This window comes from Massilia rubra, assembly GCF_011682065.1.
GTDB classification, from domain to species: domain Bacteria; phylum Pseudomonadota; class Gammaproteobacteria; order Burkholderiales; family Burkholderiaceae_D; genus Telluria_A; species Telluria_A rubra.
On record NZ_VUYU01000027.1, the window covers coordinates 1 to 57250 of the forward strand.

At 63.7% G+C, this 57250-nt stretch carries 51 protein-coding genes (1 of these 51 cut by a window edge); 28 read left to right on the top strand and 23 right to left on the bottom strand.

The features are described 5' to 3' along the window. Window positions 1-181 precede the first annotated feature (181 nt). The 8 genes from F0185_RS27520 to F0185_RS27555 all read right to left on the bottom strand — a co-directional run bounded on the left by F0185_RS27520 (window position 182) and on the right by F0185_RS27555 (window position 10832). Window positions 182-991, bottom strand: coding sequence for an ankyrin repeat domain-containing protein (locus F0185_RS27520; RefSeq protein WP_229477223.1), 810 nt, complete (start codon window positions 989-991; stop codon window positions 182-184). Next, a complete protein-coding gene (locus tag F0185_RS27525) occupies window positions 991-1884 on the bottom strand; it encodes a hypothetical protein (RefSeq protein ID WP_167230228.1) in 894 nt (297 codons plus the stop codon). Before F0185_RS27525 ends, F0185_RS27520 begins: the two co-directional genes overlap by 1 nt. A gap of 378 nt (window positions 1885-2262) precedes the next feature. Then, window positions 2263-3363, bottom strand: a complete 1101-nt coding sequence (locus F0185_RS27530; protein ID WP_167230231.1) for a hypothetical protein — start codon at window positions 3361-3363, stop codon at window positions 2263-2265. A gap of 457 nt (window positions 3364-3820) precedes the next feature. After that, the gene (locus F0185_RS27535; RefSeq protein WP_167230234.1) at window positions 3821-5086 is read right to left on the bottom strand and encodes a DUF2863 family protein; all 1266 of its coding nucleotides are present in this window, start codon (window positions 5084-5086) and stop codon (window positions 3821-3823) included. Between the two features lie 265 nt (window positions 5087-5351). Further along, a complete protein-coding gene (gene acnA, locus F0185_RS27540) occupies window positions 5352-8060 on the bottom strand; it encodes an aconitate hydratase AcnA (protein WP_167230237.1) in 2709 nt (902 codons plus the stop codon). Between the two features lie 88 nt (window positions 8061-8148). Continuing rightward, complete coding sequence (locus tag F0185_RS27545; RefSeq protein WP_229477220.1) at window positions 8149-8730, bottom strand: hypothetical protein; 582 nt, start codon at window positions 8728-8730, stop codon at window positions 8149-8151. A 12-nt stretch (window positions 8731-8742) separates the two neighbouring features. After that, the gene (locus F0185_RS27550; protein WP_167230239.1) at window positions 8743-9738 is read right to left on the bottom strand and encodes an HpcH/HpaI aldolase/citrate lyase family protein; all 996 of its coding nucleotides are present in this window, start codon (window positions 9736-9738) and stop codon (window positions 8743-8745) included. Between the two features lie 104 nt (window positions 9739-9842). Continuing rightward, window positions 9843-10832 carry a malate dehydrogenase gene (locus F0185_RS27555; protein WP_166893975.1) on the bottom strand — a complete coding sequence of 330 codons (990 nt, stop codon included), beginning with the start codon at window positions 10830-10832 and terminating at the stop codon, window positions 9843-9845. Window positions 10833-11140: 308 nt separating this feature from the next. Here F0185_RS27555 and F0185_RS27560 point away from each other — a divergent pair, with 308 nt between their 5' ends. From F0185_RS27560 to gltA, 7 genes are all read left to right on the top strand, one after another. Continuing rightward, a complete protein-coding gene (locus tag F0185_RS27560) occupies window positions 11141-11938 on the top strand; it encodes a GntR family transcriptional regulator (RefSeq protein ID WP_167230242.1) in 798 nt (265 codons plus the stop codon). 273 nt (window positions 11939-12211) lie between these two features. Beyond that, the gene (gene sdhC / locus F0185_RS27565; protein WP_370664080.1) at window positions 12212-12622 is read left to right on the top strand and encodes a succinate dehydrogenase, cytochrome b556 subunit; all 411 of its coding nucleotides are present in this window, start codon (window positions 12212-12214) and stop codon (window positions 12620-12622) included. After that, the gene (sdhD, locus tag F0185_RS27570) at window positions 12622-12987 is read left to right on the top strand and encodes a succinate dehydrogenase, hydrophobic membrane anchor protein (RefSeq protein ID WP_166893980.1); all 366 of its coding nucleotides are present in this window, start codon (window positions 12622-12624) and stop codon (window positions 12985-12987) included. Before sdhC ends, sdhD begins: the two co-directional genes overlap by 1 nt. Window positions 12988-12989: 2 nt before the next feature. Beyond that, the gene (gene sdhA / locus F0185_RS27575; RefSeq protein ID WP_167230245.1) at window positions 12990-14768 is read left to right on the top strand and encodes a succinate dehydrogenase flavoprotein subunit; all 1779 of its coding nucleotides are present in this window, start codon (window positions 12990-12992) and stop codon (window positions 14766-14768) included. A gap of 9 nt (window positions 14769-14777) precedes the next feature. After that, window positions 14778-15488: a succinate dehydrogenase iron-sulfur subunit gene (locus tag F0185_RS27580; RefSeq protein WP_054263811.1), complete on the top strand. Its 711-nt coding sequence runs from the start codon at window positions 14778-14780 to the stop codon at window positions 15486-15488. 187 nt (window positions 15489-15675) lie between these two features. Further along, window positions 15676-15942: an FAD assembly factor SdhE gene (locus F0185_RS27585; protein ID WP_166893984.1), complete on the top strand. Its 267-nt coding sequence runs from the start codon at window positions 15676-15678 to the stop codon at window positions 15940-15942. 68 nt (window positions 15943-16010) lie between these two features. Further along, window positions 16011-17312, top strand: a complete 1302-nt coding sequence (gltA, locus tag F0185_RS27590) for a citrate synthase (RefSeq protein WP_167230248.1) — start codon at window positions 16011-16013, stop codon at window positions 17310-17312. A gap of 64 nt (window positions 17313-17376) precedes the next feature. Here the strand turns inward: gltA and F0185_RS27595 are convergent, their stop codons facing one another. Beyond that, entirely contained in the window at window positions 17377-18771 is a 1395-nt protein-coding gene (locus F0185_RS27595) for an Atrophin-1 multi-domain protein (protein WP_167230251.1), read from the bottom strand. Between the two features lie 424 nt (window positions 18772-19195). Between F0185_RS27595 and F0185_RS27600 the strand changes: the two genes are divergently transcribed. After that, the gene (locus F0185_RS27600) at window positions 19196-19693 is read left to right on the top strand and encodes a nuclear transport factor 2 family protein (protein WP_167230254.1); all 498 of its coding nucleotides are present in this window, start codon (window positions 19196-19198) and stop codon (window positions 19691-19693) included. A gap of 23 nt (window positions 19694-19716) precedes the next feature. Then, a complete protein-coding gene (gluQRS, locus tag F0185_RS27605; RefSeq protein WP_167230257.1) occupies window positions 19717-20625 on the top strand; it encodes a tRNA glutamyl-Q(34) synthetase GluQRS in 909 nt (302 codons plus the stop codon). Between the two features lie 45 nt (window positions 20626-20670). Here the strand turns inward: gluQRS and F0185_RS27610 are convergent, their stop codons facing one another. Further along, a complete protein-coding gene (locus tag F0185_RS27610; RefSeq protein WP_167230260.1) occupies window positions 20671-21129 on the bottom strand; it encodes a DUF421 domain-containing protein in 459 nt (152 codons plus the stop codon). Between the two features lie 141 nt (window positions 21130-21270). On the opposite strand from F0185_RS27610, the gene F0185_RS27615 reads away from it, so the two are divergent. Both F0185_RS27615 and F0185_RS27620 read left to right on the top strand, forming a co-directional pair. Beyond that, window positions 21271-22224, top strand: a complete 954-nt coding sequence (locus tag F0185_RS27615; protein ID WP_167230263.1) for a ribonuclease Z — start codon at window positions 21271-21273, stop codon at window positions 22222-22224. Between the two features lie 134 nt (window positions 22225-22358). Then, complete coding sequence (locus F0185_RS27620; RefSeq protein ID WP_167230266.1) at window positions 22359-23219, top strand: class I SAM-dependent methyltransferase; 861 nt, start codon at window positions 22359-22361, stop codon at window positions 23217-23219. On the opposite strand, the gene F0185_RS27625 is transcribed toward F0185_RS27620, so the two are convergent. The 11 genes from F0185_RS27625 to F0185_RS27675 all read right to left on the bottom strand — a co-directional run bounded on the left by F0185_RS27625 (window position 23156) and on the right by F0185_RS27675 (window position 33060). Next, window positions 23156-23524: a hypothetical protein gene (locus tag F0185_RS27625; RefSeq protein ID WP_167230270.1), complete on the bottom strand. Its 369-nt coding sequence runs from the start codon at window positions 23522-23524 to the stop codon at window positions 23156-23158. The two genes, F0185_RS27620 and F0185_RS27625, sit on opposite strands and share 64 nt — an antisense overlap. A 38-nt stretch (window positions 23525-23562) precedes the next feature. Continuing rightward, entirely contained in the window at window positions 23563-24123 is a 561-nt protein-coding gene (locus F0185_RS27630; protein WP_223164593.1) for a 2OG-Fe(II) oxygenase, read from the bottom strand. A 102-nt stretch (window positions 24124-24225) separates the two neighbouring features. Beyond that, entirely contained in the window at window positions 24226-24837 is a 612-nt protein-coding gene (locus F0185_RS27635; protein ID WP_167230273.1) for a hypothetical protein, read from the bottom strand. Window positions 24838-24908: 71 nt separating this feature from the next. Then, window positions 24909-25292: a BlaI/MecI/CopY family transcriptional regulator gene (locus F0185_RS27640; protein ID WP_166894011.1), complete on the bottom strand. Its 384-nt coding sequence runs from the start codon at window positions 25290-25292 to the stop codon at window positions 24909-24911. A 58-nt stretch (window positions 25293-25350) separates the two neighbouring features. Next, the gene (locus F0185_RS27645) at window positions 25351-26031 is read right to left on the bottom strand and encodes a Fe2+-dependent dioxygenase (protein ID WP_167230276.1); all 681 of its coding nucleotides are present in this window, start codon (window positions 26029-26031) and stop codon (window positions 25351-25353) included. Window positions 26032-26222: 191 nt separating this feature from the next. Beyond that, window positions 26223-28514: a catecholate siderophore receptor Fiu gene (locus F0185_RS27650; protein ID WP_167230424.1), complete on the bottom strand. Its 2292-nt coding sequence runs from the start codon at window positions 28512-28514 to the stop codon at window positions 26223-26225. Between the two features lie 163 nt (window positions 28515-28677). Beyond that, window positions 28678-30021 (bottom strand): sulfite reductase subunit alpha, encoded by a 1344-nt coding sequence (locus F0185_RS27655; RefSeq protein ID WP_167230279.1) that lies wholly within the window; start codon window positions 30019-30021, stop codon window positions 28678-28680. Then, complete coding sequence (locus F0185_RS27660; protein WP_167230282.1) at window positions 30018-31028, bottom strand: FAD:protein FMN transferase; 1011 nt, start codon at window positions 31026-31028, stop codon at window positions 30018-30020. Before F0185_RS27660 ends, F0185_RS27655 begins: the two co-directional genes overlap by 4 nt. Next, window positions 31029-31862: a DUF4198 domain-containing protein gene (locus tag F0185_RS27665; protein ID WP_229477221.1), complete on the bottom strand. Its 834-nt coding sequence runs from the start codon at window positions 31860-31862 to the stop codon at window positions 31029-31031. 9 nt (window positions 31863-31871) lie between these two features. After that, window positions 31872-32387: a DUF2271 domain-containing protein gene (locus F0185_RS27670; RefSeq protein WP_166894019.1), complete on the bottom strand. Its 516-nt coding sequence runs from the start codon at window positions 32385-32387 to the stop codon at window positions 31872-31874. A 34-nt stretch (window positions 32388-32421) separates the two neighbouring features. Further along, window positions 32422-33060, bottom strand: a complete 639-nt coding sequence (locus F0185_RS27675) for a PepSY-associated TM helix domain-containing protein (RefSeq protein ID WP_167230285.1) — start codon at window positions 33058-33060, stop codon at window positions 32422-32424. 421 nt (window positions 33061-33481) lie between these two features. Between F0185_RS27675 and F0185_RS27680 the strand changes: the two genes are divergently transcribed. The 6 genes from F0185_RS27680 to F0185_RS27705 all read left to right on the top strand — a co-directional run bounded on the left by F0185_RS27680 (window position 33482) and on the right by F0185_RS27705 (window position 41435). Further along, a complete protein-coding gene (locus F0185_RS27680) occupies window positions 33482-36337 on the top strand; it encodes a 2-oxoglutarate dehydrogenase E1 component (protein WP_167230288.1) in 2856 nt (951 codons plus the stop codon). A gap of 68 nt (window positions 36338-36405) precedes the next feature. After that, complete coding sequence (gene odhB, locus F0185_RS27685; RefSeq protein WP_167230291.1) at window positions 36406-37677, top strand: 2-oxoglutarate dehydrogenase complex dihydrolipoyllysine-residue succinyltransferase; 1272 nt, start codon at window positions 36406-36408, stop codon at window positions 37675-37677. Window positions 37678-37737: 60 nt separating this feature from the next. After that, complete coding sequence (locus tag F0185_RS27690; RefSeq protein WP_166881087.1) at window positions 37738-38073, top strand: PspC domain-containing protein; 336 nt, start codon at window positions 37738-37740, stop codon at window positions 38071-38073. A 16-nt stretch (window positions 38074-38089) separates the two neighbouring features. Then, window positions 38090-39523, top strand: coding sequence for a dihydrolipoyl dehydrogenase (lpdA, locus tag F0185_RS27695; RefSeq protein ID WP_167230294.1), 1434 nt, complete (start codon window positions 38090-38092; stop codon window positions 39521-39523). 68 nt (window positions 39524-39591) lie between these two features. Then, window positions 39592-40689, top strand: coding sequence for a cell division protein ZapE (gene zapE / locus F0185_RS27700; protein WP_167230297.1), 1098 nt, complete (start codon window positions 39592-39594; stop codon window positions 40687-40689). Window positions 40690-40733: 44 nt separating this feature from the next. Then, complete coding sequence (locus F0185_RS27705; protein WP_167230300.1) at window positions 40734-41435, top strand: hypothetical protein; 702 nt, start codon at window positions 40734-40736, stop codon at window positions 41433-41435. A 180-nt stretch (window positions 41436-41615) separates the two neighbouring features. Here F0185_RS27705 and F0185_RS27710 read toward each other — a convergent pair whose 3' ends face one another. After that, complete coding sequence (locus F0185_RS27710) at window positions 41616-42422, bottom strand: PP2C family protein-serine/threonine phosphatase (RefSeq protein WP_167230302.1); 807 nt, start codon at window positions 42420-42422, stop codon at window positions 41616-41618. 222 nt (window positions 42423-42644) lie between these two features. On the opposite strand from F0185_RS27710, the gene F0185_RS27715 reads away from it, so the two are divergent. The 4 genes from F0185_RS27715 to F0185_RS27730 all read left to right on the top strand — a co-directional run bounded on the left by F0185_RS27715 (window position 42645) and on the right by F0185_RS27730 (window position 47786). After that, the gene (locus F0185_RS27715; protein WP_166881122.1) at window positions 42645-42845 is read left to right on the top strand and encodes a YdcH family protein; all 201 of its coding nucleotides are present in this window, start codon (window positions 42645-42647) and stop codon (window positions 42843-42845) included. A 28-nt stretch (window positions 42846-42873) separates the two neighbouring features. Then, on the top strand, window positions 42874-44955 hold the full coding sequence (yoaA, locus tag F0185_RS27720) for a DNA repair helicase YoaA (RefSeq protein ID WP_167230305.1): 2082 nt from the start codon (window positions 42874-42876) through the stop codon (window positions 44953-44955). 3 nt (window positions 44956-44958) lie between these two features. Then, on the top strand, window positions 44959-46809 hold the full coding sequence (locus F0185_RS27725) for a DUF885 domain-containing protein (RefSeq protein ID WP_167230307.1): 1851 nt from the start codon (window positions 44959-44961) through the stop codon (window positions 46807-46809). Window positions 46810-46946: 137 nt separating this feature from the next. Then, window positions 46947-47786: a DUF6159 family protein gene (locus F0185_RS27730; RefSeq protein WP_167230310.1), complete on the top strand. Its 840-nt coding sequence runs from the start codon at window positions 46947-46949 to the stop codon at window positions 47784-47786. 79 nt (window positions 47787-47865) lie between these two features. On the opposite strand, the gene F0185_RS27735 is transcribed toward F0185_RS27730, so the two are convergent. Next, complete coding sequence (locus F0185_RS27735; protein WP_167230313.1) at window positions 47866-48846, bottom strand: NADPH:quinone oxidoreductase family protein; 981 nt, start codon at window positions 48844-48846, stop codon at window positions 47866-47868. Between the two features lie 183 nt (window positions 48847-49029). On the opposite strand from F0185_RS27735, the gene F0185_RS27740 reads away from it, so the two are divergent. The 7 genes from F0185_RS27740 to rlmD all read left to right on the top strand — a co-directional run. After that, window positions 49030-49638: a toll/interleukin-1 receptor domain-containing protein gene (locus F0185_RS27740; RefSeq protein ID WP_166894132.1), complete on the top strand. Its 609-nt coding sequence runs from the start codon at window positions 49030-49032 to the stop codon at window positions 49636-49638. A gap of 10 nt (window positions 49639-49648) precedes the next feature. Next, window positions 49649-52039 carry a tetratricopeptide repeat protein gene (locus F0185_RS27745; RefSeq protein ID WP_167230316.1) on the top strand — a complete coding sequence of 797 codons (2391 nt, stop codon included), beginning with the start codon at window positions 49649-49651 and terminating at the stop codon, window positions 52037-52039. A gap of 78 nt (window positions 52040-52117) precedes the next feature. Next, the gene (gene surE, locus F0185_RS27750) at window positions 52118-52855 is read left to right on the top strand and encodes a 5'/3'-nucleotidase SurE (RefSeq protein ID WP_167230319.1); all 738 of its coding nucleotides are present in this window, start codon (window positions 52118-52120) and stop codon (window positions 52853-52855) included. Continuing rightward, on the top strand, window positions 52852-53751 hold the full coding sequence (locus F0185_RS27755; RefSeq protein ID WP_167230322.1) for a protein-L-isoaspartate(D-aspartate) O-methyltransferase: 900 nt from the start codon (window positions 52852-52854) through the stop codon (window positions 53749-53751). Before surE ends, F0185_RS27755 begins: the two co-directional genes overlap by 4 nt. A gap of 77 nt (window positions 53752-53828) precedes the next feature. Next, on the top strand, window positions 53829-54782 hold the full coding sequence (locus tag F0185_RS27760; RefSeq protein ID WP_167230325.1) for a peptidoglycan DD-metalloendopeptidase family protein: 954 nt from the start codon (window positions 53829-53831) through the stop codon (window positions 54780-54782). Window positions 54783-54828: 46 nt separating this feature from the next. After that, window positions 54829-55860: an RNA polymerase sigma factor RpoS gene (rpoS, locus tag F0185_RS27765; protein ID WP_167230328.1), complete on the top strand. Its 1032-nt coding sequence runs from the start codon at window positions 54829-54831 to the stop codon at window positions 55858-55860. Window positions 55861-55932: 72 nt separating this feature from the next. Continuing rightward, window positions 55933-57250 carry the 5' portion of a 23S rRNA (uracil(1939)-C(5))-methyltransferase RlmD gene (gene rlmD, locus F0185_RS27770; RefSeq protein ID WP_370664079.1) on the top strand. It continues 35 nt past the right edge of the window, so 1318 of the gene's 1353 nt are visible here — the first part of the coding sequence; it begins with the start codon at window positions 55933-55935; the stop codon falls past the right edge of the window.

Below are 57250 nucleotides of genomic sequence, written 5' to 3' on the forward strand. Positions count from 1 at the left end.
GGGATCGTCGCTCAGGCATTCGACGGTGAAGTGGAAGTCGCGCGACAGGCCCTCCACCGCGTCGATCCGGTTGGCCACGAGGCTGGCGGGGCCTCCGCTGGGAAAGTTCAGGCGCAGCAGGCGGTTGTTCTGACGGGTCATGCGGGCTTCCTTTGGGTGGGCATGTGACGTTGCATTGATATTATTTTCGAGCTGCGGCGGCGGGCGTGGGAACGCTTGCCGTTTTGCCGGCGAGATGCTGTTCCAGGCGCTCGACCAGGGCGGCATGGCCGCGCCGGCGCGCGCAGGCGAGGGCGTCTTCGCCGCGCTTGTTGCGCAGTGTCGGGTTGGCGCCTTCGGCGAGCAACAGGTTCAGCAGGTCGAGATTGCCGGTCGACGCTGCCATGTGCAGGGCGGTCTCGCCTTGCCCGTGCCTTGCATCGAGCGGGACGCCTTGCCGCACCAATCGCTCGGCCAGCGCCATCTGGATGGCGTGCTGCTGCGGTGGCGGCAGCGCTTGCAGCGCCAGGCTGTGCAGGGTCGTGCGGCCGCCATCGGCCACCACGTGCGGATCGGCTCCGCGATTGAGCAGCAAGGTGGCCATCTCCAGCGGCGGCGTGCCCAGCGCGTAATCCAAGGGCGTGCCGCCGCTGGCGTCGCGCGGACTGTCGGGCCGGGCGCCGGCGTCGAGCAAGATCGTTACGGTCAGGGCGTCGCCGCCGGCCACCGCCGCCAGCAGCGGGCTGATGCCGGCGTGGCAGATGTTGGGGTCGTCGCCCGCATTGAGCAGTTTTTTCAGCAGGGCGTGGCGGTCCTTGCCCAAGGCCATGAAAATACGCGGGGCGGCGCCGGGCCGGAAGTTGCGCGCGGTGTCCTGGAAAGCGTCGCCGCTGGTCGGCGCGTCCGTGCAGCGCATGGCGGCGCTCGCTGGCTGGCGTACCGGGGCCTTGGCCTGGGCCGGGGCAATGGTGACGAGCATGACGAGCAAGGCCGCTCCGGCCATCGGGCGCATCACCGCGCGCCTCCTTTGATGTAGTCGGCCTGTGCCTGGTTCAACAGGCGCTTGACCGAGTCGTACTTGGCCTGGCTGAGCAGATGCCGTGCCGCCTCCAGCTGGTCCAGCGACAACACGCCATTCGCGTACATCTTGTCCATTTCCGTGCGCAGCTTGATGATGGCGAACGAGGACATGACTTCCGGATTGAGCGCGGCCACCATCACATCAAGCACGGGGCCGACCGAGCGCACCACGGCGGTGCCTTTGGCGGCGCGCAACGCGGCCTGGCTGCCGGCCATGTCCTTGGCGGTCTTGGCCGAGGCCGCGTCGACCAGGGCGCCTTCGGCCTGCATGTACTGGCCGAGCCGGGAGTTGGAGAAGGTCGGGGTCTTGGTGACCAGGGTGCTGGCCTTGTCGCCGAGCACGTCCGCATACGGACCGTAGCGGTCGCGCTTCATCAAGTCCTTGAGCGTGCTTTCCATCCACTTTTCCATGCTGCCGCCGAACTTGCCGTTGGCCATGCCGGCCGAGGCGCTCATGATGTTGGCGGCGGCTTTCAGGCCAATCCCCGTTTCACGCAGGGGACGGAATTGGGCATGCTTTTGCAGCTTCATCCAGGCTTGCGGATCTTCCAGGCGCAGCTCGCTCATGACGCGGTCAAAGCGAACCGGGCTGTAGTGGCGCAGGTAGTCAATGTATTCGAGGTAGTCGTTCAGTTTCAGGCCGCGGATGCGCGCCTGCGCCAGCAGGAACTTGATGTGCCGGTTGTGCTCGTCGGCAGTACGCTCGCGCTCGCGCACCGTGGTGGTGGTGCCGTTGCGATTGACGGAAGAAACTTTGCCCGCGCCTTGCGGCCTGTCGGAGTACTCAATGGTGCCATCGGGACGCTGTATTTTATATACCGCCATGGACGTCCTTGACTGTCAGTTACAACATTAAAAGGATGCTATAAAAAAGCAATTGCTGTCATTTTAGCAAAATATTGCCCCCTCGAACTTACATTTGCAAAAATTTGAGGCAAATGCGCCACGGAATTGCCATTATTTGTTGTATTTATGATATTGGCGTTTTGTGCTGTGGTGGATGACTTGTCGTGGTCGAGGAGGTGGAGGCGGAGGGAGGGGCGGGCCGATGGAACGTCCCCTGCGGCCGGCCGGGCGTAGGAGGTTTGCGCGCTTGGGCGCCGCCGGTAGAGGTGGGCAAGCGCGCCTGTGCCGACGTTCAGCGGGCCTGGGTGCCGCTATCGAGGCCGAGCGACAAGCCTTGCGGGCGTTTTGCCGGCGGCACTAAAACCAGGGGCCGTCATCGAACGGGCTATCGTCGACAAGGCGCAAGGTCTTCAACCAGCGTTTGAGCGCGGCGATGTCGGCGAGAGCGGCAATCTCGGCCTCGATTTGCCCGATCTGCGCGCGCATGGCGGCAATGTCGGCGTGCAGCGTCTTCAGTACCGTTTTGGGTGCAGGACGGCGCGTCGATTCCCAGCCAATATCGCGCGCCAGCGACATTTCCATGTCGAACAGTTCGCCGCTGACTTCATCCAACTGGCCGCTGAGGATACGGTTGTACTGTTTGATGCGCTCATCGCCCAGGTTGTCCAGGCCGGCCTGGTCGATCTGCTCGACTTCCAGTTGCAATTCCAGCAGGCCGAGCAGGTCGTTGGCCGCGTAGGCGCGATTGGCGCGCTGCATCAATCCCGTCTTGCGCTCGCGCTCGGCCGGATCGGTTTCGCGGTCCGGATGCAGGGCGCTGGCGAGCTTGCGGAAAATATCGCGCACCGATTGCTTGAGTTTGTCCTGCTCGGCCTGGTGCTTTTCCTCGCGCTTGCTGAGCTTTGGCGGTTTGGCCGGCTCCGCTTGCTGGGCGTCGTGTTCGCGCTCGGCCATCTTTTCTTCGAGCGAGGCAAAGAACGCGTCGGGCGAATGGATGAAAGCGTCGGCATCGAGATCGAGGCCGGTGATGCTGCCGACCATCTTGAGCATGAGTGCTTTTTCCTCGTCCATTTCCTGATCGTAGTCGCGGCCGCTGTGCCTGTTGTAGATCTCTTTGATGAGTTCATCGTCATCGGCTTCCATCAGTTCCCATGCCATCGGACAGATCAGGGCTTGCAGTTTATCCCTGTCCTTTTTGCCTATCGCTTTGTGGGTGTATGCCTGGTCGTATATCACCAGCAATTGTTTGCGACGAGCGTCGAATTGCTCCGCCAGGGGGCGATACTCGCGGTCCGCCAGGGCATGAATTTTCGGCAATTCCTCGCGCCAGAGCGCCAGTTTGGCGCGTTCGGCTTCCAGCTTTTTGACGAGATTGTTGAATTGCTTGCGCGCGCGCGATGGCATTCCCGCGCTTGCGGGTGCGGCGATCCGAACCGGATAGGGGGAAGAGGTGGTCATGGGACTTGGGTTAACGACGATGGCGCAGGGGCTGTCATTGTAAGGGAAGCCCGATCGCCGGCATAGCGGGACACTGTTGGCCCGCATGGCCGGTGGGCGCGGGACGCGCGCCTGGAATAACAAGGTGACGGTGGGAGATGCCAGCGTGGGCAAGGCGCCCACGCGCTGCGGCGAACTAAGCGGACAGCTTGCTTACCACTTGAAAACCCGGGCCAGGGCCAGCCACCAGGTGATGAAAGTATCGATAAATCCGGTCAGGACCGGCACTGCCTGAAGCATGATATCGTCCATCGTCGCTCTCCACGGTACGTTGATGCGGCCCGGACGAGCCGCTCAGCGAGTGTAAGGGCTTGGTGTTTCGACATCTTGTGCGAGCCCAATAGAGACGGGGCGTCGCGCTCAAGCTGGCGTAAAAAAACCCGGGCACGCCCGGGTTTTTCACGCAGTGCAGCGCAACTCAGTGGAAGTGTTCCGTGCCCGCAGGCGCGTCTTCCGGCATTTCCGCATGTACCAGTTCGCCTGTCGGATCGGCAAACAGCGGCGCATCGCAGTCGTCGCAATACTCGGTCACAAAACGCTCGTTGTGGCGCTTCACGTGCGTTACGCCCGCTTCGTTCAGGTGCCCGATGATGTCGTCGAGCGGTGCTTTCGGCTCGAGGGCGCCGCCCAGGGCGGCCGCCGACAAGCCTTCGACCGGCGTGCCGTCTTCATCTTCCTGCCCGTACAGCGGCCACACGATGCCGTAGATCACATCGGTGGTCTGGCGCATGGTGAAGCCCACGCGGTACTCGTCGATCTGCCCCTCGGCCGATTCGTCGCCGAAGCCGGCGATGACGGCGCGCAGGTCGGACGCTTCCACGCCCAGGGTATGGGTCAGGTAGTGCACGGCGGCGCGCACCGATACCGGCCGGATCAGTTTGTCCGCTTCGCGGCACGCCACGTAATACGCTTCGGGCAGCAGCAGTTCGGTGCCGCAGCCCGGCAGCAGGCGCGAAATGCTCGGGCCGGCCTGCGCACGCCACTGTTCCAGCGCGTTGGCGCGTTCGACCATGAAGGTCGACTGGAACTGCGATTCCTGCCAGCGGAACAGCGGCGCGCCCAGCGGCGCCACGATGGCGACCATCAGGTAGCGCGTATCGGCCAGGAACGGTGCGGTTTCGGCCGGCTTGGCCAGCGGCTTGACGCTCGTGCCCTTGTGCGCGGCCTGGGCCAGCTTGTGCGTGGCGGCATAGGTCTCGGCATGGGTGCGCGGCAACTGGTCGATCGAGAACAGGGTCGGCGCCATGGCCATCTGCACGCCGTCGGCCAGCAGGTGCGCCGAAAAATGGGCGGACAAGGTCTGCAGCAGCTCGGCCGGAATAGTGCCGGACGCGATCGAAAAACGCGTCCACGCAAGAATCGGCGCCGCCACCAGCAAGGCCTGGAAGGTCTTTTCGACCCCGTCGTGCTGCTCGACCATGGTCGACGATTCGCTGACCGCTTCCACGCCCTCCATCAGGGTGTCGTAGGCGTTCAGGTCTTCCTTGAACAGCACGTTGAGGGTGGTGTCGACGGTTTCCTGGTGGCCGGTCTTGAGCAAGCGCTGGAGGTGGGTGTCGAGCTGGCGCTCCCAGGCCCGTTCTTCAATGCGGCTGGCCGCCTGGACGATCGCCTGGCTGATGCTGACCAGGCGCTGGCTCTCGGCCGACAACTTATGGGATGGATCTTTGGTTGGACGACGCATGGGGATAAGAGTCTTTGTAAGTGAATGAACGGATCAATAATGTCGGAACAATGATAAACCCTTATCTGCCGTATTGTAGTTCATTCCCCCGCCCACCATGAAGACGGCGCAAGAAGCGTGCGGAAAAGTTGAAAGGAAGGGTGATAGTATGCGCTCACTTGGCCGCCGCGCCGCATTTCGGGGCCAAAAAAAACGCCGGACGAATCCGGCGTTGGGCGATCCGGCCCCGCGCTGGCGCGGGACGGGATAATGACGTTTTCTTGCTTTACGCGGCCAGCAGCTGGCGCAGCACGAATGGCAGAATGCCGCCATGCTTGTAGTAATCGACTTCGATCGGGGTGTCGATACGCAGCAGGACCTTGACTTCCTGTACGTCGCCGTTTTCGCGCGTGATGACCAGGGTCGCCAGTTGCTGCGGCTTGATCTCGCCTTCCAGGCCCTTCAGGTCGAACACTTCCTTGCCGGTGATGTTCAGGGTTTGCACGCTGTCGTCGCCGATAAATTGCAGCGGCAGCACGCCCATGCCCACCAGGTTCGAGCGGTGGATGCGCTCGAACGAACGGGTGATGACCGCTTTCACGCCCAGCAGCTGGGTGCCCTTGGCCGCCCAGTCGCGCGAGGAACCGGTGCCGTACTCTTCGCCGCCGAACACCATGGTCGGCACGCCGTCGGCCACGTACTTCATGGCCGCGTCGTAGATCGACAGCTGTTCGCCGCTCGGCTGGTGAATCGTGATGCCGCCTTCAACCGCGGAACCGTCGGCCTTGGCCGGAATCATGCGGTTCTTGATACGCACGTTGGCAAAGGTGCCGCGCATCATGATCTCGTGATTGCCGCGACGCGAGCCGTAGGAGTTGAAGTCGGCCTTCATCACGCCGTTGGCCAGCAGCCACTTGCCCGCAGGGCCGTTTTCCTGGATCGAACCGGCCGGCGAAATGTGGTCGGTGGTGATCGAGTCGCCGAACACGCCCAGGGCGCGCGCGCCGGTGATGCCGGTCGCTGCCGCTTTCGGGATCATCTCGAAGCCGTCGAAGAACGGCGGCTCGGCGATGTAGGTCGACTTCGGCCAGTCGTAGACCTGGCCGGTGGTGGTGGTCACGTCTTCCCACAGCTTGCCCGGCGCGCCCTTGACGTCGGCGTAGTTGGCCTTGAAGACTTTGGAGTTCATCGCGAACTTCATCAGCTTGCCGATTTCTTTCGAGGTCGGCCAGATGTCGCCCAGGTACACGTCCTTGCCGTTGGTGCCCTTGCCGACCGGTTCGGTCATCAGGTCGCGCGTCATGTTGCCGGCGATGGCGTAGGCCACCACCAGCGGCGGCGAGGCCAGGAAGTTGGAACGGATGTTCGGGTGGATCCGCGCTTCGAAGTTGCGGTTGCCCGACAAGACAGCCGACGCCACGATGTCGTTCTCGGCGATCGCCGCGTTCAGCTCAGGGGTCAGGTCGCCGGCGTTGCCGATGCAGGTGGTGCAGCCGTAGGCGGTCACGCCAAAGCCCAGTTGCTCCAGGTATGGCAGCAGGCCGGCGGCGGTCAGGTACTCGGTGACCACGCGCGAGCCGGGAGCCAGCGAGGTCTTGATGTGCGGCGCAACCGTCAGGCCCGCTTCAACGGCCTTCTTGGCCAGCAAGCCGGCGGCCAGCAGCACGCTCGGGTTCGAGGTGTTGGTGCACGAGGTAATCGCCGCGATCAGCACGTCGCCATTCTTGACGTGCACGCCGTTGGTGGTTTCGTAGTGGTTGGTCAGGTCGGCCGGGTTCTTGTTGAAACCGTTTTCGGTGGTCGGCTTCGAGAACAGTTCGATGAAGTTGTTCTTGACGTTGCCGATTTCGATACGGTCCTGCGGACGCTTCGGGCCCGCCAGCGACGGGGTCACGCTGGCCAGGTCGAGCGAGACCACGCGGGTGTAGTCGATGTCGCCTTCCTGCGGCACGCCGTACAGGTTCTGCGCCTTGAAGTAGTTCTTGAACGCGGTGATTTCTTCGGTGGTGCGGCCGGTGCCTTCGAAGTACTCGATGGTGGCGTCGTCGACCGGGAAGAAGCCCATCGTCGCGCCGTATTCCGGGGCCATGTTGGCAATCGTCGCGCGGTCGGTCAGCGACAAGGTTTCGGTGCCGGCGCCGAAGAATTCGACGAACTTGCCGACGACTTTTTCTTTACGCAGCATTTCGGTGATGGTCAGCACCAGGTCGGTCGCGGTGCAGCCTTCGCGCAGGGCGCCGGTCAGGTTCACGCCGATCACGTCAGGCGTGAGGAAGTAGACCGGCTGGCCCAGCATGCCCGCTTCGGCTTCGATCCCGCCCACGCCCCAGCCGACCACGCCGATGCCGTTGATCATGGTGGTGTGCGAGTCGGTGCCGACCAGGGTGTCGGGGTAGTAGGTGTCGCCAGCTTTATGCACGCCGCGCGCCAGGTACTCCAGGTTGACCTGATGGACGATGCCGAAGCCCGGTGGCACCACGCCGAAGGTGTCGAAGGCCTGCATGCCCCACTTCATGAACTGGTAGCGCTCGTTGTTGCGCGAGAATTCCAGCTTCATGTTCAGGTCGAGCGCGTTCTTTTCGCGGTAATGGTCGATGGTGACCGAGTGATCGACCACCAGGTCGACCGGTACCAGCGGCTCGATGTTTTTCGGGTTCATGCCCATCTTGTTGGCGACGTTGCGCATCGCGGCCAGGTCGGCCAGCAATGGCACGCCGGTGAAGTCTTGCAGCACGACGCGGGCCACGACGAAGGGAATCTCGTCGGTGCGTTCGCCGTTTGGCGCCCAGTTCGCCAATTGCTTGACGTGTTCTTCCGTGACCTTCTTGCCGTCGCAGTTACGCAGCACGGATTCGAGGACCAGGCGGATCGACACCGGCAGGCGCGAGACGTTCACCCCAAGGCTTTTCTGGAGCGCCGGCAGCGAGTAGAACTTGCCTTTCTTGCCGGCCGACAGTTTGAAATCCTTGAGCGTGTTCAGAGTGTTGCGGGACATGACCTCTCCTTCAGTGGGGTATTTTATTTGGGAAGGCCGAGCGCGCTGCTGCGCGGCGCTTGTTCGAACTTCCCGTTTTTCAGTGTGCTTATTTTGCTGCAGGGGCGTCAAGCGCCGCCGGCGCCGCCACAGGCGGCACCGCTGGTACTGCAAGTTCGCCCGACGCCGGGGTCGCTGCCGGCATCGGCGGGGCGATCGGCTTCTCAACAACCGGCTTCATCTGCTCGGCGTTCTTGCATTCGTTGGCCAACTGGCGGTTCAGGCGCGAATCGAGCAGCATGCCCTTGGCCGGAATACCGATCCAGACCAGGCCGAAGGTCGGGTTTTCGAAGCGCTTGGCGCCCGTGGTCGTGCCCACGCGGGTCAGGCGGTGCAGGCGCTTTTTCCAGCGCAGCGCGATGTGGCCGTCGTCTTTATCGTTGTGGTAGGTCGTGACCTTGTTGCCCAGCTCGCAGTCGAAGTCGGTGGTGGTGGTGTCGCTGATGTCCGGTTCCGGCTCGCTGGCGACGACGTCGACCGCTTTCGGGTGCGCGCGCGCTTTGGACTTGGCCGGCTTGGCCTTGGCCGCCGGTTTTGCTTCGGCCGCGTTGGCCGCCGGGGCCGCGCACAGGGCGGCAGCCGCCATCGCCAGGGAGCAGGCGAGCAGGGTGTTCTTGATCAGGGTGGGCATCGGGACTTCCGTTCAGGTGGCTGGTTGTGGGTCGTTGACGAGGGCGGCGGCGGCGTCCGGCAGGGCCAGGCCCGCCAGTTTCGCGCGCTGCAGCACCGTCCAATAATAGCGATAGCTGGCGCGGTCGTGCAAGCGCCCGTTCTGCGAAATCGGTCCCCAGCTGGCGTTCTTGCCTTCGGTGAGGATGTTGGTCGCTTCGTTCACTTCCGACAGGCGCGGCGTGAAGGCCTTCAGGATCGGCTTGATCTGGTCGGGGTGGATGCTCCACATGCGCGTAAAGCCGAATTCGGCGGCGGCGCGCTGGGCATCGTTGGCGACCACGGCGCTGTCCTTGATGTCGGTGGTGACGTTGTGCGACGGCACCTTGCCGTGCGCGTGGCAGGCGGCCGCCATCTCGAGCTTGGCGCGCACCACCAGCGGGTGCGTGAACTGGCCCGGCGTGCGCATGGCCGCGCCCGGAATGGCGCCGTAGTGCGACGACACGAAGTCCATGATGCCGAACGACAGGCACTCGACCTGCGGCTGGGCGGCGATGGCGTCCGCTTCGCGCAGGGCGCCATGCGTTTCGACCAGCACGTGCACCGGCATTGGGGTGATCCGTCCACCCTTGGCGGCGTGCAGGTTGATCGCTTCGATGGCGCGCGCGACGTCTTGCGCGCCATTCGCCTTGGGCAGCACCACATAGGCCAGGCGCTGGGCCGCGCCGCCGACGATGACGGCCAGGTCGCCTTCGAAGAAGGGGCTGTCGACGTCGTGCACGCGCACGCCGATGCGGTTGTGGCGGTTGCCGTCGTCGTTGAGCAGACGCACGATCATTTGGGCGTGTTCGGGCTCGGCGCCGGCGGTGGCGCCGTCTTCGCAGTCGAACGTGATGTCGAACAGGGGGCCAAGCTCTTGTTGCAGGGCCATCGACTTGAGCATCAGCTTTTCGGAGCCTGCATAGTGGTCGCAAGCGGGGAGCAGCAAAGGCTGGCGTTTGCCCTGGAATAAAACCTCGGAGGGATGCATGATCATTTTCTCAGGTACATCAGCGCCTGTGCCGCTCGGGGCGGCACAGGGCGTGCGGCGAATCGGTGGTGTTACGGGGTCCACGAATCCGGCCGCGTTGAAACTCAGGCCAGCAGGTGGGCGACGCCTTCACGCTCTTCGGTCAGTTCCTTGAGCGTGAGGTTGATGCGTTCCTGCGAGAACTCGTCGATCGGCAAACCTTGCACGATCGTGTATTCGCCATTCTCGGTCGTGACCGGGAAGCCGAACATGGTGCCTTCAGGGATGCCGTACGAGCCATCCGAAGCAATGCCCATCGTGGTCCACTTGCCGTTGGTGCCGAGGTACCAGTCGTGCATGTGGTCGATGGCGGCGTTGGCGGCCGACGCGGCCGACGACAGGCCGCGCGCTTCGATGATCGCCGCGCCGCGCTTGCCGACGGTTGGCAGGAAGGTGTCGCGGTTCCAGGCGTCGTCGTTGATGGTTTCCTTGACCGAGGCGCCGTCGATCTGGGCGAAACGGTAGTCGGCGTACATGGTTGGCGAGTGGTTGCCCCACACGCACAGTTTTTCGATCGACGCGACCGGCTTGCCGGTCTTGGAGGCGATCTGCGACAGGGCGCGGTTGTGGTCCAGGCGCAGCATGGCGGTGAAGTTCTTGGCCGGCAGCGACGGCGCCGATTTCATGGCGATGTAGGCGTTGGTGTTGGCCGGGTTGCCGACCACCAGCACTTTGACGTTGCGCGAAGCGACGGCGTCGAGCGCCTTGCCTTGCACCGTGAAGATCTGGGCATTCGCTTCGAGCAGGTCTTTACGCTCCATGCCGGGGCCGCGCGGACGGGCGCCGACCAGCAGGGCGAAATCGGCATCCTTGAAGGCGGTCATCGGGTCGGCGTGGGCGGTCATGCCGGCCAGCAGCGGGAATGCGCAGTCGTCGATTTCCATCATGACGCCCTTGAGCGCTTTCTGGGCTTTCTCGTCAGCAATTTCCAGCAATTGCAGGATGACTGGCTGGTCTTTGCCGAGCATGTCACCGTTCGCGATGCGGAACAGCAGGGAATAGCCGATCTGGCCGGCAGCGCCGGTGACAGCAACGCGCAGTGGGGTTTTAGCCATGATGAATCTCCAAAGTGGGAAAGAAAACGGTCGAAGCAACGGTCGAAGCTGAGGATACGCTTGTCCGGGAAAACCGTAATGATACCAAAATCGGCTACCGACCTCGGACACCACCACCGGAACTTCCCGTCCCCGTCAAAAAAAGCCCGGGGCGATACGCGCGTATGCCGGATCGAACGCGAGTGTAGGCGCAGGTCGGCAATCTGTCAATTCGTATCATATATCTTATATAAGACACCTTATATAAAACACCTGCCTGCGGCGATTGCACTGGACTGGCAGGCCCGTTTGTGTTGAAATCCGGGTCTATGAATTCCCTTCCGACCCTTCCGATCCCGCATGGACCAGCTGCCAGCGGGAGCGGCGCTTCCGCCAGCACCCCGGGCGCCTCACCCACCTTCAGCCCCCTGTACCAGCAGATCAAGGCCCTGATCACCCAGGGCTTGCAGGCGGGCGAATGGAAACCCGGCGAGATGATTCCCAGCGAGGTCGAACTGGCCGGCCGCTTTAAGGTCAGCCAGGGCACGGTGCGCAAGGCGATCGACGAACTGGCCGCCGAAAACCTGCTGCTGCGGCGCCAGGGCAAGGGCACCTTTGTCGCCACCCACCACGAGGCGCGCGCGCATTTCCGCTTTTTGCGGCTGATGCCCGACGAAGGCGTGCCGCATCAGCCCGACAACAAGATCATCGAAGTCAAGCGCATGCGCGCGCCGGCCGAAGTGGCGCGCCTGCTGGACTTGAAATCGGGCGACTCCGTAGTGTATATCAAGCGCGTGATGTCGTTCGACGGCACGCCGACAATTCTTGAAGAAATGTGGCTTCCCGGCCTCCTGTTCAAAGGACTGACCGCGGAACGCCTGGTCGAGTACAAGGGGCCGATGTACGGCTTGTTCGAGTCCGAGTTCGGCACGCGCATGATCCGCGCCAGCGAAAAGATCCGCGCGCTCGGGGCCGACGCCGGCGCCGCCCAGTTCCTCGGGGTGGAGCCGGGCACGCCGCTGCTGTGCGCCGAGCGCGTCTCGTTCACCTACGGCGACAAGGCGGTAGAGCTGCGCCGCGGACTGTACCTGACCTCGCATCATCATTACCAGAATGACTTGTCATAGCGGCCAGAATGACTTGTCGTAGTTTCAAGACCAGTGTTGCCGAACCGCGCTTGACCCTCGATTAAGGCGGGCGCAGTGTGACGGTGCAGTGCACAAAACGGCCGTTCCGTTTAAAATGCATTGATCATAAGAAAGTAGCGAGCGTCGTTCCATATTGTTGCCGAACTTGCAAAGCGCAAGAGGAATATTGGTGCATTTCGGCAAAATGGGCGAAAATTGCGGGTTATTTACAATTTAGTTAGTCAAAGGGGAGGTACTGCCATGTCCGAAGCCGTGAAGGAAGTTCCAAAAAAAGAACGGCCCGAGATCCGTAACATCCATGTTACCGATTTAATGAACTACATAATGACGCCAGGCGCCTGGGTCTCGATTCTGCACCGCGTCAGCGGCGCGGCGATCTTCCTGATGCTGCCGTTCCTGCTGTACCTGTTCCAGCATAGCGTGCAGTCGGAAATGTCGTTCGACTATTTCAAGGGCATCCTCGCGCATCCCCTGGCCAAGCTGGTCCTGCTGGGCCTGATCTGGGCCTATATGCACCACTTCTGCGCCGGCTTTCGCCACCTGTTCATGGATATGCACATTGGCATCGAGAAAGATTCCTCGCGCAATAGCGCTGTCAGCGTGCTCGTTGTCAGCCTGATCCTGACCGCACTGGCTGGTCTCAAACTGTTTGGAGTGTTTTGATGGCAAAGAATAACGTCGGACCCAAGCGCCTCGTCGTCGGCGCCCACTACGGCCTGCGGGACTGGATGGCCCAGCGCCTGACCGCGGTGGTGATGGCGGTGTACACCTTCACCCTGCTGATCTCTTTTTTGACCGGCAATAACTTCACCTACGAAGGCTGGTCCCACCTGTTCTCGCAACAGTGGTTCAAGCTGTTTTCCCTGGTGACCTTCGCCGGCCTGTACTACCACGCCTGGGTCGGCATGCGCGACATCTGGATGGATTACATCAAACCGGTCGGCGTGCGCCTGACCCTGCAAGCGCTCACCATCCTGTGGCTGATCGGCTGCGCAGCCTGGACCGTACAAATTCTCTGGAGCGTTTAATCGTGGCAGCAATCAAAAAAGCACTTCCTACCCGCCGCTTCGACGCGGTCATCATCGGCGCGGGCGGCTCCGGCATGCGCGCATCCCTGCAACTGGCAGAAGCCGGCCTGAACGTGGCCGTGCTGTCGAAAGTCTTCCCGACCCGCTCGCACACCGTGGCGGCCCAGGGCGGCATCGGCGCGTCCCTCGGCAATATGTCGGAAGACGACTGGTACTGGCATATGTTCGACACCGTCAAGGGTGGCGACTACCTGGGCGACCAGGATGCGATCGAATTCATGTGCCGCGAAGCACCGAAGGTCGTCTACGAGCTGGAACACTTCGGCATGCCGTTCGACCGTAATCCGGATGGCACGATTTACCAGCGTCCCTTCGGCGGCCACACCGCCAACTTCGGCGAAAAGCCGGTCCAGCGCGCTTGCGCCGCGGCCGACCGTACCGGCCACGCACTGCTGCACACCTTGTACCAGCGCAACGTCCGTGCGCGCACCCACTTTTTCGTCGAATGGATGGCGATCGACATCATCCGTGACGCCGACGGCGACTGCGTCGGCGTGGTAGCGCTCGAAATGGAAACCGGCGAATGCATGATCCTGGAAGCGAAGACCACCATCTTCGCCACCGGCGGGGCAGGGCGCATCTTCGCCGCCTCGACCAACGCCTTCATTAACACCGGCGACGGCATGGGCATGGCGGCGCGCGCCGGCCTGCCGCTGCAAGACATGGAATTCTGGCAGTTCCACCCGACCGGCGTGTCCGGCGCGGGCGTGTTGATCACCGAAGGCGTGCGCGGCGAAGGCGGCATCCTGATCAACAGCAATGGCGAACGCTTCATGGAGCGCTATGCGCCGACCCTGAAAGACCTGGCGCCGCGCGACTTCGTGTCGCGCTCGATGGACCAGGAAATCAAGGAAGGCCGCGGCTGCGGTCCGAACAAGGACCACGTGCTGCTCGACCTGCGCCACATCGGCGCCGACACCATCGCCAAGCGCCTGCCGTCGATTCTCGAAATCGGCCACAAGTTCGCCAACGTCGACGCCACCAAGGAACCGATCCCGGTGGTGCCGACGATTCACTACCAGATGGGCGGCATTCCGACCAACATCCACGGCCAGGTGGTCGCGCCAAAAGACGGCAATCCGGTGGCGGTGGTGGGCGGCCTGTACGCGATCGGCGAATGCGCCTGCGTCTCGGTGCACGGCGCCAATCGCCTCGGCACCAACTCGCTGCTCGACTTGCTGGTGTTCGGCCGCGCGGCCGGCAACCACGTGGTGGCATCGAACCTGAAGCAAAAGGAAAACAAGCCTTTGCCGAAAGACGCGGCCGACTTCGCGCTCGACCGCATGAACCGCCTGGAAACCTCGACCGGTTCCGAGCGCGTGCAGGGCGTGGCCAACGACATCCGTTCGACCATGCAGAAATACTGCGGCGTGTTCCGCACCGACGAGCTGCTCACCCAGGGCTACAAGGAAATCATGGTGCTCGACGAGCGTCGCAAGCATGTTTCGTTCAAAGACAAGTCGATGGTGTTCAACACCGCCCGGGTCGAAGCGCTGGAACTCGATAACCTCATTGAAACGGCCAAGGCGACCATCACATCGGCAGTGGCACGCAAGGAATCGCGCGGCGCGCACGCCCACAGCGACTACCCGGCGCGCGACGACGAGGTCTGGATGAAGCACACCTTGTTCTATTCCGAAGGCAACCGCCTCGAGTACAAGCCTGTGATCACCAAGCCGCTCACGGTCGACACCTTCAAGCCGAAACCACGTACTTTCTAAGGTCAGAACATGACACGCACCGTAAAACTGAAAATCTACCGCTACGATCCCGACCAGGACGCCAAGCCGTACATGCAAGACGTGACAGTCGAACTGCAAGACACCGACAAGATGCTGCTCGACGCCCTGCAGCGCATCAAGTCCGATGTGGACGATACCCTGAGCCTGCGCCGCTCCTGCCGTGAAGGCGTGTGCGGTTCGGACGCGATGAACATCAACGGCAAGAACGGCCTGGCTTGCACCACCAACCTGAACGAGCTGACCCAGCCGATCGTGCTGCGTCCGCTGGCCGGCCTGCCCGTCATCCGCGACTTGATCGTCGACATGACGCAATTTTTCAAGCAGTACGATTCGATCAAGCCGTACCTGGTCAACGATTCGATCCCGCCTGAAAAAGAGCGCCTGCAAACGCCGACCGAACGCGAAGAACTCGACGGCCTGTACGAGTGCATCCTGTGCGCTTGCTGCTCGACCTCGTGCCCCTCGTTCTGGTGGAATCCGGACAAGTTCGTCGGTCCCGCCGGCCTGCTGCAAGCCTACCGCTTCATCGCCGACAGCCGCGACGAAGACACCGGCGCGCGCCTGGACAACCTGGAAGACCCGTACCGCCTGTTCCGTTGCCACTCGATCATGAACTGCGTCGACGTCTGCCCTAAAGGCTTGAACCCGAACAAAGCGATCGGCAAGATCAAGGAATTGATGGTTCGCCGCGCTGTGTAAAGCAACGCTGCAAAAACGCATGGCGGGCGCGGCGCGGGCATGTTTTCCGGCGTCGCGCCCGCTTGCCATCGGGCATGCTTTGCATGCTGCCCGGTATGGTGGCGGCAAGTTAGCAATACAGTAAAAGTACCGTACTGCCGAAACCCGGCATGCGGAGTATAGTGTTGACCCAACGACGGACTCTAGAGTGAATACGCACCAATCCGACCCGGCCAACCGCTCGCGACTGCGCTGGCGCAGCCGCCGGGGTTTGCTCGAAAACGACCTGATCCTCACGCGCTTCCTTGACGCGCATGAAGACGGGTTGACCGATGAAGAAGTCGACGCGCTGACCCGGCTGCTCGATCTGGCGGACAATCCGCTGATGGACCTGATCCTGGGGCGCAAAGAGCCCGAAGGTGAAGTCGACTTGCCGCATGTGCGCGCCTTGCTGGAGCGCCTGCGACAAGCCTGAACGTGGCGACAGCCCGACGAGTTTAGTCATTTTATTTTGTAGACCTCACCTCCCAAGAAGGAAGTGCCATGAACATCTCTGATACCAAAGCCACCCTGTCGTTTTCCGATGGCAGTACTCCCATCGACATGCCGATTTACAAGGGCACCGTCGGCCCGGACGTCATCGACATCCGCAAGCTGTACGCCCAGACCGGCAAATTCACGTACGACCCGGGCTTCATGTCGACCGCCGCCTGCAACTCGAGCATCACCTACATCGATGGCGACAAGGGCGAACTGCTGTACCGCGGTTACCCGATCGAGCAACTGGCCGTCAATTGCGACTTCCTGGAAACCTGCTACCTGCTGCTGAACGGCGAACTGCCGAACAAAGAACAAAACCAGATCTTCAGCGACACCGTCACCAAGCACACCATGGTGCACGAGCAGATGCAATTCTTCTTCCGCGGCTTCCGCCGTGACGCGCACCCGATGTCGGTGCTGGTGGGAACTGTCGGCGCGCTGGCCTCGTTCTACCACGACTCGCTCGACATCAACGATCCGCATCACCGCGAAGTATCGGCCATCCGCCTGATCGCCAAGATGCCGACCCTGGTCGCCATGTCGTACAAATACTCGATCGGCCAGCCGTTCGTGTACCCACGCAACGACCTGTCGTACAGCGCCAACTTCATGCGCATGATGTTCGGCAATCCGTGCGAAGAATACGTTGTCAACGAAGTGCTGGTGCGCGCGCTCGACCGCATCTTGATCCTGCACGCCGATCACGAGCAGAACGCGTCGACCTCGACCGTTCGCCTGGCCGGTTCCTCGGGCGCCAACCCGTTCGCCTGTATCGCCGCCGGCATCGCCTGCCTGTGGGGTCCTGCGCACGGTGGTGCGAACGAAGCCGCCCTGAACATGCTGAAAGAAATCGGCAGCGTCGAGAACATTCCTGCTTTCATCGAAAAAGTGAAAGACAAGAACTCCGGCGTCAAGCTGATGGGCTTCGGTCACCGCGTGTACAAGAACTTCGACCCGCGCGCCAAGCTGATGCGTGAAACCTGCCACGAAGTGCTGCAAGAACTCGGCCTGCAGGACGATCCGCTGTTCAAGCTGGCCATGGCGCTGGAAAAAATTGCGCTGGAAGACGAATACTTCGTATCGCGCAAGCTGTACCCGAACGTCGACTTCTACTCGGGCATCGTGCAATCGGCGCTGGGCATTCCGGTATCGCTGTTCACGGGTATTTTCGCGATGGCGCGCACGATCGGCTGGATCGCCCAGTGGAACGAGATGATTTCCGATCCAGAACAGAAGATCGGCCGTCCACGCCAACTGTTCGTTGGCTCGCCGACCCGCGACGTGCCGGCAATCGACAAGCGCTGATCAACGCGTTTCTCCATTGAAAAAGCGAGCCTCGGCTCGCTTTTTTATTACACTGCCGGATCGATCACTGGCCCGGCGGCAGTTCGACCAGGCTGGCCTTGACGCTGGCCGCGCCACCTGGCGGTTTCTGGGCTTCGTAGAAAGCGGTCGCCTTGTCTGGCCAGACCACGATTTCGCTCTCGCCATTGCCCAGGAATTTTGTGGCCTTTTGGAGCGTCGAGCCGATCTGGATTGACATGTTCATCTTGACGCCACCGGTCGCTTCGACCGAGAACTTGTAGCGATAACCTGCTTTCGGCGCCGCATAGGTGGCCCGTCCCAGTCCCCGATTCGAGTAGTTTCGTTGAATCATGGTGTAGGACGTCGTCTGCGATGGCCAGCGCAGCGACTGGGTGAAGGTGTCGTAGACGCCATACGCGCCGACCCCCTGGATGGGAAGCCAGTCGCCACGCAGCGAGAGCAGGTTGACCTGCGTTGGCGCTACCCGTGGCACGCCATTGCCAGCGATATGGCCGCTGTGCGAGGCCACCTGGCGCAAGCCTTTGCGCACCAGGTTGAGCTGGTCGGCTGGCGACGAGCCCCACGGAGCGTCAATTTCCACGTAGATGGCAAACGGCGTGTTGTAGTTGCGGTCAACGACATAGGCGCCGTATTTCATGAGCGTTTTGGCCACCTTCAGCAGCCTGGCGTCGGTGATTTTGCTCAGGTCGAAATTGGCGGGTAACATCATGAGCGCGCCTTCGGGGATCATGCCGGTATTCGGCTTGTCGGCCAGGGTGGTGTCGGCTGCGGTCGCCGGATAGATGTAGTTGCCGGGCGCGCGCGCCAAGCCCGTGAAATCGAGCGACATCGACAGGGCATGCTCGAACAGCGCCTTGCCGTCGGTCGCTTCGGCGATGCGGATCATGCCACCGGTCGGCGCCGGCCCGGCCGCGCGCGCGCCCTGGTAATAGTGGGCCGGATCGCCCCAGCCCGTGCCGTTCAGGGGCGTCCACGACACCCGGGTCGCGGTCCATTTACCGGCGGCGTTTTTCTTCAGGTTGGAAAACGAATAGATCCGGTTCAAGCCCGCGTCGACGATGTCGGCATGGCCATCATCGCTGGACGAGGCCGCGGTGGCGGCTGGCCAATGGGGAATCGTGTAGGTCGGCGTGCGCATCTCGGTGTCGGTATCGAGCACCCCGGTCGCGTTTCCGGCCGGATAAACCAGCATGGCCGGATCGCTCGCTTTGGCTTCGAAAATGCCGGACGAATAGGCCCCGCCCTGGATGATGGGATTCCAGCTGGTCGCCGGAATTTCCCAGCTGCCAAGGACTGGATTGACGGGATAGGAATTCCACAGCGAATCGGCGGCGAACGGCTTTTGGTAGGTACCGAAGGCCGGCGCCGGCGTGGTTTGTGCCTGGGCCTGCGACAGGGAAGCCAGCGCCAGTGTTCCAACAGCTAAAAGTTGTTTCATCTGCAAAGTCCTTGAATGGATACTGCCCTGTGTGCGGGCGGCAAATGGAGCGTTGATACTGCAAAAGGAAAGTCGTCGCTTGTCGCTGATATTGATATCAGCTGATTAAACAGTACCACAGTATGTCGATTATGAAATCGATTGCACGGCCAGTTTTCATAAAAATAGAAAATATCCAAAATCTATCCAATATTCATATGGGCTATTAATCCATTGATTCTCTTTTGCTCACAGCGTAAGAAAATCTAATACAGATAACGAACTCGCAATTCATAATGTTCCGGGTTAATAATAGATGTTTTCCCGCCAAGCCGCGACGTGGACACACGCGTGGGGACCCGCCTGTGCCATCGCGCTCGCCGGCGTTATGGTGGACGTGTACAATCGCAGATCGTCCCGTCCACCATGTCCATGGAAAGTCAGAATGAAGAAAACCCTGCTGGCCTGCTTCTTGTTCATCGTCAGCCTGGGTGCGTGCGCGCAAGCGTCCGACCCGGCGGCGCCTTATACGAAGCAAATCAACGCCTTCATCGATGAATGGCACGACGATGCGGCGCACGCGCGGCCGGCCTATTTCGACAAGATGGCGGAACATGGCGTGTATATCGGCACGGACAAGACCGAACTGTGGAACCGCGAACAATTCAGGACGTGGGCCAGGCGTTTCTTCGACAAGGGATCGGCCTGGTCGTTCAAGGCGACCAGGCGCAATGTGTATATGTCGGCGGACAAGAAGTTTATCTGGTTCGACGAACTGCTCGATACCCAGATGGGTGTCTGCCAGGCCAGCGGCGTGATACACAAGACGGACAAAGGATTCGAGATCGCGCATTATCAGCTGTCGATCGCCGTTCCCAATCCGGTGGCCGGCCAGGTGACCAAGACGATCAAGGAGTTTGAAGCCGCTCCGGCTGCGAAATAAACGACTGCGAGCGAGAAACGCACGTGCCGAACCGAAGCAATTACATTGGCCGATTCGCGCCATCGCCGACCGGGCCGCTGCACCAGGGATCGCTGGTGGCGGCCATGGCGAGCTACCTGGACGCCAGGGCGCATCACGGTAGCTGGCTGGTGCGCATCGAGGATGTGGACGAAGGCCGCAGCGTGCCGGGCGCCGCGCAGGGCATCCTGGCCTTGCTGCGCACCCTGGGCATGGATTGGGATGGCGAGGTGGTCTGGCAGAGCCGGCGCAAGCAGTTGTACCAGGCCGCCGCCGAGCAACTCGGCGCGCACGTCTACCCGTGCGGCTGCAACCGCCGCGAAATCGCCGATTCCCGCCTCGGCACCGCGCCCGACGGCTCGGCCATCTATCCCGGCACCTGCCGGCACGGCCTCGCGCCCGGCAAGACCATGCGCAGCCTGCGCGTGCGCGTGCCCGATCGCGCCGGCCACGCCGACCTGATCGCCTTTACCGACCGCGCCGCCGGCCCCGTGGCGCAACATCTGGCCAGCGAGTCGGGCGACTTCGTGCTCAAGCGCGCCGATGGCTTCTGGGCCTACCAGCTTGCGGTGGTGGTTGACGATGCGCAGCAGGGCGTCACCGACATCGTGCGCGGCGCCGACCTGATCGATTCAACCCCGCGCCAGATCTATCTGCAACACCTGCTGGGCTTGCCTGTCCCGCGTTACCTGCATGTGCCGGTCGTGCGCAATGCGGATGGTGAAAAACTGTCCAAGCAGACTGGCGCGCTGGCGATCGCCCCCGAGGACCAACGCCAGGCGCTCGGCGCACTGCAGGCCAGCGCCGCGTTCCTGCAATTGCCACTGGCGCCGGCAAGTTCGGTGGGCGCCTTCTGGCAAGCCGCCATCCCCGCCTGGGCGAACCGGGTCAAGCCGCCTTTCGCCGCTGCCTGAGTTCGCGCGCGACGCGCATCGCGCCCGGCACCGGCGGCAAGGAATCTACTTTCTCTGGATGGTGATCTGGCCGTCGGCTTCCAGGAAAGCGCAGCGCATGTCCTTGATGTCGCAATCGGAGCAGCGCAGGGCCTGGTCGACCTCTTCGCGTGAAATGCGGCAGCGCTTCATCACCTTGTCGTACAGCTCGCCGTCGCGCCCGAGCAGCACTGCGCTGCCGTCGAGGATGTCCGACATTTTTTTGCTGTGCGACGACAGGAACGACATCGTCATGTTCAGCCCGACCAGCACCGCGGCCACGATGAAGCCGCCAAACAGCGATTGATCGCCGCCCGTGAGCGAGTTCGATACCGCTTCGCTGAGCAACATCACCACCAGCAGGTCGAACGGCGTGAACTGGCCGACCGTGCGCCGTCCCGACACGCGCACCATGAGCAGCAGGATCAGATACACGGCCGCCCCGCGCACGACGAATTCCCACCATGGATGGTCCATCTCGAACATGTGCAATTCCTTTCAGGATGAGCTTGGTGGATTGTGGATTGATCATATTGTAAAGAAACGGCGCCTGGCGTGGGTTGCGTCGTCGTGCGGGGCATGGCGCCCTGCGCTGGCGGCCCTGCCTCGGCTGGCGCATAATATGGCATGTTCAAATTGACCTTTTTAGGCACGTCCTCGGGCGTCCCCACCAAAAACCGCAACGTCACCGCGCTGGCGCTGCAAACCACCCTGAACCGCGACTGGTGGCTGGTCGATTGCGGCGAGGGCACCCAGCATCGCCTGCAGCACATCGCGCTGAGCGTGCACGACCTGGCCGGCATTTGCATCACCCACATTCATGGCGACCACAGCTACGGCTTGCCGGGATTCCTGGCCAGCGCCGCCATGAACGGACGCAAGCGGGCGCTGATCCTGATCGCGCCGCTGGCCGTCAAGGCCTGGCTGGACGCGACCATGCTGCACACCGAGCTGTTCCTGCCGTTTCCGCTGATCCATGTGGATGTCGCCGACGAACAACTGGTGCACCAGGAGGGCGGCTTGCGCATCGAGCGCCACCACCTGTCGCACCGCGCCCCGAGCGTGGGTTTTCGCTTCGCCGTGGAAAGCAGTAAATGGAAGCTCGACAGCGCGGCCCTGCGCGCGCGCGGCGTGCCTTCCGGTCCGCTGTGGGGCAAATTGCAGGCCGGCGTCGACGTCGTGCTGGACGATGGCGCCGTGCTGGCCGCCGCCGATTTCCGCGTGGCCGATGTGCAACGCGCGGTGGCCGTGATTGGCGGCGACAACGATACCCCGGCGCTGCTCAGCGAGGCCTGCGCCGAGGCGCAGGTGCTGGTGCACGAGGCCACCTACACCGAGGCCATCCTGCAAAAAGTCGGGCCGGGGCCAACCCACAGTTCGGTGCAGCGCGTGGCGCAGTTCGCCACGGAGCGTGGCTTGCCGAACCTGATCCTGACCCACTTCAGCGCGCGCTACGACAATCCGGAAGGCATGGCCGAACTCGACGCCGAAGCGCGCCTGCATTACGCGGGCAATCTGTTCCTGGCAGAGGACTTCGCCAGCTACGAGCTCGATGCGGCCGGAGTGGTGCGCAAGCTGTAGGCCGATTCCGCGCTCTTACCCCTTCTGTGTATGCATCGAAAACTTCGATCTGGCCAGACATGCCGGTGTTAGTATCGCAACTGTTCTGCGAGTAAATACATCTTTCCCATGTGTGCCATTTCAAAGGAAACCTCATGACCGCTCCGCAACTGCGCCGTGCCAACTATGGCCTTGACGCACCGAAGGTAGTTCGTAATCTGGTGCTGGGGGCGATCGCCGGCCTGTTGCTGTGGGGTTCGGCCAGCTTGGGACTGTGGTCCGGGCAACTGCTCATTCCGCTGGGCGCCGATGGACTGCGGATTGGCGTCGCCGATAGCGGGCGCTTCTTTGCCATCGTCCTCCCCTTGACCGCGCTCTGGATGGTGTGGGAAAGCAAAGTCGGCAAGCTGCGCAACCGCGAAAAAATGCTGCAGCGCCTGACGTGGACCGGCAAGGAGCAGGTGCTCGATCTTGGCTGCGGCCGCGGGCTGTTGATGATCGGCGCCGCCAGGCGCTTGACGACAGGCACCGCCACCGGCATCGACATCTGGCAAACGGAAGATCTGTCCGGCAATCGGCCCGAAGCAACGCTGGACAATGCGCGCTGCGAGGGCGTGGAGGCGCGGGTGGACATCCAAACCGCCGATATGCGTGCGCTGCCGTTCGCGGATGCTTCGTTCGACGTGGTCGTCTCGCGTGCCGCCATCCATAATCTGTACGACGCCGGCGACCGCGCCAAGGCGATCGGCGAAGTGGCGCGCGTATTACGGCCGGGCGGTCACGCGCTGATTGAAGATATCCGCCACGGCGGCGAATACGAGGCGAGCTTCATGCAACACGGCTGCACCCATATCGAGCGCATCGGCTCGCGCATCGAAGCGCTGCTCACGACCCTCATCACCTTCGGCTCGCTGCGTCCGGCCACGCTGCTGGTCAGAAAAGCGGGCTCAATTCAGGAACCTGACACCAACCCCGCGCGATATTCGCCGATAACCTCGATCAGCCCGACGATATGATCGTTGAGCGCTTCAAGTTCCTCGGCCGGAATCCACCACTCGGTATGCATGTCGCCGCCGACTTGTTGAATCTGATAGTGCTCCATGAACGATGCAAGCACGTGAAAGCGCGTCACGTAGCCGACGCCGCTGGCGCCGATGTTCCATTCGATGGCAATCTGCTTGGCATAGGCCTCGTTCGTGACCGGATAAAAAATCGGCTGCTCCGGCAAGCGCGGCGGCCAGCGCTTGAAACCCGCCTGCCGTAGCAGAGCGAGTTCCTCGGGGCCGGTGGGGCGGTAGAGAACGACTGTTTGATTTGTCATTTTTCGCTTTCACATAGTTGTCATGCGCGCCGCCATCGTCATTGCGCGCGGCGGTACATCACGTCGGTCCGCAGCACGTATTTGAGGCCGTCGATGACTTCCGTTCCCTGGTGCGGCAGCTTGTGCGGGAATACCAGCGCCGCGCCTTGCTGCGGTTTGATGAATTCGGTCTTGAATTCCGTATCGCCGCCCTCGAAGTCGCCGTTCAGGTAAATCATGAACGTCAGGCGACTCGCTTCATCCGGCGACCTGGCATACACGCCGTCCGTATGCCACTTGAAATACTCCTTCGGGCCATACCGGTAAAAACGGAACCGTTCGTTAAAGCCGGTCAAGGCCCAGTCACCGATGCTGGCGGGCAGCAGGGCGCGCGCCTGTTCGAACAGCGAAACGGCCAGCGCGGCATCGTCGAAAATCACGCGGTCGTTATTGCGGATATCTTCCGCCCGCCGCGAGACCCCACTGATGTGTACTTCCGACGGTACGTAGCCGGCTTCTTCGCCGAGCGCGATGTAATGCTGGCACATGGCCGGGGTGAGGAAGTGTTCGATGACGAATACTCCCGAATTTTTCTCGACGACGCGCATAGTGGTGTTCATATGGGTTCATTTTCTCTTGGAATGAACACATCATAATTGACTTAGTGTTTTCGCACAACTAACTTAGTATGAATTTCTCACTAAGATGATCGGCAGCCGCGCTCAGGCAATCGCCACGATCAGGCTTGCCCCCGCGCGCTTGGCTTCCTGGAGGGACACGAGTACCCACAAGACGCCCGCCTGGTCGTCTTGCATTGCATCGAGTTCGCTCTCGAAGGGCTCCAGTTCGGCCAGCAATGCCACTACCTGGGCCGGCAAGAGCCAGGAGAGATGAAAGACGTCGTCTTGCGATTGGTAGACATGGCCGTCGCATTCGACCAGCGAACAGCCGCGAAACAGCGCGCGATAGTAATCGCAGGCGACGGCCGAGGCAGCCGGCAAGACATCGGATAGCTCGCTAGCGTAGCGATACCACTTGTGCATGGACGGCGTGATATCGATCGCCGGATGCCGGTGGCTGTCGAAGCTGAAGTTCCAGTAGTATTCATCGATAATCAAGTCGATCAGCCTGGCTTCCTCGCGCGATGCTGTAAGCAATGCGGCCTCGCCACGCCGCATGAAGTCGAGGATCTTTTCCCGCATGCCCGCTGGGAACTCATCGGGATACTCTGCAATGCGCGGGTCCAGCCACGCGAGAAAGACGCCGAGATCTGCAAGGAACGCGGTCTTGACACCATCCTCGTCGCCGAGCGAGTAGTGCACGTAGGTGCCCATCGTATACTCCAGTTGGTTGATGCAGGGCGGTTGGCGCGCCCGAGGCATGAGGCATGAGGCATGAAAACGGACTACTTTTGTTCCTGGTCCAGGATCGCCTGGATTTCCGCCCGTTCGCGCGCGCTTACGTGCCCGCGCAGGGCGGCGAGCACCAGTTCCTTGCCCGAGCCCGAAAACGCCTTGTGGATCAGTTCCTTGATCAGGCTGGTCTGCAGCGAGTCCTGCGGCTGCGCCGGCGCGTACACATGCGCGCGGGCGCTTTCGTCACGCGTGAGCAAACCCTTGGTGTGCATTAACTGAAGCAGGCGCAGCACGGTCGCGTACGCCATGTCGGGACGGCTGGCCACGGCCGCCTGGTGCACCTGTTTGGCGCTGGCCGGCCCGAGTTGCCACAGCAGGCGCAGCATTTCCAGTTCCGCTGCGGTGGGCTTGGGGATGGCGGTCGGCTCTGGCATGGGGAGGGTAGCGGTGGGAATGTACCTAGAATAAATTATCTAGATGGGAAAGTCCAGTTCAGATCTCCGACCACATGCGCAGCAGGTTGTGATAATGCCCGGTCAGGCTGACGGTTTCCTCGCTGTCGCCCAGTTGGGCGCGCAGGCGCACAATAGTCTGGTCGAGTTCGAGCAGCATGGCGCGGCGGGCATCGTCGCGCACCATGCTCTGGACCCAGAAGAAAGAGCAGACGCGGCTGCCGCGCGTGACCGCTTCGACCTTGTGCACGCTCGACGAGGGATACACGATCATATCGCCCGCCGGCAGCTTGACTTCATGCACGCCGTAGGTGTCGTTGACGATCAGTTCGCCGCCGTCGTAGTCCTCGGGCTCGCACAGGAACAGGGTGCAGGAGACATCGGTACGCAGCGGCAAGGTGCTGCCGGCGACGTTACGCACGGCGCCGTCCACATGCGCGCCGTAGTGTCCGCCGCCGGTGTAGCGGTTGAACAGCGGCGGCACGGTGCGCAGGGGCAGGGCGGCGGCGAAGTAGAGCGGATTGGCAGCCAGGGCCGCGAGGATAATGCGGCCCAGTTCGGCGGCGAGGGGGCCGTCGGTGGGCAGTTGCTCGTTGTGCTTGACCTGGGCGCCCTGGGCGCCGACCGTGGCGCGGCCGTCGGTCCAGTCGGCCGCGTCGAGCGAGCGGCGCATGGCGGCGACCTGGTCGGGGGTGAGTACCTGGGGAATGTGGAGCATCATAAAATGTGTGGTGTATGAGGAGATGAGCTGTTGAGCATATTTATGCGTTAACCTCAAAACCGTCATTCCCGCGCAGGCGGGAATCCAAGGCATCTACGCTAAGCGACGGTGCCTTGGATTCCCGCCTGCGCGGGAATGACGGTTTTGAAGGTGGCGGGCGAATGTTAAGTGGGCATGACTCCGCGGGTCTTTTAGAAGCGGAAATTCGCCGTCAAACTCGCCGAGCGTGGCGCGCCCGGGGTGTAGCGATAACCGCTCTTGTTAATCTGCGCAATGTATTCCTTGTCCGCCAGATTGTACAAGTTCAGCTGCAGATCGACGTTCTTGCTCACGCTGTACGACGCCATCGCGTCGACCACCCAGTACGCATCGGCAAACGCCGGCGTGCCCACCGCGCCATCGGTGCCGCGCAGCAGCTTGCCGACATAGCGCGCGCCGCCGCCCACTTTCAGGCCCATCGGCAGGGTGTACGAGGTCCACGAGGTGAACGCATCCTTCGGCGTGTAGTTCAGGTTGTTGATCCCGCTGGCGGTGACGACCTTGCCATTGTTCACTTTCGTATCCATGCGGGCATACCCGGCACTGACCAGCCAGTTGCGCGCCACCTCACCCGTCACGCCCAGCTCGATCCCCTTCACCTGCTTGCGCCCGGTCTGGTAGTACAGCAAGTCCACCGGGTCCTGCTCCAGCTCGTTCTTGACGGTGGTCTTGTACACCGCCGCCGTCAGCGACAGCTTTTGCTTGAGGAAATCCCACTTGGTGCCGATTTCGGTGGTGGTCGATTGCTGCGGATCGTATTTCGGGTTCGAGGCGCTGTTGGCGGACGTCGACAGCGAGAAATTGGTGCCCGGCGGCTGCTTGGACGTGGCGACCAGGGCGTACACGCTGCTATCCTTGGTCGGCTTGTACAGGGCCGATACCTTGCCGTTGCCGACCGTGTCGCTCAGCTTCAGGTTGGTCGGCACCAGGGTACCCACCGGCAAGGTCGGATTGGCGGTCGCGGTCGACAGGCTGGTGGCGTTGTAGTTCACGTTGAAGTGGTCCATGCGGCCACCCACGTTGAAAATCCACTTCTCGCCCAGTTTGATCGTATCGAACAGGTACACGCTCTGGGTATCGACCTTGGCATTGGTGCCCGCGCCGTTGCGCACCAGGTTCAGGCCGGCGATCGGCGAGGTCGGGTTCGGCGCGTACAGCGAGTCGACCGCCATCGTGCCGGCGCCCGTGTAGCTGTAGTTGGTTTGCTCTTCGCTGGTCAGTTCCAGGCCGCCCACGAAAGTATGCTTCAGGCCGCCCAGGTCCAGGTTCACCGTCGCCACGCTCTGGTTGGTCAAGATGGTGTTGGACTGGTCCTTGACGGTGCGGTTGCCGCGCGTGATGGTCCAGGTCGACGGGTCGTTGACGTTCGGCGTTTTCAGGTTGGCGCTGGTGCCCATGAAGGCGGTCAACAGGTAATCCTGCGAGGTCTTGCCGTAGCGGGTGGTGTTTTGCAGCTTGACGGTCGGCGAAAAATCATGCTCGACCTTGACGGTGAACATATCGGCCTTGACCTTGTCGTAGTCGCTGGCCGACCCGTAGAAATTGTCCGGGTTGACCGGCGCCGCAGTGGTCAGGAAGGTGCGCGCATCCGGGCTCTTGTAGCCGGGCAGGCCGATGGTCGGCACGCCGCCGCTCGGCACATTGTCCTGGTCCACGTGCAGGTAGTTCAGGTAAACGCGGGTCGGGCTGTTCAGGCCGAAGGCGAGCGACGGCGCCAGCGCCCAGCGCTTGTTCTTGACCACATCGCGCCCCGGCGTGCCGCTGTCCTGCGCCAGCGCGTTCAGGCGGAAGGCGACGCCTTTTTCTGCGCTCATGACGCTCGCGTAATCGAGCGTGGCGCGCTTTTGCTTGCCGCTGCCGGCCACCACCGTGCCGGTCGTGCCGGACTCCATCACCGCCTGCTTGGTGACCATGTTGACCGAGCCGGTCGGCGACGAGCGCCCGGTGTCGGTGCCGGCCGGGCCTTTGAGCACGTCGAGCTGTTCGACGTTGAAGACGTCGCGCGAAATCGAGCCGATGTCGCGCACGCCATCGACAAAAATGCTGGTCGACGAATCGAAGCCGCGCATGTAGATGGTGTCGCCGGTGGTCGTGTTGCCGTTCTCGCCGAGGAAGAAGGTGCCCACGCCGGGCGTGTTGCGCAGGGCCTCGGTCAGGGTCACCGCGCCTTGCTGCATGATCAGTTCTTTCTTGATCACGGTCACCGTTTGCGCGGTGTTGAGCAGGATTTCGGTGTACTTGGGCGAGGCGGCGCGCTCGGCCTTGAAGTCGTTGCCGGCTTCCTCGCCGGTTTTGCTGATGACCTGGACTTCCGGCAAGGTTTTGGCCTGCGGCGCCTCGGCGGCGGCATGCGCGGCCACCGGGACCAGCAGCGCGGCAAGCGCGGCGCTCATGTGTTGATTGAAACGGGATTGCGCGTGCTTGCGGCTTTTGATCGGGGCCATCTGTTTCTCTTCTTCGACGTGGGGTGGGTCGGACATAAATTGCCAACAACCTAGTCATTGTAGGAGAAATGGTCAACCATGTAAATGAGAATCGTTATCAATACAATTCTCATTCGTATTTGATAAAATAGGCAAGATTATATTTTATGCATATTTTTCGATATCAATACACGTCGCGCCGGTAGCGGCCGCTCTCGTCGAGCATGGCGAGGGTGTCTCCGCCAAGCACGCTTTCCAGGGTTTCATGCACGGCGCCGGCCATGCCGTGCAGGCTGCCGCAGACATACACCGCCGCGCCCTCGTCCACCCAGCTGCGCAGCTGCGCGGCCTGCGCCGCCAGCGCGTGCTGCACATAGCGTTCGGCGGCGCCGTCGCGCGAAAACACCAGGCTGAGCGTGTCGATCATGCCGGCCTTGCGCCATGCGGCGATGTCGTCGGCGCAGAAGTGGTCGTGCGCGGCATTGCGCTCGCCGAACACCAGCCAGTTGCGCGCCTGGCCCGCGTCGGCGCGGCTTTTCAGGTGCGCGCGCAGGCCGGCGATGCCGGTGCCGTTGCCGATCAAAATCAAGGGCCTCGCGGCGTTCTCGCCGATCCGGAAGCGGCTGTGCTGGCGCACGCGCAGCAGCACCGGCGCGCTTTCCTGCACCTCGCGGCACAGCCAGCCCGACGCCAGCCCGACGCTGCCATCGTCGCGCGCGTGCAGGCGCACCAGCAGCGACAGGCGGCCTTCGGCCATGGTCGAGGCAATCGAGTACTCGCGCGGATAATCCGGGTCGCCCGGCGCGCTCACTTGCACCAGGTCGCCCGCTTCCCACGCCGGCAGTTCGCCCTCGGCCGGCAGCAGGTCGATGCGGTACACCGGCGCGCCGGCGCTGCCGGGATTGAGCAGGCGGCGCGCCGCGATGCGCCAGTGGCCATAGCCTGGCGCGCTCCAGTCGGGGGCGTCGCTGGTGCCGGCCAGGTGGCTCAGGTGATGCTGCCATGCCTCGATGGCGGCGCCGCGGCCACGGTCCACCTCGACCCGCGCGAACAGCGCCTGGGCGCCGCGCGCTTGCAGGGCGGCGTCCAGGCGCCGCCCGAAGCCGCAGTAATTGGCGTAGCTGCTGTCGCCCAGCGCCAGCAGCGCGTAATGCAGCTGGCCCAGCGCCATTCCCGGCTGGTCGAGCAGGCGCGCCAGGCGCGCCGCGCTGTCGGGCGCATCGCCCTCGCCGTAGGTACTGGCGATGAACAGGATGCGCGCCGCGCCGCGCAAGGTGGCTTCGTCAAGTTGCTCGACGCTGAGCGCGCGCGCCGACAGGCCGCCGGTGCGCAGGGTCGCCACGGTATGCCCGGCCAGCGCTTCGCCGGTGCCGGTCTGGCTGGCGTAGGCCACCAGCCAGTCGGCATGCGCGCCGCCGCTGTCCTGGTGCACCGCGCGCCGCGCGCGCAGCAGGGCCAGGCACATGCCCGCGTAAGCCGCGATAGCGGCGGCCGCGCCGCCCCAGCGGACCGGATCGACAGTCATCATTGCAGTAATTCCTGGTAGGCGCTGGAGACGACTTCACGCAGGCCGCCCTCATGGCGCAGCAAAAAGCGCGCGGCCAGCTTGCGGCGCTCGGCCAGCGCCAGTCCCTCCTCGGGACCCATCACCGACAGCGCCGTCGAGAGGGCGTCGGCCGCCATGCATTCGGCATGCAGCACGGTGACCGACGCCACGTCGTTGCGGATTGGCGCGCCGGTGCGCGGATCGAGCGTGTGCGACGCACGCCGGCCGCCGTGTTCGAAGTAGCGCCGGTAGTCGCCCGAGGTGGCGATCGCCAGTCCGTGCAGCGCCACCATGGTCGGCCCGGCGCCCTCGCCGGCGCCGGGCACGCCTTCGAGCGCGACCCACCACGGCTGGCCGTCGGCCTTGGTGCCGGCGCCGCGCAGCTCGCCGCCGATCTCCACCAGATAGTGAAACAGTCCCTGCGCCTCGAGGCAGCGCGCCAGCAGGTCCACCGCGTAGCCCTTGGCCACCGACGACAGGTCGATCTGCACGCCGCCCGCTTGCAGCGCGCGCCGGCTGGCGCGGTCCAGTTGCAGGCGCTGGCGGTCGGCGCGCGCCACGATGGCTTGAGTAGCCGCCGGCAGCGGTGCGTAGAAATTGGCTTCGTTGTAGCGCTGGCGCGCGCCGAAACCCCAGGCGTTGACCAAGGCGCCGGCGCACGGGTCGTAGGCGCCGCCGCTGTCCTCGGCCACTTCGAGCGCGTAACTGAGCACCGTGAAAAATGCATCCGGCAGGCGGTGCCAGTTGCCGGCCGGGGCGCTGTTGAAGCGGCTCAGGTTCGAGTCGCGTTCCCAGTGGCTCATTTGCGCCACCACCAGGTCGAGCTGGCGCTGCAAGGCTTCCAGCATGGCCGGGCGGGCGCCGGGCGGGGCCATCACCCGCGCCGACCAGGTGGTGCCCATGGTGGCGCCGCCCAGCTCATGGAGCACGCTGGTGCGCGGCGGCAGGGCCGGCGCGATGGCCAGCGGAACGAGAACGCGACGTCGCATTTACTCGGGCAGTACTTCGAGCGTGGCGGCGTAGCTGTAGCGACGCGTCACGACCGGGGCGTCGGGTGCCGCCGGGCCTTTCGGCTGGGCTGCCGGAAAGCCCGCGTTGAGCCAGTACATGCCGGGCGCCGGCAAGGTCACCGCCACCTCGCCTTTGGCGTCGGTCTCCAGGCGCACTTCACCGAGCACGCCGCGATAGCGCACGCCGCCCGGAATCAGGCTGAAGGCGAACTTCGGCAGCGGCTTGCCATCGAGCTGGAAGCGCCACCTGGCCGTTTCGCCGGCGCGCAGGTCGGTCGGATTGGTCAGCGGGATCATCTCCAGCCCCACGCCGCTCGGTTTCAAGGCGCCGTCGCTGGTCTTGTTGGCGCTGACAAAAGTCTCGAGGCGCTGGTGGGCGTAGGTGGTTTTCAGTTCGGGCGCATCGGCCGGGACTTCCTTGGCGAAGGCCTCTTCGCTGCCACGGAAACGCTTGGTCTCGCCAGCCTTGTCCTTGTAGCTGGCCATCACGTTGCGGCTGACGATGCTGATCTTGTAGGTGCCGTTCTTGGCCATTTTCAGGTCGAAGGTGCTGCGCTGCTTGCCCATGTAGCCGGCCGGCGCCGGCGTGACCACGCCATCCGGATCGGTGACGGTGGCCGCGTCGAGCTTGAGGGCGACGTGGTCCACATCGAACAGGCCTTCCGAAATGGCGCCGTCGATGGTCACCCACGGCTCTTTTGACTCGACCATGGTCGACTGCGGATACAGCCAGCCACGGTGGGCGGAGGCGCTCAGGGAGACGGCGGCCAGGGTCAGCGCGAGCAGGGTCTTTTTCATCATGGTGTTGGTCATTGTCTTCACTTAAGGGGTGATCTGGAGGGAAACCGCGCCAAGTTCTTCCTTGCCGCGCGCGCTGAAGGTTTGCTTGCCCTTGAGCGGCAAGGTGAAGGGAACGCGCACCAGTTCGCGCCCGCCCGATTCGCGCGCCGCTTCGATCACCAGCTTGTAGTCGCCGGCCGGCAGCTTGTCGATGCCGGTGCGGGCCGGGCCGAAGCTGATGGTCTGCTCGCCGGCCGAGCGCGTGGCGCCGCTCACGCCGTCCATCGGCAATTCCACATCGCGCCCGGCCTTGCGCCACCAGGTGCGCAAGTCCTTGACCCACTTGGTGCCGGCGTTGTCTTTCTTCTTGACGTCGTACAGCACCGACAGGTTGGCCGCCACGCTCTGGTCGGCGCGCTCGAGCCACATGGCCACGTACGGGCGGTGGTATTCGGCCACGTTCAGTTGCGGGATCTCGAACTTGACGGCGAGATCGGCGCCGACGGCCCAGCTGCTCAGCATGGGAAGGGTAAGGGCAAGCGTGTGCTGTAGTTTCATGGGTGGCGGATGTAGTGGGTAGTTGGTAAGTGGATTAGTGGGTAAACAAAAGGGCCAGCAAGAGCGGCAGCAGGATGCCCGCGCCGATCACCGGCCAGGTGGACGGGCGGTTGGCGGCGTGCAGTTTCATGATCAAAAAACCGGTCAGCGAAAACACCACGCAGGCCACCGCGAAAATATCGATGAACCAGCCCCACACCGGACCGGCGTTGCGGCCCTTGTGCAGGTCGTTGAGCCAGGACACCATGCCGCGATCGGTCTTTTCGAATTCGGCGGCGCCATCGACGGCGATGCGCAGCCAGGCGTCGCCGCCCGGTCGCGGCAGGGCCACATACGCGTCTTCCTCGGTCCATTCGGCGTCGTTGGCGCCGAGGTCCAGGCCGAACTCGCGCTCGGCCCAGCCGGCTACGCGCGGGGGCAGGGGGGCACGGGCGTCGGCGTGCCGGCTGGCCGCCTGCTCCAGGTCGCGCCGCAGCGGCGCCGGCAGGGTCGCCTTGCGCTTGGTTACGGCCGGCTTGGCTTCGATCTGGGTCGCATGGTTGAGCGTGATGCCGGTGATGCTGAATAACAGCATGCCCATCAGGCACAAGGCCGAGCTGATCCAGTGCCAGCGGTGCAGGTTCTTGAGCCAGGCGGCGCGGCTGGCGCTGGGGAGCGTGGCGGGGGTGGGCATCGGGTGCTTCCGTCAACTAAACGCAAATGATAACTATTATCATTTGCGCGGTCAATGACCACAATGGACATTTACAATACGCAACAATCGCTTGTTTTCAATCACATCGGACCGATATGGTCCCTGAGCTGGCGCAAGAAAGCGCGCGCTTAACGATCCATAAACTTGTGCAATGTCACTAATTTGCGACATTGCGGTGGTTTTGTTATCGCCCAAGACAAAAAGATGATTGGCAACTTTTTTCGCAAGGTGGAATGTTAGGCTACAATACGCGTGCTATTCTTCCGACGTCGTAAGAATGCTGCGAGCTTTACAAGTCCTTCCCCACAACTTGATGTGCAATCCGCTAACCGGTCAGGCCGTGTCGCGGAAGGTTAGATTAACCCGCCAAACTCGCGAAGCGCGAAGAAAGGTGAGCAAGATGATGCAAGACCAAACCGCGAACTCCTATTTGTTCGGTGGTAACGCGCCGTACGTTGAAGAGCTGTACGAGGCTTATCTCGACAACCCAGGCTCGGTGCCAGACAACTGGCGCGCCTATTTCGACTCCATGCAGAACGTCCCTGCGGTCGACGGCTCCAACAAACCCGACGTAGCCCACGCTTCCGTCATCGCCTCGTTCGCCGAGCGCGCCAAGGCAGGCCCGATCCGTGTCGTGACCGCGTCCAGCGACGCCGAAATGGGGCGCAAGCGCGTCGCCGTCACCCAGCTGATCGCCGCTTACCGCTATCTCGGCTCGCAGTGGGCCAACCTGGACCCGCTGCAGCGCCAGGAACGCCCGATGATTCCGGAACTCGATCCGGCGTTCTACGGTTTCACCGATGCCGACATGGACATCGTCTTCAACATCAGCAATACCTACTTCGGCCCTGAGACCGCATCCCTGCGCGACCTGCTGAACTTCCTGCGCGATACCTACTGCCGTTCGATCGGCGCCGAATTCATGTACATCGGCGATCCGGCGGAAAAGCGCTGGCTGCAGGAGAAACTCGAAGCGATCCGCTCGACCCCGAACTTCACGGCCGAGAAAAAAGCCCACATCCTCGAGCGCCTCACCGCCGCCGAAGGCCTGGAGCGCTACCTGCACACCAAGTACGTCGGCGCCAAGCGCTTTTCGCTGGAAGGCTCCGAGTCCTTCATCGCCTCGATCGACGAAACCATCCAGCGCGCCGGTGAAAAAGGCGTGCAGGAGATCGTCATCGGCATGGCCCACCGCGGCCGCCTGAACGTCCTGGTCAACACCCTGGGCAAGTCGCCGCAGGAACTGTTCGAAGAATTCGAAGGCAAGCACGGCGACGACCTGCCGTCGGGCGACGTCAAGTACCACCAGGGTTTTTCGAGCGACATCTCGACCGCCGGCGGTCCTGTCCACCTGTCGCTGGCCTTTAACCCATCGCACCTCGAGATCGTCAACCCGGTCGTCGAAGGCTCGGTCAAGGCGCGCATGGAGCGTCGCGGCGACAAGGATGGCGCGCAAGTGCTGCCGATCCTGGTCCACGGCGACGCCGCATTCGCCGGCCAGGGCGTGGTCATGGAAACGCTGAACCTTGCGCAAACCCGCGGCTACGGCACGGGCGGCACGGTGCACATCGTGATCAACAACCAGATCGGTTTCACCACGTCCGACCCGCGCGATGCGCGTTCGACCCTGTACTGCTCGGACGTGGTCAAGATGATCGAAGCGCCGGTCCTGCACGTGAACGGCGACGACCCTGAAGCGGTCGTGCTGGCGACGCAAATCGCGCTCGACTACCGCGTCCAGTTCAAGAAAGACGTCGTTGTCGACATCATCTGCTACCGCAAGCTCGGTCACAACGAACAAGACACCCCGGCGCTGACCCAGCCGCTGATGTACAAGAAAATCGGCCAGCATCCGGGCACCCGCAAGCTGTACGCGGACAAGCTGATCGCCCAGGGCACCCTGGCGGCCGACGGCGGCGACAAAATGGTCTCGGCCTACCGCGACGCCATGGACGCCGGCAAGCACACGATCGATCCGGTCATCTCGAACTTCAAGAACAAGTACGCGGTCGACTGGCTGCCGTTCCTGAACCGTAAATGGACCGACAGCGCCGACACCGCCGTGCCGATGACGGAACTCAAACGCCTGGCGACCCGCATCACCACCCTGCCAGAAAACTTCAAGGTCCACTCGCTGGTCGAAAAAGTGCTGGCCGACCGCGCCTCCATGGGCCGTGGTGAACTGAACCTGGACTGGGGCATGGGCGAGCATCTCGCGTACGCTTCGCTGGTGTCGTCCGGCTACGCCATCCGCCTGTCGGGCCAGGATGCCGGGCGCGGTACCTTTACCCACCGTCACGCCGTGCTGCACGACCAGAACCGCGAGCGTTGGGATGCGGGCACTTATGTCCCCCTGTGCAATGTGTCGGAAGGCCAGGCGCCGTTCGTGGTCATCGACTCGGTGCTGTCGGAAGAAGCCGTGCTCGCTTTCGAATACGGTTACTCGACCGCCGAACCGAACACCCTGACCATCTGGGAAGCCCAGTTCGGCGACTTCGCCAACGGCGCCCAGGTCGTGATCGACCAGTTTATCGCGTCGGGCGAAGTCAAATGGGGCCGCGCGTCGGGCCTCGTGATGATGCTGCCGCACGGTTACGAAGGCCAGGGTCCGGAGCACTCGTCGGCGCGTCCTGAACGCTTCCTGCAGCTGTGCGCGGACAACAATATGCAAGTCGTGCAGCCAACCACGGGCTCGCAGATTTTCCACCTGCTGCGTCGCCAGATGGTGCGCCAGTTCCGCAAGCCGCTGGTCATCCTGACGCCGAAGTCGCTGTTGCGTAACAAGGACGCCAGCTCGCCGCTGACCGAATTGGCCAAGGGCGTCTTCCACACCGTGATCGGTGAAGTCGACGAGAAAATCGACGCCAAGAAGGTCAAGCGCGTGATCGCCTGCTCGGGCAAGGTCTACTACGACCTGGTCAACAGCCGCAAAACGCGCAACCAGCTCGATACCGCCATCATCCGTGTCGAACAGCTGTATCCGTTCCCGCACAAGTCGTTCGCGGCTGAACTCAAAAAGTTCCCGAACGCGACCGAAGTGGTGTGGACCCAGGATGAGCCGCAGAATCAGGGACCGTGGTTCCAGATCCAGCACAACATTTTCGAGAGCCTCGAATCGGGCCAGCGCCTCGCGTATGCAGGTCGTCCGGCTTCGGCGTCGCCTGCCGTCGGTTATGGCGACAAGCACAATGCGCAGCAGAAGGAATTGCTGGAAACGGCATTCTCGAAGCTCAAGGGTTTCATCCTGACCAAATAATCACCACGCCCCGCCGCGTCGATCACCCCCCGGCGGGGCGCTGCTAAAAACAATACACGGAGTTTTACATGGCACAAATTGAAGTCAAAGTCCCAGTTCTGTCGGAATCGGTAGCGGAAGCGACCCTGCTGTCGTGGCACAAAAAAGTCGGCGAGCCAGTTGCGCGCGACGAAAACATGATCGACATCGAGACCGACAAGGTCGTCCTCGAACTGCCTGCGCCGAACGCCGGCATCATCACCCAGATTCTCAAGGCCGACGGCGCGACCGTCGTCGCCGGCGAAATCATCGCCATCATCGACACCGAAGCGTCGGCACAAGTGAGCCCGCTGCAGATCTCCAGCGCCCCTGTGCAAGCCGCGCCTGCCGCCGCCGATCCGGTTGCCGCAGCGATCAACGCGATCGCATCGAAATCGAACGTCGCCATGCCGGCCGCCGCCAAGCTGCTGGCCGATAACAACCTGACCACCTCCGACGTGGCCGGCAGCGGCCGCGATGGCCGCGTGACCAAGGGCGACGTCCTTGGCGCGGTAGCGGGCGGCGTCAAGCCAGCCGCTCCGGCACCAATGGCAGCACCTGCCGCGCCGGCCAAGGCCCCGCTGCAGCAGATCGCAGCGCCTGCCGCCGCCAACCTGGGCGATCGTCCGGAAGAGCGCGTGCCGATGAGCCGCCTGCGCGCCCGTATCGCCGAGCGCCTGGTGATGTCGCAGTCGACCAACGCCATCCTGACCACGTTCAATGAAGTGAACATGCAGCCGGTGATCGACCTGCGCAACAAGTACAAGGACAAGTTCGAGAAAGAGCACGGCGTCAAGCTGGGCTTCATGTCCTTCTTCGTCAAGGCCGCTGTCGCCGCGCTGAAAAAGTACCCGATCATCAATGCCTCGGTCGACGGTAACGACATCGTCTACCACGGCTACTTCGACATCGGCATCGCGGTCGGTTCGCCACGCGGCCTGGTGGTGCCGATCCTGCGCAACGCCGACCAGATGTCGATCGCCGAAATCGAAAAGAAAATCGGTGAATTCGGCCAGAAAGCCAAGGAAGGCAAGCTGACCCTGGACGACCTGACCGGCGGTACCTTCTCGATCTCGAACGGCGGCACCTTCGGTTCGATGCTGTCGACCCCGATCATCAACCCGCCGCAGTCGGCCATCCTGGGCGTGCACGCGACCAAGGACCGCGCCGTCGTCGAAAACGGACTCGTTGTGGTGCGTCCGATGAACTACCTGGCGATGTCGTACGATCACCGCATCATCGACGGCCGCGAAGCCGTCCTGGGCCTGGTCACGATGAAGGAAACGCTGGAAGATCCGGCGCGTTTGCTGCTGGACCTGTAAGCCCGAAGCGTGCGCTCGCTTGCAGAGCGTGCTTCGCCCTTGTTTTGGATGGGTGGATAATTGAATATCTCCGACGAAATCAAGCGTTTGCACGAACTGCATCAAGCCGGCGCGCTCTCCGACGCCGAATTTTCACAGGCCAAGGCACGCCTGCTGGCCGAGCAAGAGCGGGCCAGCCTTGGCCCCGGTCCCGGCAACGGCGACCTCGCCAGCGAGTTCTCGCGCCTGCGCCGCACCCGCGGCGACCGCTGGATCTCGGGCGTGTGCGGCGGCCTGGCCAGGGTATCGGGCATGGATGCCTGGGTATGGCGGCTGGTGTTTACGGTCTTTACCCTGTACTTCCTGCTTGGCCTGCTGATCTACCTGCTGATGTGGGTATTCGTACCAGAAGAATAAATCAAGGGAATCAATAATGAGTGACGCAAAACAATTCGACGTGGTTGTCATCGGCGCCGGTCCTGGCGGCTACATCGCCGCCATCCGTGCCGCGCAACTGGGTTTCAAAGTGGCCTGTATCGATGAATGGTCCAACGCCAAGGGCGCTCCGGCGCCGGGCGGCACCTGCACCAACGTCGGCTGCATTCCATCGAAGGCGCTGCTGCAATCGTCCGAGCACTTCGAGCACGCCGGCCATGCTTTCGCCGAACACGGCATCGATGTCGCCGGGCTGTCGCTGAACCTGCCGCAAATGTTGAAGCGCAAGGACACCGTCGTCAAACAAAACAACGACGGCATCCTGTTCCTGTTCAAGAAAAACAAGATCGCCTTCTTCCACGGCCGCGGTGCGTTCTCCGGCGCCGCCGAAGGTGGCTACCAGGTCAGCGTCACCGGCGCCAACGCCGACACGCTCGCGGCCAAGCATGTCATCATCGCCACGGGTTCGAACGCGCGTGAACTGCCAGGCGCGCCGTTCGACGAAAAACTGATCCTGTCGAACACCGGCGCACTGACCATCGACGCCGTGCCGGCCACCCTCGGCGTGATCGGCGCCGGCGTGATCGGCCTGGAAATGGGCAGCGTATGGCGCCGCCTGGGCGCCAAGGTCACCGTGCTGGAAGGCTTGCCGACGTTCCTCGGCGCGGTCGACGAGCAGATCGCCAAGGAAGCGCACAAGCTGTTCACCAAGCAGGGCCTGGCGATCAACCTGGGCGTCAAGATCAGCAAAGTCACCGCCGGCGCGAACAACGTCACCGTGGACTATGCCAACGCCGCGGGCGAAGCGCAGAGCGCCGTGTTCGACAAGCTGATCATCTCGATCGGGCGCGTGCCGAACACCATCGGCCTGGGCGCGGACAGCGTCGGCCTGAAGCTCGATGAGCGCGGCTTCATCGCCGTCGACGACGACTGCAAGACCAACCTGCCGAACGTATGGGCGGTGGGCGACGTGGTGCGCGGCCCGATGCTGGCCCACAAAGCCGAAGAAGAAGGCGTTGCCGTGGCCGAGCGTATCGCCGGCCAGCATGGCCACACCAACTTCAACACGATTCCGTGGGTGATCTACACCTCGCCCGAAATCGCGTGGGTTGGCCAGACCGAGCAGCAGCTCAAAGCGGCCGGCGTGGCCTACAAGGCGGGCACCTTCCCGTTCATGGCCAATGGCCGTGCGCGCGCGCTGGGCGACACCTCGGGCATGGTCAAGTTCCTGGCCGATGCCACCACCGATGAAATCCTCGGCGTGCACATCGTCGGCCCGATGGCGTCCGAACTGATTTCGGAAGCGGTCGTCGCGATGGAATTCCGCGCATCGGCGGAAGACATCGCCCGCATCTGCCACGCCCACCCATCGCTGTCCGAAGCGACCAAGGAAGCCGCGCTCGCCGTCGACAAGCGTACCTTGAACTTCTAAATAAGTACCCCGCCGGGCGCGCCGAAGCATTGCAGCGGCGCGCCCGGCATTCTGTATTGCCTCCCCAAATGAATGTCCAAGAGTTCTACCAGCACGCCTTATCCCAACGCGGCTTTACCTCGGACGAGGCGCAGCAACGCGCGGTCGACCGCCTGCAGCGCGCCTACGAGGAGTGGGTCGAATTCCGCTCGCAGCGCTCCTCCACCTTCAAGCGCCTGATCAACCGCCCGGACGTGCCGCGCGGGGTCTACCTGTGGGGTGGGGTAGGGCGCGGCAAGTCGTTTTTGATGGACAGTTTTTACTCGGTGGTGCCGGTGGTGCGCAAGACGCGCCTGCACTTCCACGAATTCATGCGCGGCGTGCACCGCGAGCTCGATGAGCTCAAGGGCGTGGCCGACCCGCTCGACGAAGTCGCGCGCCGCATCGCCAAGAAATACCGCCTGATCTGCTTCGACGAATTCCATGTCTCGGATATCGCCGACGCCATGATTTTGTATAATTTGCTGACCGCCTTGTTCAACAACGGCGTGTCCTTCATCATGACGTCGAACTACGATCCCGACCTGTTGTATCCGGACGGCCTGCATCGCGACCGCATGTTGCCGACCATCGCCCTGCTCAAGGACAAACACGACGTCATGAACGTGGACGCCGGCATCGACTACCGCAAGCGCGCACTGGAACAGGTCGAGAGTTACTACACGCCCTTGAACGCCGCCTCCGACGCGGCCCTGCGCACGGCCTATGCGCGCATCGCCGAAACGGCCGACGAAGACCCGCGCATCCGCATCGAAGAGCGCGAAATCCGCGCCCTGCGCCACGCCGGCGGCATCATCTGGTTCGATTTCGCGACCCTGTGCGGCGGACCGCGCTCGCAGAACGATTATCTCGAAATCGCCAGCCGCTTCCACACCGTGGTGCTGTCGGGGATTCCGGCCATGTCGGCGGCGCAGTCGTCCGAGGCGCGCCGGTTTACGTGGCTGATCGATGTCTTCTACGACCACAAGGTTAAACTGCTGATGTCGGCTGCCGTGCCGCCGGAAGAGCTGTACACGCAAGGGACGCTGTCGAACGAGTTTCACCGCACCGTCTCGCGTATTATTGAAATGCAGTCGCGCGAATACATGGATGCGGAGCGGCGCGGCGCGGCCGACTCGCTTTCCTGACCCATTTCCTGACCCTTCGCCGACCCGCCCACAGGACACTGAACATGAACAACCGCCTTGCTTTCCCCCTGATCCGGCTTGCCGCGCTGGCGCTGGCCGCCGGCCTGGCCGCCTGCACGCCCGGCCTGCAGCCGACCAGCATGGCGCCCGAGGTGCCGCTGACCACGACCCTGGAACAGGCCGCGCTCAAGCTCGACCAGGTGCGCGCGCAGCGCGCCGCCACCGAAGCGCGCTACGCCAACAGCGAAGTGACTTGCTACGACAAGTTTTTCGTCAACGACTGCCTCGATGAGGCGCGCGAATACCGGCGCGTGACCCTGGCCTACCTGAACGCGGTGGAAGACGAAGCCAAGCATTTCCAGCGCAAGGCCTCGGCCGACGCGCGCGACGCGGCGGTGGCCGAATCGGTGCGCGTGGCGGAAGCGGAAGAAGCGCGCCTGGCGGCCAATCCGACCCCGGCGCCGGTGGCGGCGCCGCCGAAGGTGAAGGGGCCGTCGACGAAGCCGACCCTGGAAGCGCGCCAGGCGGCCCAGGCGGCCAAGCTGGCGCGCATCGCGGCGCAAGAAAGAGCGGCCGTGCCGGAACGCGCGGCCAACGCCGAAGCGTTCGAGCAGAAGCGCATCGATTCGGAGAAGCGCCAGCGCAAGGTCGAAGAGAAGAAGGCGGCCAGCGCCAGGAAGGCGGAGAAGGCGGCGAAAGACGCCGAGGCGGCGGCCAAGCCGAAGGAAGTGAAGATCTCCAAATAGTTTGATCGCTATCGTTCCAAAGCTAAGCTCAGCACCGTCGTTCCCGCGCAGGCGGGAACCCAGGTTTGCTTAGCCGCCGGTTGCGCCAAACACTTGGGTTCGCGCCTTCGCGGGAACGACGGGATAGTGGCCGGGAACGACGAGTTAGCGGACGTAACGGGTATGGCGCGGCACGCCGGCTTACACCGCCCGGCGCATCCGTTCCACCGTGTAGTTCGGCACTTCCTTGGGCGGCTTGACCAGCTTCACAATGGCCATGGTGCAGTTGCCGCCCTTGCCCTGGGCGCGCTCCACCGCCTTGTTGATCAGCAGTTCCGACGCCTGGCGCGGCGTGTTCTTGCTGGTCACCGCGCCAAGTTCGGCATCCGTAAAGAAGTGCCACAGCCCGTCCGACGCCAGCAGGAAGGTGTCGCCGGCGGCCAGGTTCTCGTGGTGGCCGACAGCGACGAACGGCTCCTTGCGGCTGTTGCCGAGCACATTGAACAGCAGCTTGGAGTGGCGGTGGTTCTTGGCCGATTCCAGCGGCAGCTTGTCTGTGCCGACCAGGTGCTCGATGTAGGGCACGTCGCTGGTGCGCACCACGCACTCGGCCCGCACGAAGCGGTACAGGCGCGAATCGCCCACGTGCGCCCACACCGCCGTGCCCTTGGGCGTGATGACCAGTCCCACGAAGGTCGCATGCGGCTCGCTGGTGCTGGTCATGGCGGTGAGCTTGAGCACGGCGTGCGTTTCGAGCACAATGTCGCGCAGCAGCGCCTGCAGGCGCTCGATGCTCGGATCGTCGCCCGGCTTGAACAGGTCAAATTGTTGCTTGGCCGTCAGCAGGGCCTGGTCCGACGCCGCCGAACCGCCGGAAACGCCGTCGGCCAGCACCGCCATCATGTAGCCGGGCGCGCGCGCGCCGGTGAACAGGGCGGTGCGGTTGGTCTGTTCCGGCCGGTTGCCAATGTGTTGCGCGGTACCGGCTTCAATCTTGTATACGTTCATATGCTTGGGGTAATGTCCTGGCTGCGTTACCATACGGCTCTCGTGGCTGCCGTATTCTATATTGTTGGCTGCAACGACGCCGTAGATTAAACTATGCACTGAGTATGCTGCTTGTTGCAAGCAGTGACTATTTTCTGCGCGACAAAAATTGTTTCAGATTGTATGCGTTTTTTTGCTGCAGTTGATGAAATTTTTGAAATGAACTTGTCTGGAATGCCACACATGAACGATGACCAAACTATCCAGCGCCGCCTGATCGAACTCGATGTGGAACATCGCGACCTGGATGCTGTCATAGACATGTTGACCCTGGACGGTCACCACGACCAGTTGCAGCTGCGCCGCCTCAAAAAGCGCAAGTTGCAACTGAAAGACCATATTACCCTGTTGAAAATGCAATTAGTGCCTGATGTTCCGGCCTGATCCGTCTTCGCTTCTCTGAAATGCCACTTTGACCGACCCTCTCATTGAGCCCGGCGCGCTACGCGACGCGTCAGGCGACGCGCTACGCGACGCGCCTCCTCCTGACGCCCAAGGCGAACCCTCCGCGCCGGCGCAGCCGGAAGGCAAACACGATGCCGAAGTCGACCGCCTGTTCAGCGCGGGCGGCCCGCTTGCGCCTTCCGTCGGCAGCTTCAGCCCGCGCCGCTCGCAGACCGAGATGGCCAAGTCGATCGCCCAGGCCATCGCCGACCAGAGCACCCTGATCGCCGAGGCCGGCACCGGCACCGGCAAGACCTTCGCCTACCTGGTCCCGGCGCTGCTGTGGGGCGGCAAGACCATCATCTCGACCGGCACCAAGAACTTGCAGGACCAGTTGTTCTTGCGCGACATCCCGACCGTGCGCGCCGCCCTCAAGGCGCCGGTCTCGGTGGCCTTGCTCAAGGGCCGCTCGAACTACGTCTGCCACTACCATCTGGAACGCACCCTGCAGAACGGGCGCATGACCTCGCGCGACGATGTCGGCAACCTGCGCGAAATTTCGCGCTTCATCAAGATGACCAGTTCGGGCGACAAGGCCGAACTGGCCAAGGTGCCCGAAAACGCGCAGATCTGGAACCTGGTCACCTCGACCCGCGATACCTGCATGGGCGCCGAGTGCCAGTATTACCAGGATTGCTTCGTGATGAAGGCGCGCCGCGAAGCCCAGCAGGCCGATGTGGTGGTGGTCAACCATCACCTGTTCTTCGCCGACGTGGCCTTGAAAGACACCGGCGTGGCCGAACTGCTGCCGTCGGCGAACACCATCATCTTCGACGAAGCGCACCAGTTGCCCGACACGGCCACCTTGTTCTTCGGCCAGACGGTGTCGACCTCGCAGATCCTGGAACTGTGCCGCGACGTGCTGGCCGAGGGCTTGGCGCATGCGCGCGGCGGCCCGGACTGGGCCAAGGTGGTGATGGTGGTCGAAAAGGCCGCGCGCGACCTGCGCCTGACTTTCCCGCAAGACATCATGCGCCTGTCCTTGGCGCAGATCATGCCGTCGTCCGAGTTCTTTCCTGCGCTGAACACGCTCAAGGAAAAACTGGCCGAGATGATCGACGTGCTCGAAGACCAGGCCGCGCGCGCCGAGACCATCGAGCAGGTGAGGGTGCGCGCGGTCGAGCTGGCCGCCGCGATCGATGGCTGGAAGCAGGACGGCAAAGGGAAAGTGGTCGAAGGCGACCAGGCCGTGCTGTGGGTCGAGGCGTTTTCGTCGTCCCTGCAACTGCACAAGACGCCGCTGTCGATCGCGCCGATCTTCAACAACCAGCGCGAAGGCACGCCGCGCAGCTGGATCTTTACCTCGGCCACCTTGGCGGTCAAGAACGACTTCAAGCATTTCTCGAACCAGATGGGCTTGACTGGCGAGCCGGCCAAGACCTGGCCGAGCCCGTTCAACTACGAGCAGCAGGGCTTGCTGTACGTGCCGAACGGCTTGCCGGAACCGAATTCCTTCGGCTACACCGACGCCGTGATCGATAGCGCGCTGCCGGTGATCGAGGCGGCCGGCGGGCGCACCTTTTTCCTGTGCACCACGATCCGCGCGGTCAAGCAGGTGTCCGAACGCTTGCGCGACGAGTTCGCCAAGCGCGGGCTCGACTTTCCGCTGTTCGTCCAGGGCGAGCGCGGCCGCACCGAATTGCTCGACTCTTTCCGCAACGCCGGCAACGGCGTGCTGGTCGGCTCCCAGAGTTTCTGGGAGGGCGTGGACGTGCGCGGCGATGCGCTCTCGCTGGTCATCATCGACAAGCTGCCCTTCGCCCCGCCCGACGACCCGGTGCTGGCCGCGCGCATCGACGTGATGGAAAAGCAGGGCTTGAACGGCTTCATGCACCACACCTTGCCCGAGGCGATCATCAACCTCAAGCAGGGGGCAGGGCGCCTGATCCGCGACGAGACCGACCGCGGCGTGCTGATGATCTGCGATCCGCGCCTGATTTCCAAGTCGTACGGCAAGCGCGTGTGGCAGAGCCTGCCGTCGTTCAAGCGCACCCGCCTGCAGGAAGACGTGATCGCCTTTTTCAAACCACCTCAAGAACCCCAGGACTAAGCCATGACCGTGCTGCGCTCGCTGTTACTTTCCGCCTTGCTGGGCACGACCGCGGCCGCTGGCGCGGTCGGCCAGGCCGTTGCCAACGCCCCCGCCCCGGTCCCCGCGCCACCGCCGCTGGCGGCCGAGGCGACAGCGGCCAACAATCCGGCCAACAATCCGGCCGCGCAACTGTCGCGGCTGGCCGAGCGCTATTACGAAGAGCAGGCGCGCTATGAACCGATCAACGCCACTTTTTCGGGCGACAACCGTTTCGACGACCTGCTGCCGATGACCCTCGTGCCGTCGGTGCGGGCGCGCCAGTTCGCCATGCTGCACGAGGTGCGCGACGAGCTGGCCCGGATCGACCGCAGCAAGCTCGCGCCGCTCGACCTGACCACCTACGACATCCTCGGTTTCGAAGTCAACAACCTGTTGCGCTTCGAGCCGCTCAAGGACTACCTGCTGCCGATGAACCACATGGACAGCCTGCCGGTGCTGCTGGCCAATTTTGGCGCCGGCGACGGTTCGCAGCCGCTGGCCACCGTGGCCCATTACCAGGCTTACCTGAAACGCATCACGGCGCTGCCGCAGTGGACCGACGCGGCGATCGCCAATATGCGCAGCGGCATCAAGCAGGGCGTGGTGCTGCCGAAGGCGCTGGTGCAGTCGCTGCTGCCGCAGATCAAGGCGCTGGCCGCCGCGACGGTCGACAGCAGCGCCTTCTCGGCGCCGGCGCGCGCGCTGCCGGCCGGCTTTTCCAAGGGCGAGAAGGCGCGCATGACGGGCGCCTACCGCGAAACGGTGCGGGTGCAGGTGCTGCCCTCGCTACGCAAGCTGGCCAGTTTCCTGGAAACCGAATACCTGCCGGCCGCGCGCGAGAGCGCCGGCTGGGGCAGCCTGCCCGACGGCGGCAACTGGTATCGCGCGTGGGTGGCCTCGCAAACGACCAGTACGCTCGCGCCGGAAGAAATCCACCGCATCGGGCTGGCCGAGATGACACGCATCAATGCCGAATTCACCAGGCTGGCGCCGAAACTCGGCTACACCGGGGCGCCGGCCGGCTTGCCGCGCTGGCTGGCGCAGCAAGCGAAGTATCGTCCGTTCAAGACCGAGGAAGAGGTGCTGCAAGCCTACCGCGCGCTGAACGCGCGCATCTTGCCGATGCTGCCGCGCCTGTTTGCAAGCTTGCCCAAAGCGCCGCTGGAAATCCGCGCCGAGCCGCCGCTGTCGCGCGATGCCGCCTCCGACCATTACACTGCCGCCGCCGCGGGCGGCTCGCGTCCGGGCATCTTCTGGGCCGTGATTCCCGATCCGGCCAAGTACGCCAGCACGCGCATGACCTCGCTGTTCCTGCACGAAGGCTATCCGGGCCACCATTTCCAGTTGTCCAAGCAGCAGGAGCTGTCGATTCCCAAGTTCCGCAAGTTCGGCGGCAACAATGCGTATGTCGAAGGCTGGGCGCTGTACGCCGAATCGCTGGGCAAGGAAATGGGCTTGTACGAGGACCCGAACGCCTACGCCGGCCACCTGATGCTCGACATGATGCGGGCGGCGCGGCTGGTGGTCGATACCGGCTTGCACGCCAAGGGCTGGACGCGCGAGCAGACCATCCGTTTCCTGGTCGACGAGGCCGGCAATACGGAAGAAGACGCGCGCAACGCGACCGAGCGCTACATGGCGTGGCCGGCCCAGGCGCTCGGCTACAAGGTGGGCGCACTGAAAATCATGGAACTGCGCCAGCGCGCCCAGACCGCGCTGGGAGACAAATTCAGCCTGGCTAAATTCCATGACGCGGTGCTGTCCGACGGCACCTTGCCGCTGGCATTGCTCGAGACCAAGATGAACGCCTGGATCGCGCAGCAGGCCCGCTGAAGGTTGTTGTTAAGCGTCAATTAGTTGATCAAGAAAGCAATTTATTGATAGATTGATACGATAGGGTGTGATACTTTGTGCAGTAATTCCCATAAGAAATATTTTCTTGTGTATTTACTATCAAAGGAGTCCCACTCATGTTCGACCGTTTCAAGCGCAGTTTCGATCTCGTCAAGGCCAGCGCCGCCGTCCTGCGCCAGGACAGCCACCTGCTGATGTTCCCCTTGATTTCGGGAGCGGCCTCGCTGGCCGTGGTGTTGTGTTTCATGTTGCCGGCCTTCGGCCTCAGTTCGCTCGACGGCTTGAGCGAGAGCAACGGCGCCTGGTATTCGCTGGCGTTCTTGTTCTACATCAGCCAGTACTTCGTGATGTTTTACTTTAACGCCGCGCTGGTGGGCGCCACCATGATCCGCATGGATGGCGGCGCGCCCACCCTGGGTGACGGCCTGCGCATCGCCAACAGCCGCTTCGGCACCATTCTCGGCTACGCGGTCATTGCCGCGACCGTGGGGGTGATCCTGCGCGCCATCCAGGAACGGCTCGGCTTCGTCGGCCGCTTCATCGTCGGCCTGATCGGCGTGGGCTGGACCGTGGCCACCTTCCTGGTGGTGCCGGTGCTGGTCGCGCGCAATACCGGTCCGATCGAATCGATCAAGGACAGCGCCACCCTGCTCAAGCAAACCTGGGGCGAAAACGTGGTCGGCCAGTCCGGCATGAGCCTGTTCTTCGGGGCGTTGATGATGCTGGTGGTGACGGTCACCCTGGCCGGCGTGGGCCTGGGCGTGAATGTCGGCAGTTCCGGCCTGGCCATCGCCTTCGTCGTGCTCGGCGTGCTGGCCTCGCTGGTCATCTTGCTGATCCATAACGCGCTGTCCGGCATCTACGCGGCCACCTTGTACCGCTACGCCGCCAATGGCAACGCCGGCAACGGTTTCGACCAGTCCGTGCTCAACAGCGCGTTCGCACCGAAGGCCTGATTTTCCGGTACGATAAAGGCGGGTAGCGGCGCGCAAGCGTCGCCACCGGCCGCCGCCGCGTTAACGGCGCTTATGCCTGTTACGCCTGCGGCAATATCACGACCTTGCCGGTGACCTTGCGCGCGGCCATGTCGTTCAAGGCTTGCGCGGTCTGTTCCAGGGTGTAACGACCTGAGATGCGCGGACGGATCTTGCCTTCGGCCAGCCATCCCATCAGTTCGCGCATGGCCGCCAGGCTGGCCTTCGGTTCGCGCTTGGCGAACTCGCCCCAGAATACCCCCATCAGCGAGGCGCCCTTGAGCAAGGTCAGGTTCAGCGGCAGCTTGGGAATCTCGCCATTCGCAAAGCCCACCACCAGGTAGCGTCCGCGCCAGCCGATCGAGCGGAACGCCGGTTCGGCATACACGCCGCCGACCGGGTCGTAGATCACATCCGGACCCTTGCCGTCGGTGGCGGCCTTGATCGCTTCGCGCAAGTCTTCGGTCGCGTAGTTGATGGTGGCGTCGGCCCCGTGCTCGCGGCACACCGCCAGCTTCTCGTCGCTCGAGGCCGCCGCAATCACGCGCGCGCCGAGCGCCTTGCCGATTTCGATGGCGGCCAGCCCGACCCCGCCGGCCGCGCCCAGCACCAGCATGGTTTCGCCGGCCTTGAGCGCGGCGCGGTCGACCACCGCGTGGTGCGAGGTGCCGTAGGTGAGGGTGATGGCGGCGGCGGTGTCGAAATCCATGCCGGGCGGCATCGGCATGACGGCCTGGGCCGGCACCACGATCTGCTGGGCAAACGCGCCCTGGGCGGAAAACGCGATCACCCGGTCGCCCACCTTGACGTTGGTGACGCCCTCGCCCAGCGCCGCGACCACGCCCGACAGTTCGCTGCCGGGGGTGAAGGGCAACTCCGGCTTGAACTGGTACTTGCCCTGGATAATCAGCACGTCGGGGAAATTGACCCCGGCCGCCTGCACCTCGACCAGCACCTGGCCCGCTGCCGCCACCGGGGCGGCCACTTGTTCCACTACCAGGCTGTCGGGCAGCCCCCACGCTTTGCAAACCACGGCTTTCATTGGTGTCTCCGATGAGTGTTATTCAAAAATAGTACGACCGTATGATTTTTGATTATGCCTCAATTTTCCGCGCGCGGGGCCGGACGGCCCGGCCATTTGCGCGGGCGCAAGGTCGTGTCCGTCGCGCTTGTTAAAGTCGACAGCGCGAGCGCGCTGGTGGGACCACAGAACAGGGAGGCTGACATGGCAATCCGTTACGGCTGTTTCTTTAGTTACGCCCACGGCCGCTACGAGCTGATGAACCGGTTCAAGGCTTCCCTGTCCGATGCCATCCGCTGCTATCTGGAACCCTATTTTGACAATGAAGACGAGTTGTTCATTGACACCGAACAACTTGGCGGCGGCGACGACCTGGACCGCCGCATCGCGCGCGCCCTGTGCGAGAGCGTCACCATGATCCTGATCTACACCCCCAAATACGAGGCGCATGGCTATACGCGGCGCGAGTACGCGGCGATGCAGGCCATCGAGGCCGAGCGCAGCCAGTGGTATGCCATGCCCAGCCATCTGATCATTCCGGTGATCATGACCATGCACCCGGTGCGCCTGCCGCCGCAGATCGCGGCATCGAGTTTCTACGTGGATTTTTCGCGTTTCTCGTTGGCCACGGGCGACCTGAAAGCGCATCCGGATTTTCTGCCGGACATCAAAAAGATCGTGGACCGGATTGTCATCCATTATCAGTATCAAAAAAAGTACACGCCCGTCGGCCATGACTGCAACCAATTCGTGCTTCCCGATGTCCCACCCGAGTGGCGCGATCTGCCGGATCTGTCTTTTCCGAAAAAATAAGAGGAGCAACATGGAAATCCAACGCCTTACCCTGCCGCCGCGTTCCGGTCCCGGCGACGTGACCACCTTTTACTCCTTCGAGAGCGCCAGCGCGCGCAGCGTGGCCCTGGCGACCATGGCGCTGCTGCTGGCGGGGCGCCAGGGCGCCACCGTGCCGGTGCTGATGATCGATTTCGACACCGAGTCGCCCGGCCTGCACCATTATTTCGAGCGCCGTGGCGAGCGGCCCGGCGTGCTCGAATATTTCCAGGCTTGCCGCGAGCAGTTGCGCGTGCTCGGGCGCGCCCATCCGGCGCGCACCCCGCGCGCGGCCGCCGGCGACGACCCCGACGGCTTCGATGACATGGCGCTGGCGCGCCAGGTGCTCGAAGCGGTCGACTGGGAACCGTTCGTCGAGCGGGTCGATCACAGCCGACCGCTGTACCTGATGCGCGCCGGCAACTTCGACGACAGCTACGGCGAACGTGCCGACCAGTTCGACTGGGATGGCTTGTTCCAGCTCTGTCCGGCCCTGTTCCGCTGTTTCGGCGAGTTCATGGCGCAGCGCTTCGCCCACGTGCTGGTGGACGCGCGCAGCGGGCGCTCGGCCGCGGTCAGCATCTGCACCACCTTGCTGCCGCGCCGGCTGGTGACGGTGTTTACGCCGACCCAGCGCAGCCTGGACGGCCTGGCCGGCGTGGTCACGCGCGCCATCGAGTACCGCTGCAGCCACGAGCAGGAGCAGCGCCCGCTGCTGGTGTACCCGCTGCCGGCCGCGATCGACAGCGCCGACAGCGCGCGCCGCCTGCTGTGGCGGCGCGGCGATCCGCACAAGGCGGTGGCCGGCTACCAGAGCACGATCGAACAGTTGCTGCGCCAGTGCTACGGGGTGTCGCGGGTCTCGCTCGACAGCTATTTCGACGAAGTCCAGCTGCCCCAGCTGCACCCCATGGCCGGCGCCGAGCAACTGGCCCACGGCGGCGAACGCGACGCCGACCGCTTTTCGCTCACGCGCACCTTCGACACCTTGCTCGACTGGTTTCTCGGTAACTATTTTCCCTGGCAATCGCTGGCCGAAGTGCGCCTGGCCAGCGCCATCGGCGCGGCGCGCGCGCGGCTCGGTGGTGGCGTCAACCTGGCGCTGTCGCTGCCGCTGGCGCGCGACCTGCACCAGTTGGGCGTGCTGTACCGCAACGCCGGGCGCGCCGCGGAAGCCATCGCCTGCTTCGAAGAGAGCATCGGCCTGCGCCAGCGCCTGCTCGGCGACGAGCACGCCGACACCCGCGCCGGGCGCGCCCAGCTGGCCGTCCTGCTGCGCCACGACGGGCGCCTGGCCGAGGCCCAGTTCCTGCACGAACTGCTGCTCGACGATTGCGCGCGCCTGCTCGGCCCCGACCATCCCGATACGCTCGCCGCGCGCGCCGCGCTGGCCGCCACCGTGGCCCGGCGCGGCGATGCCGGACGGGCGCTGGCGCTGCACGAGCAAGTCATCGACGCCAGCGAGCGCCTGTACGGCGCGGCCCACCTGCACACCCTCGACTGCCTGGCCGAACAGGCGGGCACCCTGGCCCGCCACGGCGAGTACAGCCGCGCGCGCATGGTCTACGAGCGCGTGCTGGACGGGCGCGAACGCTTGCTCGGCAGCGAGCACGACGCCACCCTGCGCTGCGCCCAGGACTTGTCGACCCTGCTGCGCGAGCTGGGCGACCTGGGCAACGCGCGCAAGCTGCAGGAAGGCGTGGTGGCGGCGCGCGAGCGCCATGCCGGCCCCGACCATCCAGCGACGCTGCAGGCGCGCGAATTGCTGGCCGAAATCATGGCCGCCCAGAGCGACCTGGCCGGCGTGCGCGCGATGCTCGAACTGCTGGCGCGCAGCCGCGAGCGCAGCCTGGGCGCGGCCCATCCCGACACCCTCAGCAGCCAGTTGCGGCTGGCCTCGACCCTGAGCCAGCAGGGCGAGCTCGACGCGGCGCGGCGCCTGCGGCAAAAGCTGGCCGGCGCCGATCCCGAGACGGCGCAGGGCAAGGGCGCGCCGGCCGCGGCCTTGTCGCATGCGGGGCAGGGCGGCGCCCGCCCCGGCGCGGCGCGCCTGGACGGCGGCACGCGCCCGACCAGCATCCTCGACGCGCCGCCCGACAGCAGCGGCGCCGACACCCTCAGCCACAAGCTGGCGCAGTTGCAGGAACTGATCGACACGGGCAGCGAGCGCGAGGCGCGCGCGCTGGCCGACAGCCTGCGCCAACCGGTGCTGCGCCGCCACGTGCCGCCGCCGCTGCGCAGGCGCGGCATGGCCCTGATCCGCCAGGTCTATTTGCGCCACAACGACAAGGATGCCTTGCTCGCCTTCGCCCAGGACGAGGTGTCGTTTTTGCAGGAAGCGCTCAATGACGCCGTCGGCGGGCGTCCGGTGAGCACGCAGTAAGTGTTTCTGGCGTGCACCGCGCATAAAATGTTGGTGCGGGGCCAGCGTGAGGCTCATTGCTTCAGGTAAAATCTGGGGATGAGAATTCTTATCAGCAATGACGACGGCTACCTCGCCCCCGGGATCGAAGCGCTGGCCAACGCGCTCGCGTCGGTGGCCGAGATTGTCGTCGTGGCGCCCGACAGCAACCGTTCCGGCGCCTCCAATTCGCTGTCGCTGGACCGTCCGCTGTCGGTGCAGAAGGCCGCCAACGGCTTTTACTTCGTCAACGGCACGCCGACCGACTGCGTGCACGTGGCCCTGACCGGCATGCTCGACTACCGGCCCGACCTGGTCGTCTCCGGCATCAACAATGGCCAGAACATGGGCGACGACACCTTGTATTCGGGTACCGTGGCGGCGGCCACCGAAGGCTATCTGTTCGGCATTCCGGCGATCGCCTTTTCGCAGGTGGCGCACGGCTGGGAGCACATCGATGCGGCGGCCCGGCTGGCGCGCGACATCGTGCTGCGCCGCTTCGACGCCTTGCCGGCGCCCTACCTGCTCAACGTGAATATTCCCAACCTGCCCTACGAAGCGCTGCGCACGGTGCGCGCCACGCGGCTGGGCAAGCGGCACCAGGCCGAACCGGTGATCCGCGCGCGCGACCCGCGCGGACGCGAGATTTTCTGGATCGGCCCGCCGGGCGCCACGCGCGACGCCGGCGAGGGCACCGATTTCCACGCCACCGCGCAAGGCGAGGTGTCGGTCACCCCGCTCCAGGTCGACCTGACCCACCGCGACCAGCTGGCGCTGCTGTCGCGGTCACTGGCATGAGTGACAAGCCCGACAAACGCAGCACGTTTCCGCTGCCGCTGTCGTCGGTGACCGGGGACAAGCGCGCCAGCGCGGCGTTTTCCCCCATCAAAGTGGCAACCCCGCAAACGGCCACCCGCAACGCCGCCGGCAGCGGCGCGCAGGGCGGCCAGGGCGGCGCCCACAATTACGTGGCGCGCGTGGGCGCGGCGCCGTCCAAGGCGCACAGCGAGGCTTACCAGCGCGCCCAGCCGCTGCCGGTGATCGCGCCGCGCCCCGACACGGGCGTGTCGGACGCGATCCGGCGCGCCATGGTGGCGCGCGTGGCCAAGCAGGGCGTGCAGGACGGGGTGGTGCTCAAAGCGCTGGAAAACGTGCAGCGCCACCGCTTCATCGAACCGGCGCTGTCGGCCCAGGCGTATGTAGACGCCTCGCTGCCGATCGGCCACCACCAGACCATTTCGCGCCCCTACATTGTGGCGCGCATGCTCGAAGTGCTGCGCAACGGCAAGCCACTGAGCCGCGTGCTCGAGATCGGCACCGGCTGCGGCTACCAGGCGGCGGTGCTCTCGCACATCGCCAAGGATGTGTTTTCGGTCGAACGGATTCGTCAATTGCACGAGCTGGCCAAGACCAATCTGCGCCACCTGCGCATCGTGAATCTGCGCTTGCACTACGGAGATGGTATGCTAGGCTTGCCCCAGGCCGCCCCGTTCGACGGTATCATTCTGGCTGCGGCCGGTCTGGAGGTGCCGCAGGCACTGCTGGAGCAGCTCAGCGTGGGTGGTCGCCTGGTCGCCCCGGTGGGCGCGCAGGTCCAGCACTTGCAGCTGATCACCCGCACCGGCAAGGCCGAATGGATGAGCGAGACCCTGGAAGGCTGCCACTTCGTGCCGCTGCGCCCGGGCACCGCTTAAGCGTTCGCCTGCGTTCGCCCGCCTGCGCCTCGTGGCGCGCGCCTCCGCTTACAGAACACGACACACATAACATGAGAATGAAATACACAAGCCATCTTCCCCTGCTGCTCCTGACCCTGGGCTTGCTCAGCGCCTGTAACACCGCTCCCCGCCGCCCCGCACCCGTGATCGACCGCCTGCCGGCCGCCGACAACCGCGCGCCGCGCTCGGCCGACGAACCGAAGGATGAACGCGGCATGTACACGGTGCGCAAGGGCGATACCCTGATCCGCATCGCGCTCGACCATGGCCAGAATTACCGCGACATCGTCGAATGGAACAAACTGTCGAACCCGAACGACATCAAGGTCGACCAGGTGCTGCGTGTGTCGCCTCCCGATAGCAAAGGCGACAGTAGCGGCGTGGTCACCAGCAAGATCGACATGCCGCCGCCGTCCGAGCCGAAGACGCCGCCGGCGCCGGTGGTAGTCAAGAAGAGCACGCCGCGGGCCGACAAGCGCGCCTACAGCGACAGCGCGCTGGCCGAACTGCAAAGAGGCGAGGGCGGCGCCCCGGCCAGGGTGGAGCCGAAGGTGGCCGAGAAGCCCGATCTCCATCCGCCGGCCATCACCGTGGCGCCGCCCCCGGCCACCGTCAGCAACCCGATGGCGGCCTCGGACGAGGAAAAACTGAGCTGGATGTGGCCGTCGGACGGCAGGATCGTCGCCACCTTCGACGAAGGCAAGAACAAGGGCATCGATATCGCCGGCAAGGCGGGCCAGCAAGTGATGGCGGCCGGCGCCGGAAAAGTCATGTATGCGGGCAGCGGCATCCGCGGTTATGGTAATCTGGTGATTGTGAAGCATAGCAACAGCCTGCTGTCCGCCTACGCCCACAACCGCTCAATCGTGGTCAAGGAAGGGCAAAGCGTCACCAAAGGCCAGATGATCGCCGAAATGGGCGATTCGGATGCCGATTCTGTCAAGCTGCACTTCGAGATCCGCCAGCAGGGCAAGCCGGTCGATCCTTCGCGTTTCCTGCCTAACCGCTGAGAAATTATCGCCGGCTGACGACCGACACCGGCACCGTGGATCTTTCATGACGCATTCGAGCTACCAGCAGGGCGACGATCCGGGTCCGGATGATTTTCCGGACGACCCGGACGAGGCCGCGCTCGAGGCCGATATCGATATCGACCCCGAGGCCGATGCCGGCCCCGACGCCGACAGCGTGCCGGTGGCCGGCGCCGTGCTCGAAAGCGTCGATGAGCTGAAAAAAGTGCTGGCGGCCGAGCTCTCGACCGATACCACCCAGCACTATCTGAACCAGATCGGCATGCGCGCGCTGCTGACCGCTCCGCAGGAAGTCCATTTCGCCACCCTGGCCAAGGCTGGCGACTTTTCGGCGCGCCAGACCATGATCGAGCACAACCTGCGGCTGGTGGTGTCGATCGCCAAGCATTACATCAACCGCGGCGTGGTGCTGCTCGACATGATCGAGGAGGGCAACATCGGCCTGATGCGCGCCATCGACAAGTTCGAGCCCGAGCGCGGTTTCCGTTTTTCGACCTACGCCACCTGGTGGATCCGCCAGAGCATCGAGCGCGCCATCATGAACCAGGCGCGCACGGTGCGCCTGCCGGTCCACATGGTGCGCGAGCTGAACCAGATCCTGCGCGCCAAGTACCACCTCGAAGCCCAGCACCGCAACGGCAAGGATGCCAGCGCCGAAGACATCGCCCACCTGGTCGGGCGCCCGGTCGAGGAAGTGCAGGATATCCTGGCCCTGTCCGAGCACGCCACCTCGCTCGACGCCCCGCTCGACAACGATCCCCAGTCGAGCCTGATGGACATGCTGCCCGGCGACGCCGACGATGGCCCCGACAGCCGCGCCGAGCACCACGAAATGACGGTGCTGGTGCGCGACTGGCTCACCCGGTTGCCGGACAAGCAGCGCATCGTGATCATGCGCCGTTTCGGGCTCGACAACGACGATCCGGCCACCCTGGAAACCCTGGCCGAAGAGATGGGCGTCACGCGCGAGCGGGTGCGCCAGATCCAGCAGGAAGCGCTGGTCAAACTGAAACGGGCGATGGCCGCCCGTGGCGTGGTGCGCGATTCCTTGCTATGATGCGCGCGGGCTGACACGGCTGCGCGCCTCCTCCTTTTCCCCATTCAACCTCTTTTTGCACACGCCCAGCGCGTGTATTTCGCCATGCAAGACACCATTCTCGACATCAAATCCCTGGACATGGACGCCCGCGGCGTCGGCCACCTCGCCAACGAGGACGGCTCGCCGGGCAAGGTCATCTTCGTCGAGGGCGCCTTGCCGGGCGAAAAAGTCAGCTTTTATACGTTCAAGAAGAAAAAGAACTGGGAAGCGGCGCGCATGACCGTGCTGCACAAGGCCTCGTCGATGCGGGTGAGCCCGAAGTGCCCGCATTTCGACAATTGCGGCGGCTGCTCGATGCAGCACCTGGAGCCGTCGGCCCAGGTGGCGATGAAGCAGCGCGTGCTGGAAGATAACCTGTGGCACATCGGCAAGGTCAAGCCGGGCAATGTGATGCGCCCGATGTACGGCCCGACCTGGGGCTACCGCTACCGCGCGCGCCTGTCGGTGCGCCATGTTGCCAAAAAAGATACGGTGCTGGTCGGTTTCCACGAAAAGCGCTCGGCCTTCGTCGCCGACATGAGCGACTGCAAGATCTTGCCGCCGCACGTGGCCGCCATGTTGTTGCCGCTGCGCGCGCTGGTGGGCGCCTTGTCGATTTTCGACCAGATGCCGCAGATCGAAATCGCGGTCGGTGAAGAGACCACGGCGATGGTCTTGCGCATCATGGCGCCGCTCACTGGCGCCGATGAAACGCTGCTCAAAAGCTTTGCCGACCAGTGGAACATCCAGTGGTGGCTGCAAACCAAGGGGCCGGAAACGGCCGCGCCGTTCTATCCGCTGGACAAGGAACTGTATTACACCCTGCCCGAGTTCGGCGTGAAGATGCCGTTCAAGCCGGTCGATTTCACCCAGGTCAACCATCACATCAACCGGGTGCTGGTCGGCAAAGCGCTGAACCTGCTGGACGTGCAGCCGGACGACCGGGTGGCCGACCTGTTCTGCGGCCTGGGCAACTTCACCTTGCCGCTGGCCACCCAGGCCAGGGAAGTGGTTGGCATCGAAGGCAGCACCACCCTGACCGAACGGGCGCTGTCGAATGCGCGCGCGAACGGCTTGTCGGAAAAGACCAGTTTTTCGACGCGCAACCTGTTCGAGGTCACGGCCGAAGACCTGGTCGCGCTCGGCAAGTTCGACCGCATGCTGGTCGACCCGCCGCGCGACGGCGCCATGGCGCTGGTGCAAGCCCTGGCGGCCCTGCGCCTCAGCCATCCCGAGATGCTGCCCAAGCGCATCGTGTATGTCTCGTGCAGCCCGTCCACCCTGGCGCGCGACGCCGGCATTTTGACGCACGAGGCGGGCTACGCCCTGAGCAAGGCCGGCGTGGTCAATATGTTCCCGCACACCTCGC

Coding starts and splice junctions, on each gene's coding strand:
- F0185_RS27615 (WP_167230263.1), top strand. CDS start 21,271: ATGTTCAAATTGACCTTTTTAGGCACGTCCTCGGGCGTCCCCACCAAA.
- F0185_RS27530 (WP_167230231.1), bottom strand. CDS start 3,363: ATGACCACCTCTTCCCCCTATCCGGTTCGGATCGCCGCACCCGCAAGC.
- F0185_RS27665 (WP_229477221.1), bottom strand. CDS start 31,862: ATGACCAACACCATGATGAAAAAGACCCTGCTCGCGCTGACCCTGGCC.
- F0185_RS27545 (WP_229477220.1), bottom strand. CDS start 8,730: ATGCCCACCCTGATCAAGAACACCCTGCTCGCCTGCTCCCTGGCGATG.
- lpdA (WP_167230294.1), top strand. CDS start 38,090: ATGAGTGACGCAAAACAATTCGACGTGGTTGTCATCGGCGCCGGTCCT.
- F0185_RS27600 (WP_167230254.1), top strand. CDS start 19,196: ATGAAGAAAACCCTGCTGGCCTGCTTCTTGTTCATCGTCAGCCTGGGT.
- F0185_RS27760 (WP_167230325.1), top strand. CDS start 53,829: ATGAAATACACAAGCCATCTTCCCCTGCTGCTCCTGACCCTGGGCTTG.
- odhB (WP_167230291.1), top strand. CDS start 36,406: ATGGCACAAATTGAAGTCAAAGTCCCAGTTCTGTCGGAATCGGTAGCG.
- F0185_RS27730 (WP_167230310.1), top strand. CDS start 46,947: ATGTTCGACCGTTTCAAGCGCAGTTTCGATCTCGTCAAGGCCAGCGCC.
- F0185_RS27595 (WP_167230251.1), bottom strand. CDS start 18,771: ATGAAACAACTTTTAGCTGTTGGAACACTGGCGCTGGCTTCCCTGTCG.
- F0185_RS27680 (WP_167230288.1), top strand. CDS start 33,482: ATGATGCAAGACCAAACCGCGAACTCCTATTTGTTCGGTGGTAACGCG.
- F0185_RS27610 (WP_167230260.1), bottom strand. CDS start 21,129: ATGTTCGAGATGGACCATCCATGGTGGGAATTCGTCGTGCGCGGGGCG.
- F0185_RS27640 (WP_166894011.1), bottom strand. CDS start 25,292: ATGCCAGAGCCGACCGCCATCCCCAAGCCCACCGCAGCGGAACTGGAA.
- F0185_RS27735 (WP_167230313.1), bottom strand. CDS start 48,846: ATGAAAGCCGTGGTTTGCAAAGCGTGGGGGCTGCCCGACAGCCTGGTA.
- F0185_RS27650 (WP_167230424.1), bottom strand. CDS start 28,514: ATGGCCCCGATCAAAAGCCGCAAGCACGCGCAATCCCGTTTCAATCAA.
- F0185_RS27520 (WP_229477223.1), bottom strand. CDS start 991: ATGCGCCCGATGGCCGGAGCGGCCTTGCTCGTCATGCTCGTCACCATT.
- F0185_RS27550 (WP_167230239.1), bottom strand. CDS start 9,738: ATGCATCCCTCCGAGGTTTTATTCCAGGGCAAACGCCAGCCTTTGCTG.
- surE (WP_167230319.1), top strand. CDS start 52,118: ATGAGAATTCTTATCAGCAATGACGACGGCTACCTCGCCCCCGGGATC.
- rpoS (WP_167230328.1), top strand. CDS start 54,829: ATGACGCATTCGAGCTACCAGCAGGGCGACGATCCGGGTCCGGATGAT.
- F0185_RS27625 (WP_167230270.1), bottom strand. CDS start 23,524: ATGACAAATCAAACAGTCGTTCTCTACCGCCCCACCGGCCCCGAGGAA.
- F0185_RS27580 (WP_054263811.1), top strand. CDS start 14,778: ATGACACGCACCGTAAAACTGAAAATCTACCGCTACGATCCCGACCAG.
- zapE (WP_167230297.1), top strand. CDS start 39,592: ATGAATGTCCAAGAGTTCTACCAGCACGCCTTATCCCAACGCGGCTTT.
- F0185_RS27660 (WP_167230282.1), bottom strand. CDS start 31,028: ATGCGACGTCGCGTTCTCGTTCCGCTGGCCATCGCGCCGGCCCTGCCG.
- F0185_RS27525 (WP_167230228.1), bottom strand. CDS start 1,884: ATGGCGGTATATAAAATACAGCGTCCCGATGGCACCATTGAGTACTCC.
- sdhD (WP_166893980.1), top strand. CDS start 12,622: ATGGCAAAGAATAACGTCGGACCCAAGCGCCTCGTCGTCGGCGCCCAC.
- F0185_RS27560 (WP_167230242.1), top strand. CDS start 11,141: ATGAATTCCCTTCCGACCCTTCCGATCCCGCATGGACCAGCTGCCAGC.
- F0185_RS27670 (WP_166894019.1), bottom strand. CDS start 32,387: ATGAAACTACAGCACACGCTTGCCCTTACCCTTCCCATGCTGAGCAGC.
- F0185_RS27535 (WP_167230234.1), bottom strand. CDS start 5,086: ATGCGTCGTCCAACCAAAGATCCATCCCATAAGTTGTCGGCCGAGAGC.
- acnA (WP_167230237.1), bottom strand. CDS start 8,060: ATGTCCCGCAACACTCTGAACACGCTCAAGGATTTCAAACTGTCGGCC.
- F0185_RS27630 (WP_223164593.1), bottom strand. CDS start 24,123: ATGAACACCACTATGCGCGTCGTCGAGAAAAATTCGGGAGTATTCGTC.
- F0185_RS27555 (WP_166893975.1), bottom strand. CDS start 10,832: ATGGCTAAAACCCCACTGCGCGTTGCTGTCACCGGCGCTGCCGGCCAG.
- gltA (WP_167230248.1), top strand. CDS start 16,011: ATGAACATCTCTGATACCAAAGCCACCCTGTCGTTTTCCGATGGCAGT.
- F0185_RS27740 (WP_166894132.1), top strand. CDS start 49,030: ATGGCAATCCGTTACGGCTGTTTCTTTAGTTACGCCCACGGCCGCTAC.
- F0185_RS27715 (WP_166881122.1), top strand. CDS start 42,645: ATGAACGATGACCAAACTATCCAGCGCCGCCTGATCGAACTCGATGTG.
- F0185_RS27725 (WP_167230307.1), top strand. CDS start 44,959: ATGACCGTGCTGCGCTCGCTGTTACTTTCCGCCTTGCTGGGCACGACC.
- F0185_RS27635 (WP_167230273.1), bottom strand. CDS start 24,837: ATGGGCACCTACGTGCACTACTCGCTCGGCGACGAGGATGGTGTCAAG.
- F0185_RS27755 (WP_167230322.1), top strand. CDS start 52,852: ATGAGTGACAAGCCCGACAAACGCAGCACGTTTCCGCTGCCGCTGTCG.
- F0185_RS27655 (WP_167230279.1), bottom strand. CDS start 30,021: ATGATGACTGTCGATCCGGTCCGCTGGGGCGGCGCGGCCGCCGCTATC.
- F0185_RS27620 (WP_167230266.1), top strand. CDS start 22,359: ATGACCGCTCCGCAACTGCGCCGTGCCAACTATGGCCTTGACGCACCG.
- F0185_RS27705 (WP_167230300.1), top strand. CDS start 40,734: ATGAACAACCGCCTTGCTTTCCCCCTGATCCGGCTTGCCGCGCTGGCG.
- F0185_RS27745 (WP_167230316.1), top strand. CDS start 49,649: ATGGAAATCCAACGCCTTACCCTGCCGCCGCGTTCCGGTCCCGGCGAC.
- F0185_RS27645 (WP_167230276.1), bottom strand. CDS start 26,031: ATGATGCTCCACATTCCCCAGGTACTCACCCCCGACCAGGTCGCCGCC.
- F0185_RS27675 (WP_167230285.1), bottom strand. CDS start 33,060: ATGCCCACCCCCGCCACGCTCCCCAGCGCCAGCCGCGCCGCCTGGCTC.
- F0185_RS27710 (WP_167230302.1), bottom strand. CDS start 42,422: ATGAACGTATACAAGATTGAAGCCGGTACCGCGCAACACATTGGCAAC.